General features: G+C 69.9%; 69 protein-coding genes (1 of these 69 only partly in view). 60 read left to right on the top strand and 9 right to left on the bottom strand.

Annotated features, from left to right (window positions below; translation table 11 throughout):
* On the bottom strand, positions 1 to 569 hold the start of the coding sequence (locus ACQKM2_RS11120; protein ID WP_427708476.1) for a YfhO family protein. It extends 1915 nt beyond the left edge of the window; 569 of the gene's 2484 nt are visible here — the first part of the coding sequence; the start codon lies at positions 567 to 569; the stop codon falls past the left edge of the window.
* Positions 570 to 969: 400 nt separating this feature from the next.
* Here ACQKM2_RS11120 and rpsL point away from each other — a divergent pair, with 400 nt between their 5' ends.
* The 41 genes from rpsL to glmM all read left to right on the top strand — a co-directional run bounded on the left by rpsL (position 970) and on the right by glmM (position 29908).
* Positions 970 to 1341, top strand: a complete 372-nt coding sequence (gene rpsL / locus ACQKM2_RS11115) for a 30S ribosomal protein S12 (protein ID WP_007265893.1) — start codon at positions 970 to 972, stop codon at positions 1339 to 1341.
* Positions 1342 to 1343: 2 nt separating this feature from the next.
* Positions 1344 to 1814 carry a 30S ribosomal protein S7 gene (rpsG, locus tag ACQKM2_RS11110; RefSeq protein WP_007265894.1) on the top strand — a complete coding sequence of 157 codons (471 nt, stop codon included), beginning with the start codon at positions 1344 to 1346 and terminating at the stop codon, positions 1812 to 1814.
* 39 nt (positions 1815 to 1853) lie between these two features.
* Positions 1854 to 3986, top strand: a complete 2133-nt coding sequence (fusA, locus tag ACQKM2_RS11105; RefSeq protein WP_427708475.1) for an elongation factor G — start codon at positions 1854 to 1856, stop codon at positions 3984 to 3986.
* Positions 3987 to 4135: 149 nt separating this feature from the next.
* Complete coding sequence (gene tuf / locus ACQKM2_RS11100; RefSeq protein ID WP_427708474.1) at positions 4136 to 5329, top strand: elongation factor Tu; 1194 nt, start codon at positions 4136 to 4138, stop codon at positions 5327 to 5329.
* 177 nt (positions 5330 to 5506) lie between these two features.
* The gene (locus ACQKM2_RS11095; protein ID WP_427708473.1) at positions 5507 to 6682 is read left to right on the top strand and encodes a hypothetical protein; all 1176 of its coding nucleotides are present in this window, start codon (positions 5507 to 5509) and stop codon (positions 6680 to 6682) included.
* A gap of 454 nt (positions 6683 to 7136) precedes the next feature.
* Positions 7137 to 7445 carry a 30S ribosomal protein S10 gene (gene rpsJ, locus ACQKM2_RS11090; protein WP_003948644.1) on the top strand — a complete coding sequence of 103 codons (309 nt, stop codon included), beginning with the start codon at positions 7137 to 7139 and terminating at the stop codon, positions 7443 to 7445.
* 14 nt (positions 7446 to 7459) lie between these two features.
* Positions 7460 to 8104: a 50S ribosomal protein L3 gene (gene rplC / locus ACQKM2_RS11085; RefSeq protein ID WP_007265899.1), complete on the top strand. Its 645-nt coding sequence runs from the start codon at positions 7460 to 7462 to the stop codon at positions 8102 to 8104.
* Between the two features lie 4 nt (positions 8105 to 8108).
* On the top strand, positions 8109 to 8759 hold the full coding sequence (gene rplD / locus ACQKM2_RS11080; RefSeq protein WP_401247073.1) for a 50S ribosomal protein L4: 651 nt from the start codon (positions 8109 to 8111) through the stop codon (positions 8757 to 8759).
* Positions 8759 to 9082 carry a 50S ribosomal protein L23 gene (gene rplW, locus ACQKM2_RS11075; protein WP_007265901.1) on the top strand — a complete coding sequence of 108 codons (324 nt, stop codon included), beginning with the start codon at positions 8759 to 8761 and terminating at the stop codon, positions 9080 to 9082. Before rplD ends, rplW begins: the two co-directional genes overlap by 1 nt.
* A gap of 39 nt (positions 9083 to 9121) precedes the next feature.
* Entirely contained in the window at positions 9122 to 9958 is an 837-nt protein-coding gene (gene rplB / locus ACQKM2_RS11070) for a 50S ribosomal protein L2 (protein ID WP_007265902.1), read from the top strand.
* A 12-nt stretch (positions 9959 to 9970) separates the two neighbouring features.
* Positions 9971 to 10252 (top strand): 30S ribosomal protein S19, encoded by a 282-nt coding sequence (rpsS, locus tag ACQKM2_RS11065; protein WP_007265903.1) that lies wholly within the window; start codon positions 9971 to 9973, stop codon positions 10250 to 10252.
* 43 nt (positions 10253 to 10295) lie between these two features.
* Positions 10296 to 10643: a 50S ribosomal protein L22 gene (gene rplV / locus ACQKM2_RS11060; protein WP_007265904.1), complete on the top strand. Its 348-nt coding sequence runs from the start codon at positions 10296 to 10298 to the stop codon at positions 10641 to 10643.
* On the top strand, positions 10643 to 11482 hold the full coding sequence (gene rpsC, locus ACQKM2_RS11055; RefSeq protein WP_007265905.1) for a 30S ribosomal protein S3: 840 nt from the start codon (positions 10643 to 10645) through the stop codon (positions 11480 to 11482). Before rplV ends, rpsC begins: the two co-directional genes overlap by 1 nt.
* A 5-nt stretch (positions 11483 to 11487) precedes the next feature.
* A complete protein-coding gene (gene rplP, locus ACQKM2_RS11050; protein ID WP_007265906.1) occupies positions 11488 to 11907 on the top strand; it encodes a 50S ribosomal protein L16 in 420 nt (139 codons plus the stop codon).
* Entirely contained in the window at positions 11907 to 12131 is a 225-nt protein-coding gene (rpmC, locus tag ACQKM2_RS11045) for a 50S ribosomal protein L29 (protein WP_007265907.1), read from the top strand. The genes rplP and rpmC overlap by 1 nt, the downstream gene beginning before the upstream one ends.
* A complete protein-coding gene (rpsQ, locus tag ACQKM2_RS11040; RefSeq protein WP_007265908.1) occupies positions 12131 to 12412 on the top strand; it encodes a 30S ribosomal protein S17 in 282 nt (93 codons plus the stop codon). Before rpmC ends, rpsQ begins: the two co-directional genes overlap by 1 nt.
* 98 nt (positions 12413 to 12510) lie before the next feature.
* A complete protein-coding gene (gene rplN, locus ACQKM2_RS11035) occupies positions 12511 to 12879 on the top strand; it encodes a 50S ribosomal protein L14 (protein ID WP_003956455.1) in 369 nt (122 codons plus the stop codon).
* Positions 12880 to 12881: 2 nt separating this feature from the next.
* A complete protein-coding gene (rplX, locus tag ACQKM2_RS11030) occupies positions 12882 to 13193 on the top strand; it encodes a 50S ribosomal protein L24 (protein WP_007265909.1) in 312 nt (103 codons plus the stop codon).
* Complete coding sequence (gene rplE, locus ACQKM2_RS11025; protein WP_030298216.1) at positions 13193 to 13744, top strand: 50S ribosomal protein L5; 552 nt, start codon at positions 13193 to 13195, stop codon at positions 13742 to 13744. The genes rplX and rplE overlap by 1 nt, the downstream gene beginning before the upstream one ends.
* 5 nt (positions 13745 to 13749) lie before the next feature.
* Complete coding sequence (locus ACQKM2_RS11020; RefSeq protein WP_003956452.1) at positions 13750 to 13935, top strand: type Z 30S ribosomal protein S14; 186 nt, start codon at positions 13750 to 13752, stop codon at positions 13933 to 13935.
* A 224-nt stretch (positions 13936 to 14159) separates the two neighbouring features.
* Entirely contained in the window at positions 14160 to 14558 is a 399-nt protein-coding gene (gene rpsH / locus ACQKM2_RS11015; RefSeq protein WP_007265911.1) for a 30S ribosomal protein S8, read from the top strand.
* Between the two features lie 20 nt (positions 14559 to 14578).
* Positions 14579 to 15118, top strand: a complete 540-nt coding sequence (rplF, locus tag ACQKM2_RS11010; protein ID WP_427708472.1) for a 50S ribosomal protein L6 — start codon at positions 14579 to 14581, stop codon at positions 15116 to 15118.
* Positions 15119 to 15120: 2 nt separating this feature from the next.
* Entirely contained in the window at positions 15121 to 15504 is a 384-nt protein-coding gene (rplR, locus tag ACQKM2_RS11005) for a 50S ribosomal protein L18 (protein WP_007265913.1), read from the top strand.
* A 45-nt stretch (positions 15505 to 15549) separates the two neighbouring features.
* A complete protein-coding gene (gene rpsE / locus ACQKM2_RS11000; protein WP_007265914.1) occupies positions 15550 to 16152 on the top strand; it encodes a 30S ribosomal protein S5 in 603 nt (200 codons plus the stop codon).
* On the top strand, positions 16152 to 16334 hold the full coding sequence (gene rpmD, locus ACQKM2_RS10995) for a 50S ribosomal protein L30 (RefSeq protein WP_005313525.1): 183 nt from the start codon (positions 16152 to 16154) through the stop codon (positions 16332 to 16334). Before rpsE ends, rpmD begins: the two co-directional genes overlap by 1 nt.
* Entirely contained in the window at positions 16334 to 16789 is a 456-nt protein-coding gene (gene rplO, locus ACQKM2_RS10990) for a 50S ribosomal protein L15 (RefSeq protein WP_427708471.1), read from the top strand. The genes rpmD and rplO overlap by 1 nt, the downstream gene beginning before the upstream one ends.
* 188 nt (positions 16790 to 16977) lie before the next feature.
* A complete protein-coding gene (gene secY / locus ACQKM2_RS10985) occupies positions 16978 to 18291 on the top strand; it encodes a preprotein translocase subunit SecY (RefSeq protein ID WP_427708470.1) in 1314 nt (437 codons plus the stop codon).
* Positions 18291 to 18938 carry an adenylate kinase gene (locus ACQKM2_RS10980; protein ID WP_427708469.1) on the top strand — a complete coding sequence of 216 codons (648 nt, stop codon included), beginning with the start codon at positions 18291 to 18293 and terminating at the stop codon, positions 18936 to 18938. Before secY ends, ACQKM2_RS10980 begins: the two co-directional genes overlap by 1 nt.
* A gap of 101 nt (positions 18939 to 19039) precedes the next feature.
* Positions 19040 to 19891 carry a type I methionyl aminopeptidase gene (gene map, locus ACQKM2_RS10975; RefSeq protein ID WP_125817852.1) on the top strand — a complete coding sequence of 284 codons (852 nt, stop codon included), beginning with the start codon at positions 19040 to 19042 and terminating at the stop codon, positions 19889 to 19891.
* A 150-nt stretch (positions 19892 to 20041) separates the two neighbouring features.
* Complete coding sequence (gene infA / locus ACQKM2_RS10970; RefSeq protein ID WP_003956442.1) at positions 20042 to 20263, top strand: translation initiation factor IF-1; 222 nt, start codon at positions 20042 to 20044, stop codon at positions 20261 to 20263.
* A 73-nt stretch (positions 20264 to 20336) separates the two neighbouring features.
* Positions 20337 to 20450, top strand: coding sequence for a 50S ribosomal protein L36 (rpmJ, locus tag ACQKM2_RS10965; protein ID WP_003956441.1), 114 nt, complete (start codon positions 20337 to 20339; stop codon positions 20448 to 20450).
* 196 nt (positions 20451 to 20646) lie between these two features.
* Positions 20647 to 21027, top strand: coding sequence for a 30S ribosomal protein S13 (gene rpsM, locus ACQKM2_RS10960; RefSeq protein ID WP_007265919.1), 381 nt, complete (start codon positions 20647 to 20649; stop codon positions 21025 to 21027).
* A gap of 54 nt (positions 21028 to 21081) precedes the next feature.
* Positions 21082 to 21486, top strand: coding sequence for a 30S ribosomal protein S11 (gene rpsK / locus ACQKM2_RS10955; protein ID WP_003956432.1), 405 nt, complete (start codon positions 21082 to 21084; stop codon positions 21484 to 21486).
* A 142-nt stretch (positions 21487 to 21628) separates the two neighbouring features.
* The gene (locus tag ACQKM2_RS10950) at positions 21629 to 22651 is read left to right on the top strand and encodes a DNA-directed RNA polymerase subunit alpha (RefSeq protein WP_007265920.1); all 1023 of its coding nucleotides are present in this window, start codon (positions 21629 to 21631) and stop codon (positions 22649 to 22651) included.
* A gap of 105 nt (positions 22652 to 22756) precedes the next feature.
* Positions 22757 to 23224 carry a 50S ribosomal protein L17 gene (rplQ, locus tag ACQKM2_RS10945; RefSeq protein WP_030298228.1) on the top strand — a complete coding sequence of 156 codons (468 nt, stop codon included), beginning with the start codon at positions 22757 to 22759 and terminating at the stop codon, positions 23222 to 23224.
* A gap of 103 nt (positions 23225 to 23327) precedes the next feature.
* Positions 23328 to 24191, top strand: a complete 864-nt coding sequence (gene truA / locus ACQKM2_RS10940; protein WP_427708468.1) for a tRNA pseudouridine(38-40) synthase TruA — start codon at positions 23328 to 23330, stop codon at positions 24189 to 24191.
* Positions 24192 to 24260: 69 nt separating this feature from the next.
* Positions 24261 to 25880 carry an ABC-F family ATP-binding cassette domain-containing protein gene (locus ACQKM2_RS10935; protein ID WP_427708467.1) on the top strand — a complete coding sequence of 540 codons (1620 nt, stop codon included), beginning with the start codon at positions 24261 to 24263 and terminating at the stop codon, positions 25878 to 25880.
* Between the two features lie 38 nt (positions 25881 to 25918).
* On the top strand, positions 25919 to 27175 hold the full coding sequence (locus ACQKM2_RS10930; protein ID WP_427708466.1) for a glycosyltransferase family 87 protein: 1257 nt from the start codon (positions 25919 to 25921) through the stop codon (positions 27173 to 27175).
* Between the two features lie 236 nt (positions 27176 to 27411).
* Positions 27412 to 27855, top strand: a complete 444-nt coding sequence (gene rplM, locus ACQKM2_RS10925; RefSeq protein ID WP_427708465.1) for a 50S ribosomal protein L13 — start codon at positions 27412 to 27414, stop codon at positions 27853 to 27855.
* A gap of 42 nt (positions 27856 to 27897) precedes the next feature.
* Positions 27898 to 28413: a 30S ribosomal protein S9 gene (gene rpsI, locus ACQKM2_RS10920; RefSeq protein WP_007265926.1), complete on the top strand. Its 516-nt coding sequence runs from the start codon at positions 27898 to 27900 to the stop codon at positions 28411 to 28413.
* 136 nt (positions 28414 to 28549) lie between these two features.
* The gene (gene glmM, locus ACQKM2_RS10915) at positions 28550 to 29908 is read left to right on the top strand and encodes a phosphoglucosamine mutase (protein WP_427708464.1); all 1359 of its coding nucleotides are present in this window, start codon (positions 28550 to 28552) and stop codon (positions 29906 to 29908) included.
* On the opposite strand, the gene ACQKM2_RS10910 is transcribed toward glmM, so the two are convergent.
* A complete protein-coding gene (locus ACQKM2_RS10910; RefSeq protein WP_427708463.1) occupies positions 29905 to 30879 on the bottom strand; it encodes a DUF389 domain-containing protein in 975 nt (324 codons plus the stop codon). The genes glmM and ACQKM2_RS10910 overlap by 4 nt on opposite strands.
* A 16-nt stretch (positions 30880 to 30895) precedes the next feature.
* Positions 30896 to 31915, bottom strand: a complete 1020-nt coding sequence (coaA, locus tag ACQKM2_RS10905; protein ID WP_427708462.1) for a type I pantothenate kinase — start codon at positions 31913 to 31915, stop codon at positions 30896 to 30898.
* Positions 31916 to 32194: 279 nt separating this feature from the next.
* Between coaA and ACQKM2_RS10900 the strand changes: the two genes are divergently transcribed.
* From ACQKM2_RS10900 to ACQKM2_RS10860, 9 genes are all read left to right on the top strand, one after another.
* Complete coding sequence (locus tag ACQKM2_RS10900; protein WP_427708461.1) at positions 32195 to 32974, top strand: hypothetical protein; 780 nt, start codon at positions 32195 to 32197, stop codon at positions 32972 to 32974.
* On the top strand, positions 32971 to 33738 hold the full coding sequence (locus ACQKM2_RS10895) for a hypothetical protein (RefSeq protein WP_427708460.1): 768 nt from the start codon (positions 32971 to 32973) through the stop codon (positions 33736 to 33738). The genes ACQKM2_RS10900 and ACQKM2_RS10895 overlap by 4 nt, the downstream gene beginning before the upstream one ends.
* A gap of 121 nt (positions 33739 to 33859) precedes the next feature.
* Complete coding sequence (gene glmS, locus ACQKM2_RS10890) at positions 33860 to 35722, top strand: glutamine--fructose-6-phosphate transaminase (isomerizing) (protein ID WP_427708459.1); 1863 nt, start codon at positions 33860 to 33862, stop codon at positions 35720 to 35722.
* A 14-nt stretch (positions 35723 to 35736) separates the two neighbouring features.
* Entirely contained in the window at positions 35737 to 36105 is a 369-nt protein-coding gene (locus tag ACQKM2_RS10885; protein WP_125604279.1) for a holo-ACP synthase, read from the top strand.
* Positions 36106 to 36108: 3 nt separating this feature from the next.
* A complete protein-coding gene (locus ACQKM2_RS10880) occupies positions 36109 to 37584 on the top strand; it encodes an NAD(P)H-hydrate epimerase (protein ID WP_427708458.1) in 1476 nt (491 codons plus the stop codon).
* 261 nt (positions 37585 to 37845) lie between these two features.
* A complete protein-coding gene (gene alr, locus ACQKM2_RS10875; protein WP_427708457.1) occupies positions 37846 to 38982 on the top strand; it encodes an alanine racemase in 1137 nt (378 codons plus the stop codon).
* 38 nt (positions 38983 to 39020) lie between these two features.
* Positions 39021 to 40196 carry an alpha/beta fold hydrolase gene (locus tag ACQKM2_RS10870; protein ID WP_427708456.1) on the top strand — a complete coding sequence of 392 codons (1176 nt, stop codon included), beginning with the start codon at positions 39021 to 39023 and terminating at the stop codon, positions 40194 to 40196.
* Positions 40153 to 40707, top strand: coding sequence for a tRNA (adenosine(37)-N6)-threonylcarbamoyltransferase complex ATPase subunit type 1 TsaE (tsaE, locus tag ACQKM2_RS10865; protein ID WP_427708455.1), 555 nt, complete (start codon positions 40153 to 40155; stop codon positions 40705 to 40707). The genes ACQKM2_RS10870 and tsaE overlap by 44 nt, the downstream gene beginning before the upstream one ends.
* A gap of 154 nt (positions 40708 to 40861) precedes the next feature.
* Positions 40862 to 41062 (top strand): hypothetical protein, encoded by a 201-nt coding sequence (locus tag ACQKM2_RS10860; RefSeq protein ID WP_427708454.1) that lies wholly within the window; start codon positions 40862 to 40864, stop codon positions 41060 to 41062.
* Between the two features lie 65 nt (positions 41063 to 41127).
* Here the strand turns inward: ACQKM2_RS10860 and ACQKM2_RS10855 are convergent, their stop codons facing one another.
* Complete coding sequence (locus ACQKM2_RS10855) at positions 41128 to 41685, bottom strand: hypothetical protein (RefSeq protein WP_427708453.1); 558 nt, start codon at positions 41683 to 41685, stop codon at positions 41128 to 41130.
* 135 nt (positions 41686 to 41820) lie between these two features.
* On the opposite strand from ACQKM2_RS10855, the gene tsaB reads away from it, so the two are divergent.
* The 5 genes from tsaB to ACQKM2_RS10830 all read left to right on the top strand — a co-directional run bounded on the left by tsaB (position 41821) and on the right by ACQKM2_RS10830 (position 45150).
* The gene (gene tsaB, locus ACQKM2_RS10850) at positions 41821 to 42483 is read left to right on the top strand and encodes a tRNA (adenosine(37)-N6)-threonylcarbamoyltransferase complex dimerization subunit type 1 TsaB (protein ID WP_427708452.1); all 663 of its coding nucleotides are present in this window, start codon (positions 41821 to 41823) and stop codon (positions 42481 to 42483) included.
* The gene (gene rimI, locus ACQKM2_RS10845) at positions 42480 to 43001 is read left to right on the top strand and encodes a ribosomal protein S18-alanine N-acetyltransferase (protein WP_427708451.1); all 522 of its coding nucleotides are present in this window, start codon (positions 42480 to 42482) and stop codon (positions 42999 to 43001) included. The genes tsaB and rimI overlap by 4 nt, the downstream gene beginning before the upstream one ends.
* Positions 42994 to 44157 (top strand): tRNA (adenosine(37)-N6)-threonylcarbamoyltransferase complex transferase subunit TsaD, encoded by a 1164-nt coding sequence (gene tsaD, locus ACQKM2_RS10840; RefSeq protein ID WP_427708450.1) that lies wholly within the window; start codon positions 42994 to 42996, stop codon positions 44155 to 44157. Before rimI ends, tsaD begins: the two co-directional genes overlap by 8 nt.
* Entirely contained in the window at positions 44154 to 44429 is a 276-nt protein-coding gene (locus ACQKM2_RS10835) for a hypothetical protein (RefSeq protein ID WP_427708449.1), read from the top strand. Before tsaD ends, ACQKM2_RS10835 begins: the two co-directional genes overlap by 4 nt.
* 70 nt (positions 44430 to 44499) lie before the next feature.
* On the top strand, positions 44500 to 45150 hold the full coding sequence (locus ACQKM2_RS10830) for a hypothetical protein (protein ID WP_427708448.1): 651 nt from the start codon (positions 44500 to 44502) through the stop codon (positions 45148 to 45150).
* A 153-nt stretch (positions 45151 to 45303) separates the two neighbouring features.
* Here ACQKM2_RS10830 and ACQKM2_RS10825 read toward each other — a convergent pair whose 3' ends face one another.
* Positions 45304 to 46485 carry a class I SAM-dependent methyltransferase gene (locus tag ACQKM2_RS10825; RefSeq protein ID WP_427708447.1) on the bottom strand — a complete coding sequence of 394 codons (1182 nt, stop codon included), beginning with the start codon at positions 46483 to 46485 and terminating at the stop codon, positions 45304 to 45306.
* A 90-nt stretch (positions 46486 to 46575) separates the two neighbouring features.
* Here ACQKM2_RS10825 and ACQKM2_RS10820 point away from each other — a divergent pair, with 90 nt between their 5' ends.
* Positions 46576 to 47523 carry a polysaccharide deacetylase family protein gene (locus tag ACQKM2_RS10820; RefSeq protein WP_427708446.1) on the top strand — a complete coding sequence of 316 codons (948 nt, stop codon included), beginning with the start codon at positions 46576 to 46578 and terminating at the stop codon, positions 47521 to 47523.
* 14 nt (positions 47524 to 47537) lie between these two features.
* Entirely contained in the window at positions 47538 to 48407 is an 870-nt protein-coding gene (locus tag ACQKM2_RS10815; protein ID WP_427708656.1) for a polysaccharide deacetylase family protein, read from the top strand.
* Between the two features lie 275 nt (positions 48408 to 48682).
* On the opposite strand, the gene ACQKM2_RS10810 is transcribed toward ACQKM2_RS10815, so the two are convergent.
* Positions 48683 to 49156, bottom strand: coding sequence for a hypothetical protein (locus ACQKM2_RS10810; protein ID WP_427708445.1), 474 nt, complete (start codon positions 49154 to 49156; stop codon positions 48683 to 48685).
* Between the two features lie 12 nt (positions 49157 to 49168).
* Complete coding sequence (locus ACQKM2_RS10805) at positions 49169 to 50419, bottom strand: helix-turn-helix domain-containing protein (protein WP_427708444.1); 1251 nt, start codon at positions 50417 to 50419, stop codon at positions 49169 to 49171.
* A 219-nt stretch (positions 50420 to 50638) separates the two neighbouring features.
* Between ACQKM2_RS10805 and ACQKM2_RS10800 the strand changes: the two genes are divergently transcribed.
* Entirely contained in the window at positions 50639 to 50785 is a 147-nt protein-coding gene (locus tag ACQKM2_RS10800; RefSeq protein WP_427708443.1) for a hypothetical protein, read from the top strand.
* Positions 50778 to 51032 (top strand): hypothetical protein, encoded by a 255-nt coding sequence (locus ACQKM2_RS10795; RefSeq protein ID WP_427708442.1) that lies wholly within the window; start codon positions 50778 to 50780, stop codon positions 51030 to 51032. The genes ACQKM2_RS10800 and ACQKM2_RS10795 overlap by 8 nt, the downstream gene beginning before the upstream one ends.
* Positions 51033 to 51441: 409 nt before the next feature.
* Here ACQKM2_RS10795 and ACQKM2_RS10790 read toward each other — a convergent pair whose 3' ends face one another.
* Positions 51442 to 52338: an RNA polymerase sigma-70 factor gene (locus ACQKM2_RS10790; protein ID WP_427708441.1), complete on the bottom strand. Its 897-nt coding sequence runs from the start codon at positions 52336 to 52338 to the stop codon at positions 51442 to 51444.
* 192 nt (positions 52339 to 52530) lie between these two features.
* Here ACQKM2_RS10790 and ACQKM2_RS10785 point away from each other — a divergent pair, with 192 nt between their 5' ends.
* A complete protein-coding gene (locus ACQKM2_RS10785; protein WP_427708440.1) occupies positions 52531 to 53589 on the top strand; it encodes an NAD(P)/FAD-dependent oxidoreductase in 1059 nt (352 codons plus the stop codon).
* Positions 53590 to 53594: 5 nt separating this feature from the next.
* Here ACQKM2_RS10785 and ACQKM2_RS10780 read toward each other — a convergent pair whose 3' ends face one another.
* The gene (locus ACQKM2_RS10780; protein WP_427708439.1) at positions 53595 to 53957 is read right to left on the bottom strand and encodes a hypothetical protein; all 363 of its coding nucleotides are present in this window, start codon (positions 53955 to 53957) and stop codon (positions 53595 to 53597) included.
* Positions 53958 to 54018: the final 61 nt, after the last annotated feature.

Raw genomic sequence — 54018 nt, 5'->3', positions numbered from 1 at the left:
ACCAGGCCCCAGAGCCACATGGGGATGTACGAGGCGTCGCTGAGCGCCCAGCCGCACAGGCCGTACGTGGCCCCGAGCACCCCGCGCTGCCACCACGGGCCCGGGTGCAGCTTGCCCAGGTAGACCGTCATCACGGCGGCCGCGGTGCCCATGGTGACCGGGGTGATCACGAAGACGGCCAGGTCGACGTGCTCGCGGGGCACGAGGACGGCCAGCCAGGAGAAGGGGTTGCCCAGGTAGGTGTAGTAGTCGGACAGGAACTGTTGTCCGAATCCTCCCCGCCAGGTGAACAGCACGTCGCCGGCGGCCTGGCCGTGGACCAGGTCCCACAGGGCGCGGTGGAAGGGCACGTACTGGTTGGCCTGGTCGTTGATGGCCCGGCCCTTGTTCCCGAAGGGGAAGGTGCCCCGGGCCGCCCAGGCCGCGCAGAAGGCGCCCGAGGTGACGAGGAAGGCGAGCAGGGGCCCGTAGAGCCGGGAGAGGGCGGCGCGCCGCCGTGACGTGGGGGTTCGGCCGCCGTCGGGGGGCGGGTTCTCCGCCGTCGTCGGCTGCGGTGTGACCGTCCCCAATGTCCTGCTCCTGGCGCTCGTACGTTTTGGACTGACTCGCTGGGATTCGCTGGGCAGTGTAGTTCGCCCTCCCTACCACGCCGGTGCGCGGTACGCGCGCCCGCCCCGTCCCGGGCCGTCCCGCCCGTGCGGCGCCTGAGCTGTGCGGTCGTCGCCGCGGTGGCGGGGCGGCTTATGTTTTGACCGGAGTGGATGCGGTGGGTACGCTCAGACCTTGTGCCTGGGGTGTGCCTGGGCTCCCGTGCGTGTCCATCAACCGCACGTGAGAGTCAACGGCCACCGCGATCCATGCGTCTCCGCGCTTTGCGGGGAGGTCCGCCGGATCCGACACACCCGACCGCGTGGGTCGGCAAAGTTCCAGGTTAGCTTCACTACACGGCACACAGAAACCGGAGAAGTAGTGCCTACGATCCAGCAGCTGGTCCGTAAGGGCCGGCAGGACAAGGTCGAGAAGACAAAGACCCCCGCGCTCGAGGCCTCGCCCCAGCGTCGCGGCGTCTGCACGCGTGTGTTCACGACCACCCCGAAGAAGCCGAACTCGGCGCTCCGTAAGGTCGCGCGTGTGCGTCTGACCTCCGGCATCGAGGTCACCGCTTACATTCCGGGTGAGGGACACAACCTGCAGGAGCACTCGATCGTGCTCGTGCGTGGTGGCCGTGTGAAGGACCTGCCGGGTGTTCGTTACAAGATCATCCGCGGTGCGCTTGACACCCAGGCTGTCAAGAACCGCAAGCAGGCCCGCAGCCGCTACGGCGCCAAGAAGGAGAAGTAAGAATGCCTCGTAAGGGCCCCGCCCCGAAGCGCCCGGTCATCATCGACCCGGTCTACGCATCTCCTCTGGTGACCTCGCTCATCAACAAGATCCTGCTGAACGGCAAGCGCTCCACCGCCGAGCGCATCGTCTACGGCGCCATGGAAGGCCTCCGCGAGAAGACCGGCAACGACCCGGTCATCACGCTGAAGCGCGCGCTGGAGAACGTCAAGCCGTCCCTCGAGGTCAAGTCCCGCCGTGTCGGTGGCGCGACCTACCAGGTCCCCGTCGAGGTCAAGCCGGGTCGCCAGTCGACCCTGGCCCTCCGCTGGCTCGTGGGTTACTCCCGCGCCCGCCGCGAGAAGACCATGACCGAGCGCCTGATGAACGAGCTGCTCGACGCCTCGAACGGTCTTGGCGCTGCCGTCAAGAAGCGTGAGGACACGCACAAGATGGCCGAGTCCAACAAGGCCTTCGCGCACTACCGCTGGTAGTCCCAACCCACATCGAGACCGAGAGAAGACTGAGCCGATATGGCTACCACTTCGCTTGACCTGGCCAAGGTGCGCAACATCGGCATCATGGCCCACATCGACGCGGGCAAGACGACCACCACCGAGCGCATCCTGTTCTACACCGGTGTGTCGTACAAGATCGGTGAGGTCCACGACGGCGCCGCCACGATGGACTGGATGGAGCAGGAGCAGGAGCGTGGTATCACCATCACGTCTGCCGCCACCACCTGCCACTGGCCGCTCGAAGATGTTGACCACACCATCAACATCATCGACACCCCGGGTCACGTCGACTTCACCGTCGAGGTGGAGCGTTCGCTCCGCGTCCTCGACGGCGCCGTCACCGTGTTCGACGGTGTGGCCGGCGTAGAGCCGCAGTCCGAGACCGTTTGGCGTCAGGCGGACCGCTACGGCGTGCCGCGCATCTGCTTCGTCAACAAGCTCGACCGCACCGGCGCCGAGTTCATGCGCTGCGTCGACATGATCAAGGACCGCCTCGGTGCGGTTCCGATCGTCATGCAGCTCCCGATCGGTGCCGAGGCCGACTTCCAGGGTGTCGTCGACCTCGTCCAGATGAAGGCCCTCGTGTGGTCCGCCGAGGCCACCAAGGGCGAGATGTACGACGTCGTCGACATCCCGGCCTCGCACACCGAGCTGGCCGAGGAGTGGCGCGCCACCCTCGTCGAGCAGGTCGCCGAGAACGACGAAGAGATGATGGAGCTCTTCCTCGAGGGCGTCGAGCCCACCGAGGAGCAGCTGCACGCGGCCGTGCGCCGCATCATCCTCGGCTCCGGCAAGGGCAAGGGCGAGCCCACGATCACCGCGGTGTTCTGCGGTACGGCGTTCAAGAACAAGGGCGTCCAGCCCCTGCTCGACGCCGTCGTGCGCTACCTCCCGTCGCCGCTCGACATCGAGGCCATCGAGGGCCACGACGTCAAGGACGCCGAGCTCGTCGTCAAGCGCAAGCCGTCGGACGAGGAGCCCCTCGCCGCGCTCGCGTTCAAGATCATGAGCGACCCGCACCTCGGCAAGCTCACCTTCGTCCGGGTTTACTCGGGCCGCCTGGAGGCCGGCACCGCGGTGCTGAACTCCGTCAAGGGCAAGAAGGAGCGCATCGGCAAGATCTACCGCATGCACGCGAACAAGCGTGAGGAGATCGACGCGGTGGGCGCCGGCGACATCGTCGCCGTCATGGGCCTGAAGCAGACCACCACCGGTGAGACGCTTTGCGACGACAAGGCCCCCGTGATCCTGGAGTCCATGGACTTCCCGGCTCCGGTCATCCAGGTCGCCATCGAGCCCGCCTCGAAGGGTGACCAGGAGAAGCTGGGCGTCGCGATCCAGCGCCTCGCGGAAGAGGACCCGTCGTTCCACGTCCACTCGGACGAGGAGACCGGCCAGACCATCCTCGGCGGTATGGGCGAGCTGCACCTCGAGGTGCTGGTCGACCGTATGAAGCGCGAGTTCAAGGTCGTCGCCAACGTCGGCAAGCCGCAGGTCGCGTACCGCGAGACGATCCGCAAGGCCGTCGAGCGTCACGACTACACCCACAAGAAGCAGACCGGTGGTACCGGTCAGTTCGCCAAGGTGCAGATCGCGATCGAGCCGATCACGGACGCCGATGGTCCGGCGTACGAGTTCGTCAACAAGGTCACCGGTGGCCGCGTGCCGAAGGAGTACATCCCTTCGGTCGACGCCGGTGCGCAGGAAGCCATGCAGTTCGGCATCCTGGCCGGCTACGAGATGACTGGCGTCCGCGTCACGCTTCTCGACGGTGGCTACCACGAGGTCGACTCCTCCGAGCTCGCCTTCAAGATCGCCGGTTCGCAGGCCTTCAAGGAGGCCGCGCGCAAGGCTTCTCCCGTGCTCCTCGAGCCGATGATGGCCGTCGAGGTCACCACGCCGGAGGAGTCCATGGGTGACGTCATCGGCGACATCAACTCCCGCCGTGGCCAGATCCAGGCCATGGAGGACCGTCACGGAGCCAAGATCGTCAGGGGCCTCGTGCCGCTCTCGGAGATGTTCGGCTACGTCGGCGACCTCCGCAGCAAGACCTCGGGTCGCGCCAGCTACTCGATGCAGTTCGACTCCTACGCCGAGGTTCCCCGGAACGTCGCTGAGGAGATCATCGCGAAGGCCAAGGGCGAGTAACTCTTCCGAGTTCACGTTTTAGGCTTGTCACCGGAGCCTCTGGGGCAACAGGAGCAACCCTCCCGTTGCCCCGGGGGAGCCGGCTTTCCAGCAAAGATCACCTGGCGCCGACGATTCAAGGCGTACAGAACCACTCTCAGGAGGACCCCGTGGCGAAGGCGAAGTTCGAGCGGACTAAGCCGCACGTCAACATCGGCACCATCGGTCACATTGACCACGGTAAGACGACCCTCACGGCCGCCATTACCAAGGTGCTGCACGACAAGTACCCGGACCTGAACGCGGCGTCGGCGTTCGACCAGATCGACAAGGCTCCTGAGGAGCGCCAGCGCGGTATCACCATCTCCATCGCGCACGTCGAGTACCAGACCGAGGCGCGTCACTACGCCCACGTCGACTGCCCGGGTCACGCTGACTACATCAAGAACATGATCACCGGTGCCGCGCAGATGGACGGCGCGATCCTCGTGGTCGCCGCCACCGACGGCCCGATGCCGCAGACCAAGGAGCACGTGCTCCTGGCCCGCCAGGTCGGCGTTCCGTACATCGTCGTCGCCCTGAACAAGGCCGACATGGTGGACGACGAGGAGATCCTGGAGCTCGTCGAGCTCGAGGTCCGTGAGCTCCTCTCCGAGTACGACTTCCCGGGCGACGACCTGCCGGTCGTCCAGGTCTCCGCGCTGAAGGCGCTCGAGGGCGACAAGGAGTGGGGTGACAAGCTCCTCGGCCTGATGGACGCCGTGGACGAGGCCATCCCGACCCCGCCGCGTGACACCGAGAAGCCGTTCCTGATGCCCGTCGAGGACGTCTTCACGATCACCGGTCGTGGCACCGTCGTCACCGGCCGCATCGAGCGTGGTGTCCTGAAGGTCAACGAGACCGTTGACATCATCGGCATCAAGCAGGAGAAGACCACCACCACGGTCACCGGCATCGAGATGTTCCGCAAGCTGCTCGACGAGGGCCAGGCCGGTGAGAACGTCGGTCTGCTCCTGCGTGGCATCAAGCGCGAGGACGTCGAGCGCGGCCAGGTCATCATCAAGCCCGGTTCGGTCACGCCGCACACCGAGTTCGAGGCCGCCGCGTACATCCTGTCGAAGGACGAGGGTGGCCGTCACACCCCGTTCTTCAACAACTACCGCCCGCAGTTCTACTTCCGTACCACGGACGTGACCGGCGTCGTGACCCTCCCCGAGGGCACCGAGATGGTCATGCCGGGCGACAACACCGACATGACGGTCGCGCTGATCCAGCCGGTCGCCATGGAGGAGGGCCTGAAGTTCGCCATCCGTGAGGGTGGTCGCACCGTCGGCGCCGGCCAGGTCACCAAGATCACGAAGTAATTCGTGTTCTGACCTGGTAGCTCGCACCAGCGGGCACCATGTTTGAGGCGAGGGCCCCTTTCCCACCGCTCCGGCGGCGGGGGAGGGGCCCTTGTCGTACCCCCCGGTAATGATGGGACGACGGGGCCGTGAGAGGCTCCGGCGCGGATCGACGTACGGACGTTCGGGGTGGGGAGCATGGGGCGGCAGGACGCCGGGGGATCGGGGATCTCCGACGAGGAATGGCGGCGGTTCGGCGAGCAGGTCGCGCGGGAGAGCGCGGACGCGCCGAAGGAGCCGTCGGCGCGGGCGCGGATGGTCACCGAGCGGCTGCGGCGCGAGGAGCAGGAGCGGGCCGCGGCGGCCGGGCGGCGCGGAGCCTTCGGGCGCCGGGGGCGGCCCGCGCCGAGCGACCCGCCGGGCTGGCGCACGGGCCCGTCCCGGCAGGAGGCGGAGGACCGCAGGCGGCGCCGGCGGGGCCTCGGGGCCGCCGCCGCAATCGTGGGCGTCGCGGCCCTGGCGCTGGTCGTCGTACGGCCGGAGCTGCTCATCGACCGGCTGACCGGGAAGACGGAAGCCCGTGAGGCGGCCGCTGGGGCCTCGCCGCTGCCCGGCGAGTCCGTACGTCCGACCGCGGCCCCGGATGCCGTGTACCCGGACCGTCCGACCCTGAAGGAGCCCTTCCGGGGTTCGCCGGCCGCCCAGTGGGCCGATGGCGCCGCCGGCATCGAGGTCCCGGAGGCGGCGGCCGTCGGCGGCTGGTCCCGGGAGGCGGTGGCGGACGCCCTGTCGAAGGCCAAGCGGTTCCTGGTCGCGGCCAACCTGGACCCCGGGACCCAGCGGGGGGAGCGTCCGGAGGCCGCGATGGCGCTGCTCGATCCCCGGCAGCCCGAGGTTCCCGAGCGCGTCGAGCGCTCCCTGGCGCAGCCCGGCGGCGGCGAGAACAGCCCCGCGATCCTGTTCACCCGCTTCGACCTCGCCGAGGTCCAGCCGGTGGGCGACGTGGTCAAGGTGCGCGGGAGCATGCGCGCGGAGGCGGGGGACCCCGGCGAGCTGCTGGTGGTGACCGACTACACCTTCGTGCACCCGATGGCGAGGGCGGACCACAGCGTGCAGCGGACGATCGTGCGCCGGCAGATCACCTTCTCGGTGCTGGACCCGGCGCGCTGGCGGGCCACCGCGGGGCGGCTGCAGCTGCACACGTACAAGGCGGAGTGGTCGAACGTGCGGTGCGAGCCGACCGGCGGGTTCCTGCACCCGGACTTCCCGCACGACCGTGCGGGCGGAAGCCGGCCCTCCGGGCCGGCCACCGATCCCTACGACCGCAGCGGGGACATTCAGGGCGGAGGGTGCGGGACCGTGACAAGGTCCTGACCAGGGATCCCCGCCGCGTGGCGCGGTTTGACGTGTTCGCGCGGCGGGGTATTCTCTTCGGCCCGATTGGCCAGGTACGTGTCTCGTATGGCAGACTACTCAAGTTGCTCGGTTGAGTGCCGATGCTGTGCGCCTCCCGCCGGGAGGACCGGAAGCGAGTCCCACAGTACTCGTCGTCCTTAATCTGCCTTTCGGGGCAGCAATGAGGACGGACGTACGGGAATCTTCTGGGAAGTGTCAGCACGGTGCCCACCAGGCACTCGGTGGGTGTTTCTCCCCCGAGACGCGGTCAGGACCGCATCCCCTTGGACGAGGGAATTTCCGTATGGGAATTTTCTGTAGAGGGTATGCGACACGCCCGACCGCGTGGGTCGGAGAGAAGCCGCGGAACCCCGTTCCGCAGCCTCCCGGGAGCCAGAGCGTTTCCACACAGAGACAGGACTACGGAGTAGCCATGGCGGGACAGAAGATCCGCATCCGGCTCAAGGCCTACGACCACGAGGTCATCGACTCCTCGGCGAAGAAGATCGTCGAGACGGTGACCCGCACTGGTGCGTCGGTCGCGGGCCCGGTGCCGCTGCCCACTGAGAAGAACGTGTACTGCGTCATCAAGTCGCCGCACAAGTACAAGGACTCGCGCGAGCACTTCGAGATGCGCACGCACAAGCGCCTGATCGACATCCTCGACCCGACGCCCAAGACCGTTGACTCGCTGATGCGCCTGGACCTTCCGGCCGGCGTTGACATCGAGATCAAGCTCTGAGAGGCGTCGAGAAGATGGCAAAGCAGATCAAGGGCGTCCTGGGCGAGAAGCTCGGCATGACCCAGGTCTGGGACGAGAACAACCGTGTCGTCCCGGTGACCGTCGTCAAGGCCGGACCCTGCGTCGTGACCCAGGTCCGTACGAACGACATCGACGGCTACGAGTCGGTCCAGATCGCCTTCGGCGAGATCGACCCGCGCAAGGTGAACAAGCCCCTCAAGGGCCACTTCGCCAAGGCCGACGTGACCCCCCGCCGCCACCTGGTGGAGCTCCGCACCTCCGACGCCAGCGAGTACACGCTCGGCCAGGAGATCACTGCTGAGGTGTTCGAGTCCGGCGTCAAGGTTGACGTCACGGGCAACAGCAAGGGCAAGGGCTTCGCCGGTGTCATGAAGCGGCACAACTTCCGGGGCCTCGGCGCCGGTCACGGTGTGCAGCGCAAGCACCGCTCCCCCGGTTCGATCGGTGGCTGCGCCACCCCTGGGCGTGTCTTCAAGGGCATGCGCATGGCCGGTCGCATGGGTAACGAGCGCGTCACCACCCAGAACCTGACCATCCACGCGGTTGACGCGGAGAAGGGTCTGCTCCTCATCAAGGGTGCGGTCCCCGGTCCGAACGGCGGCCTCGTCCTGGTCCGTACCGCGGCCAAGGGGGCTTGAGGTAATGAGCACCATTGACATCCTTTCGCCGGCAGGCGACAAGGCCGGTACCGTCGAGCTCCCCGCGGAGATCTTCGACGCGAAGACCAGCGTTCCGCTGATCCACCAGGTCGTCGTCGCGCAGCTGGCTGCTGCCCGTCAGGGCACGCACAAGACCAAGACCCGTGGCGAAGTCCGTGGTGGTGGCAAGAAGCCTTACCGCCAGAAGGGCACCGGCCGCGCCCGTCAGGGTTCGACCCGCGCTCCGCAGTTCGCCGGCGGTGGCGTCGTCCACGGCCCGCAGCCGCGTGACTACTCGCAGCGGACCCCCAAGAAGATGAAGGCCGCCGCCCTCCGCGGTGCCCTCTCGGACCGTGCGCGTCACTCCCGCATCCACGTCGTCACCGGCGTGGTCGAGGGTTCCGCCTCCACCAAGGCCGCCAAGACGCTGTTCGGCAAGATCTCGGAGCGCAAGAACCTGCTCCTGGTCGCCGAGCGCTCTGACGAGCTGGCGTGGCTGTCCGCCCGCAACCTGCCCCAGGTTCACATCCTGGAGCCGGGCCAGCTGAACACGTACGACGTGATCGTCTCTGACGACGTGGTCTTCACCCAGGCCGCGCTCGAGTCCTTCGTGTCTGGCCCCAAGGCCGATGAGACCGAAGGGAACGAGGCCTGATGTCTGAGGCGACCGTTACCAGCAAGACCTTCACCGACCCGCGCGACCTGCTGATCAAGCCGGTCGTCTCGGAGAAGAGCTACGCGCTGCTGGACGAGAACAAGTACACGTTCATCGTCGCGCCCGGCGCCAACAAGACCCAGATCAAGCAGGCCGTCGAGGCGGTCTTCTCGGTCAAGGTCACCGGGGTCAACACGATCAACCGTCAGGGTAAGCGCAAGCGCACCAAGACCGGTTTCGGCAAGCGCGCCAACACCAAGCGCGCCATCGTGACCCTTGCCGAGGGCAACCGTATCGACATCTTCGGCGGCCAGGCCTCCTAACGGAGGTCTAGTCGTCCGGAATCGGACGAGGACTGAGAAATGGGTATCCGCAAGTACAAGCCGACGACCCCGGGCCGTCGTGGCTCCAGCGTCGCCGACTTTGTCGAGATCACGCGGTCCACGCCGGAGAAGTCGCTGGTCCGCCCCCTGCACAGCAAGGGCGGCCGTAACAACACCGGTCGTGTGACCGTTCGCCACCAGGGTGGCGGACACAAGCGCGCCTACCGCGTGATCGACTTCCGTCGTCACGACAAGGACGGCGTGCCGGCCAAGGTCGCGCACATCGAGTACGACCCCAACCGCACCGCGCGCATCGCGCTGCTGCACTACGCCGACGGCGAGAAGCGCTACATCATCGCGCCGCGCGGTCTGCAGCAGGGTGACCGGATCGAGAACGGCCCCACGGCCGACATCAAGCCGGGCAACAACCTCGCGCTCCGCAACATCCCGGTCGGTACCACGATCCACGCGATCGAGCTCCGTCCCGGTGGCGGCGCCAAGTTCGCCCGCTCCGCCGGTGCCTCCGTGCAGCTGCTCGCGAAGGAGGGCGTGATGGCCCACCTCCGCATGCCGTCCGGTGAGATCCGTCTCGTCGACGCGCGCTGCCGCGCCACCGTCGGTGAGGTCGGCAACGCCGAGCAGTCGAACATCAACTGGGGCAAGGCCGGCCGCATGCGCTGGAAGGGCGTTCGCCCGACCGTCCGCGGTGTCGCGATGAACCCGGTTGACCACCCGCACGGTGGTGGTGAGGGCAAGACCAGCGGTGGTCGCCACCCGGTCTCCCCGTGGGGTCAGAAGGAGGGTCGTACTCGCTCGCCGAAGAAGGCTTCGAGCAAGTACATCGTCCGCCGCCGCAAGACGAACAAGAAGCGCTAGGAGCGGGTTTAGATGCCGCGCAGTCTCAAGAAGGGGCCCTTCGTCGACGACCACCTCGTAAAGAAGGTGGACGCCCAGAACGAAGCCGGCACCAAGAACGTCATCAAGACCTGGTCCCGTCGCTCGATGATCATCCCCAGCATGCTGGGTCACACGATCGCGGTGCACAACGGCAAGACCCACGTCCCGGTGTTCGTCACCGAGTCGATGGTCGGCCACAAGCTCGGCGAGTTCTCGCCGACTCGCACCTTCCGCGGCCACGTCAAGGACGACCGGAAGTCGAAGCGCCGCTAGTAGCGGGGTGGTTACGACTATGACTAACACCGAAGGGACAACCATGGAAGCCAGGGCCCAGGCGCGGTACATCCGCGTCACGCCCATGAAGGCCCGCCGCGTGGTGGACCTCATCCGTGGCATGGATGCCACGGAGGCTCAGGCGGTCCTGCGTTTCGCCCCGCAGGCCGCGAGCGTGCCGGTCGGCAAGGTGCTGGACAGCGCCATTGCCAACGCCGCGCACAACTACAACCACCCGGACGCCTCCACGCTGGTCATCAGCGAGGCGTACGTGGACGAGGGCCCGACCCTGAAGCGGTTCCGTCCGCGTGCCCAGGGCCGTGCCTACCGGATCCGCAAGCGGACCAGCCACATCACCGTGGTCGTCAGCAGCAAGGAAGGTTCCCGGTAATGGGCCAGAAGGTAAACCCGCACGGGTTCCGACTCGGCATCACCACGGACTTCAAGTCCCGCTGGTACGCCGACAAGCTGTACAAGGACTACGTCAAGGAAGACGTCGCCATCCGTCGGATGATGACGTCCGGCATGGAGCGCGCCGGCATCTCGAAGGTTGAGATCGAGCGCACCCGTGACCGCGTGCGTGTGGACATCCACACCGCCCGTCCCGGCATCGTCATCGGCCGCCGTGGCGCCGAGGCCGACCGCATCCGCGGTGACCTCGAGAAGCTCACGGGCAAGCAGGTCCAGCTGAACATCCTCGAGGTCAAGAACCCCGAGCTCGACGCTCAGCTCGTTGCCCAGGCCGTTGCCGAGCAGCTCTCCTCCCGCGTCTCCTTCCGTCGTGCCATGCGCAAGAGCATGCAGGGCACCATGAAGGCCGGCGCCAAGGGCATCAAGATCCAGTGCGGCGGCCGTCTCGGCGGCGCCGAGATGTCCCGCTCCGAGTTCTACCGCGAGGGTCGTGTGCCGCTGCACACGCTGCGCGCGAACGTGGACTACGGCTTCTTCGAGGCCAAGACCACCTTCGGCCGTATCGGCGTGAAGGTCTGGATCTACAAGGGCGACGTCAAGAACATCGCCGAGGTTCGCGCCGAGAACGCTGCGGCCCGTGCGGGTAACCGCCCGGCCCGTGGTGCCGGCGCTGGCGACCGTCCCGCCGGCCGTGGTGGCCGTGGTGGCGAGCGCGGCGGCCGTGGTGGCCGCAAGCCGCAGCAGGCTGCTGGTGCCGAGGCCCCCAAGGCCGACGCTCCCGCCGCCGCTCCGGCTGAGAGCACCGGAACGGAGGCCTGACCGACATGCTGATCCCTCGTAGGGTCAAGCACCGCAAGCAGCACCACCCGAAGCGCAGCGGTATGGCCAAGGGCGGTACTGAGGTCTCGTTCGGCGAGTACGGCATCCAGGCGCTCACCCCCGCCTACGTGACGAACCGCCAGATCGAGGCGGCTCGTATCGCGATGACCCGCCACATCAAGCGTGGCGGCAAGGTCTGGATCAACATCTACCCGGACCGTCCGCTGACGAAGAAGCCTGCCGAGACCCGCATGGGTTCCGGTAAGGGTTCCCCGGAGTGGTGGATCGCGAACGTGCACCCGGGCCGGGTCATGTTCGAGCTGTCCTACCCGAACGAAAAGATTGCGCGTGAGGCTCTCACTCGTGCGGCCCACAAGCTGCCGATGAAGTGCCGCATCGTCAAGCGCGAGGCAGGTGAGTCGTGATGGCGACGGGAACCAAGGCGTCCGAGCTCCGCGAGCTCGGCAACGAGGAGCTCGTTGCCAAGCTGCGCGAGGCCAAGGAGGAGCTGTTCAAGCTCCGTTTCCAGGCGGCCACCGGCCAGCTGGAGAACAACGGCCGGCTCAAGTCCGTCCGTAAGGACATCGCTCGCATCTACACCCTGATGCACGAGCGTGAGCTCGGTATCGAGACGGTGGAGAACGCCTGATGAGCGAGAACAACGTGACTGAGAAGACCGAGCGCGGTTTCCGCAAGACCCGCGAGGGTCTGGTCGTCAGCGACAAGATGGACAAGACCGTCGTCGTCGCCGTCGAGGACCGCGTGAAGCACGCGCTGTACGGCAAGGTCATCCGCCGTACGAACAAGCTCAAGGCGCACGACGAGCAGAACGCTGCCGGCGTCGGCGACCGCGTCCTCATCATGGAGACGCGTCCGCTGTCGGCGACGAAGCGCTGGCGCATCGTCGAGATCCTCGAGAAGGCCAAGTAATCACTTGAAGGGGTAACCCTTCAGGTTCGTTCCGCCAGGCTCGGCCGGGGCTTCTGTGAAGCCCCGGCCGGGAACCGGCAGACAAACAGGAGATAGACGTGATCCAGCAGGAGTCGCGACTGCGTGTCGCCGACAACACTGGTGCCAAGGAGATCCTTTGCATCCGTGTTCTCGGTGGCTCCGGTCGCCGCTACGCGGGCATCGGTGACGTCATCGTCGCCACCGTCAAGGATGCGATCCCCGGTGGCAACGTGAAGAAGGGTGACGTCGTCAAGGCGGTCATCGTTCGCACCGTCAAGGAGCGCCGCCGCCAGGACGGCTCGTACATCCGCTTCGACGAGAACGCCGCCGTCATTCTGAAGAACGACGGCGACCCTCGCGGCACCCGTATCTTCGGCCCCGTGGGCCGTGAGCTGCGCGAGAAGAAGTTCATGAAGATCATCTCGCTCGCGCCGGAGGTGCTGTAAGCATGAAGATCAAGAAGGGCGACCTGGTCCAGGTCATCACCGGTAAGGACAAGGGCAAGCAGGGCAAGGTCATCGCGGCCTTCCCGACCGAGTCCCGCGTTCTGGTCGAGGGTGTCAACCGGGTCAAGAAGCACACCAAGGCTGGGCAGAACCAGGCCGGCGGCATCGTGATCACCGAGGCCCCCGTCCACGTGTCCAACGTCCAGCTGGTCGTGGAGAAGGACGGCAAGAAGGTCGTCACCCGCGTCGGTTTCCGCTTCGACGACGAGGGCAACAAGATCCGCGTTGCCAAGCGCACGGGTGAGGACATCTGATGGCTACCACTCCGCGTCTGAAGACGAAGTACCGCGAGGACATCGCGGGCAAGCTGCGTGAGGAGTTCTCCTACGAGAACGTCATGCAGATCCCCGGCCTCGTCAAGATCGTCGTGAACATGGGTGTCGGCGACGCCGCCCGTGACTCGAAGCTGATCGACGGCGCCATCCGCGACCTCACGACGATCACCGGTCAGAAGCCGGCCGTCACGAAGGCCCGCAAGTCCATCGCGCAGTTCAAGCTGCGCGAGGGTCAGCCGATCGGCTGCCACGTCACCCTCCGTGGTGACCGCATGTGGGAGTTCCTGGACCGTACGCTGTCGCTCGCGCTGCCGCGTATCCGTGACTTCCGTGGTCTGTCGCCGAAGCAGTTCGACGGCCGTGGCAACTACACCTTCGGTCTCACGGAGCAGGTCATGTTCCACGAGATCGACCAGGACAAGATCGACCGTACCCGGGGTATGGACATCACCGTGGTCACCACGGCGACCAACGACGACGAGGGCCGCGCGCTCCTTCGTCACCTCGGCTTCCCCTTCAAGGAGGCGTAAGCGAGATGGCGAAGAAGGCTCTCATCGCGAAGGCTGCCCGCAAGCCCAAGTTCGGTGTGCGTGCGTACACCCGCTGCCAGCGCTGCGGTCGCCCCCACTCCGTGTACCGCAAGTTCGGCCTGTGCCGCGTCTGCCTTCGTGAGATGGCTCACCGTGGCGAGCTGCCGGGCGTGACCAAGAGCTCCTGGTAATTCCCTCCCGTCCGTAAGGACTTGGGGAAGTTCCAGAGACTCTCGGTAAGCATCTGGTCGGCGGATGCCCGGCCGCGCATGCCTTAGGCTTGTGTGGTTGGGCGTCCGCCGCCCATAACGACTTACTACGCCGTAGGTCCCCGCACCGCACCCGTCCCGCCTCTGAGCGGGGAGAGGGATGGCGCATACAGGAAACCCCGGCGAGAGAGGCCGAAGGCCACTTCATGACCATGACTGACCCGATCGCAGACATGCTGACCCGTCTGCGTAACGCTAACTCGGCGTACCACGACACCGTCGTGATGCCGCACAGCAAGATCAAGTCGCACATCGCGGAGATCCTCAAGCAGGAGGGTTTCATCACCGGCTGGAAGGTCGAGGACGCCGAGGTCGGCAAGAACCTCGTCCTCGAGCTGAAGTTCGGGCCGAACCGTGAGCGCTCCATCGCGGGCATCAAGCGGATCTCGAAGCCCGGTCTGCGCGTGTACGCGAAGTCCACCAACCTGCCCAAGGTCCTCGGCGGCCTCGGCGTGGCGATCATCTCCACGTCGCACGGTCTCCTGACCGGCCAGCAGGCAGGCAAGAAGGGCGTAGGTGGGGAAGTCCTCGCCTACGTCTGGTAGTCGGGAACGGAGGAAAAGCAATGTCGCGAATCGGCAAGCTCCCCATCCAGGTTCCCGCCGGTGTGGACGTCACCATCGATGGCCGCACGGTTGCGGTGAAGGGCCCCAAGGGTCTCCTTTCGCACACCGTCGCCGCGCCGATCGAGATCGTCAAGGGTGAGGACGGCGTTCTGAACGTCACCCGTCCGAACGACGAGCGTCAGAACAAGGCCCTGCACGGCCTGTCCCGCACGCTGGTGGCGAACATGATCACCGGCGTGACCCAGGGATACGCCAAGGCCCTCGAGATCAGCGGTGTCGGTTACCGCGTGGCCGCGAAGGGCTCCGACCTGGAGTTCCAGCTCGGCTACAGCCACCCGATCCTGGTCACGGCGCCCGACGGCATCTCGTTCAAGGTCGAGTCCCCGACCAAGTTCTCGGTCGAGGGCATCGACAAGCAGAAGGTCGGCGAGGTCGCCGCCAACATCCGCAAGCTGCGGAAGCCCGACCCGTACAAGGCCAAGGGTGTCAAGTACGCCGGCGAGGTCATCCGCCGCAAGGTCGGAAAGGCTGGTAAGTAGCCATGGCATACGGTGTGAAGATCGCCAAGGGCGACGCGTACAAGCGCGCTGCCAAGGCTCGCCGCCACATCCGCATCCGCAAGAACGTCTCGGGTACGGCGGAGCGTCCGCGCCTCGTCGTGACGCGTTCGAACCGCAACATCGTTGCTCAGGTCATCGACGACCTCAAGGGTCACACCCTTGCGTCGGCGTCGACCCTGGACGCTTCGATCCGCGGTGGCGAGGGCGACAAGAGCTCGCAGGCCCAGGCTGTCGGCGCGCTCGTCGCCGAGCGTGCCAAGGCTGCGGGTGTCGAGACCGTCGTCTTCGACCGCGGTGGCAACCGATACGCCGGGCGCATTGCCGCTCTGGCTGACGCCGCCCGCGAAGCCGGGCTGAAGTTCTAAGCCCCGGTTCCGGGACTCACGGACGTAACAGAGAGAGGTAATCCAATGGCTGGACCCCAGCGCCGCGGCAGCGGTGCCGGTGGCGGCGAGCGGCGGGACCGGAAGGGTCGCGACGGTGGCGCTGCCGCCGAGAAGACCGCTTACGTTGAGCGCGTTGTCGCGATCAACCGTGTCGCCAAGGTTGTCAAGGGTGGTCGTCGCTTCAGCTTCACCGCGCTCGTCGTGGTGGGTGACGGTGACGGCACCGTAGGTGTCGGTTACGGCAAGGCCAAGGAAGTTCCCGCGGCCATCGCCAAGGGCGTCGAGGAAGCCAAGAAGAACTTCTTCAAGGTTCCCCGCATCCAGGGCACCATCCCGCACCCGATCCAGGGCGAGAAGGCGGCCGGCGTTGTCCTGCTGAAGCCTGCTTCCCCCGGTACCGGTGTTATCGCCGGTGGCCCGGTGCGCGCCGTTCTGGAGTGCGCCGGCGTTCACGACATCCTGTCGAAGTCGCTCGGCTCCGACAACGCGATCAACATCGTGCACGCGACCGTGGAGGCCCTGAAGGGCCTGCAGCGTCCCGAGGAGATCGCGGCTCGCCGTGGTCTGCCGCTCGAGGACGTCGCCCCCGCGGCTCTGCTTCGTGCGCGCGCTGGGGCGGGTGTCTGATGGCCCGCCTCAAGATCACGCAGACGAAGTCGTACATCGGCAGCAAGCAGAACCACCGCGACACCCTTCGTTCGCTCGGGCTCAAGCGCCTGAACGACGTGGTCGTCAAGGAGGACCGCCCCGAGTTCCGCGGCATGGTGCACACCGTCCGCCACCTCGTGACGGTTGAGGAGGTTGACTAATGGCTGAGACCAACCCGCTGAAGGCCCACAACCTCCGTCCCGCCCCCGGTGCCAAGACCGCGAAGACCCGTGTGGGTCGCGGTGAGGCGTCGAAGGGTAAGACGGCTGGTCGTGGTACCAAGGGCACGAAGGCCCGCTACCAGGTTCCGCAGCGCTTCGAGGGTGGGCAGATGCCCCTCCACATGCGCCTGCCGAAGCTGAAGGGCTTCAAGAACCCGTTCCGCACCGAGTTCCAGGTTGTCAACCTGGACAAGCTCGGTGCCCTCTACCCCGAGGGTGGAGAGGTCACGGTGGCCGACCTGGTCGCCAAGGGCGCGGTTCGCAAGAACAGCCTCGTCAAGGTCCTGGGCCAGGGCGAGATCTCCGTGGCGCTGACGGTTTCGGTTGACGCCGTCTCCGCCTCCGCCAAGGAGAAGATTGCCGCCGCCGGCGGCTCCGTCACCGAGCTCGTCTAAGACGAAACTCTTGTGACAAATAGCTAGAAACCCGACCGGGGATGCCTCACAAAAGGGGCATCCCCGGTTGGTCGTTCCACGGGGGGTGCACTCGCCGGTAAGGTGGCGTGCACCTTTGCTTGTACGTATTCGTCGATCCTTCAGACCGTCACCTCTGACGCAGTAGCGCGGGGGTCGCAGGAGGCACCGTGCTCACCGCGTTCGCCCGGGCGTTCAAGACGCCCGACCTGCGCAAGAAGCTGCTCTTCACACTCGGCATCATCGTGCTGTATCGGCTCGGGTCCCACATCCCGGTACCCGGCGTGAGCTACAAGAACGTCCAGATCTGTGTGGACCAGATGGGGAGCAGCAACAGCCTCTTCGGTCTGGTCAACATGTTCAGTGGCGGTGCGCTGCTGCAGATCACGATCTTCGCGCTCGGCATCATGCCGTACATCACGGCGAGCATCATCCTGCAGCTGCTGACCGTGGTCATCCCGAAGCTGGAGAACCTCAAAAAAGAGGGCCAGTCCGGCACGGCGAAGATCACGCAGTACACGCGCTATCTGACGGTCGCGCTCGCGATCCTCCAGGGCACCGGCCTGGTCGCCACCGCGCGCACCGGCGCCCTCTTCGGCAGCTGCCCGGTCGCTCGCGAGATCGTCCCGAACCACTCGATCTTCACCACGATCACCATGGTGATCACCATGACCGCCGGTACCTGTGTCGTCATGTGGCTCGGTGAGCTCATCACCGACCGCGGCATCGGCAACGGCATGTCCATCCTGATGTTCATCTCGATCGCGGCCGGCTTCGTCGGCGCCCTCTGGACCATCAAGCTCCAGGGCAAGATCGCTGATGGCTGGGTGGAGTTCGCGGTCGTCATCCTGGTGGGCCTCGCGATGGTGGCCCTGGTGGTCTTCGTCGAACAGGCGCAGCGCCGGATCCCGGTCCAGTACGCGAAGCGCATGATCGGCCGCCGGGCTTACGGCGGTACGTCCACCTACATCCCGCTCAAGGTGAACCAGGCCGGTGTCATCCCGGTCATCTTCGCCTCGTCGCTGCTGTACATCCCGGCGCTTATCGTGCAGTTCAGCGGTTCGACGGCGGGCTGGGCGACCTGGATCCAGAAGCACTTCGTCAAGGGCGACCACCCGTACTACATCGCCGCCTACTTCCTCCTGATCGTTTTCTTCGCGTTCTTCTACGTGGCGATCTCGTTCAACCCCGAGGAAGTTGCGGACAACATGAAGAAGTATGGTGGGTTCATCCCGGGCATCCGCGCCGGCCGGCCTACCGCCGAGTACCTGAGCTACGTACTCAACCGGATCACTTGGCCGGGGTCGCTGTACCTGGGTCTGATCGCTCTTGTGCCGACAATGGCGTTGGCCGGCTTCGGAGCGAACCAGAACTTCCCGTTCGGCGGGACGAGCATCCTCATCATCGTGGGTGTGGGTCTGGAAACCGTGAAGCAGATCGAGAGCCAGCTCCAGCAGCGCAACTACGAAGGGTTCCTCCGCTGATGCGAATCGTCCTCGTCGGGCCTCCCGGTGCGGGCAAGGGAACGCAGGCCGCGTTCCTTGCCAAGAACCTGTCGATCCCGCACATCTCCACGGGTGACCTCTTCCGCGCCAACATCAGCCAGAACACCGAGCTGGGCCGCCGCGCGAAGGCGTTCATGGACGCCGGTGAGCTCGTCCCCGACGAGATCACCATCGGCATGGCCAAGGACCGGATGGAGCAGCCGGACGCCAAGGGCGGGTTCCTGCTCGACGGCTTCCCGCGCAACGTGGCCCAGGCCGAGGCGCTCGACGCCATGCTCAAGGAAGCGGGCATGAAGCTCGACGCCATCCTCGACCTGGAGGTCGAGGAGGACGAGGTCGTCAAGCGGATCGCCGGCCGGCGCATCTGCCGCAAGGACTCCGCGCACGTCTTCCACGTGATCTACGCGGCGCCGAAGGTCGACGGCGTCTGCGACAAGTGCGAGGGCGAGCTCTACCAGCGCGACGACGACTCCGAGGCCACGGTCCGCAACCGGCTGGAGGTCTACCACACGCAGACCGAGCCGATCATCGACTACTACAAGGCCCAGGGCCTGCTGGTGACCATCTCCGCCCTCGGCGAGGTGCACGAGATCACCAAGCGGGCGATGGACGCCCTCAAGAAGTAGTCACTCCAGTTCGTGACCGACAGTACGGCCGCGGTGTCCCTCGGGCATCGCGGCCTTACTGTTGATGAAGACCCGTTTTCGAAGGTGGAAGGTCCCCGTTCATGGTTCAGCTGAAGACCCCCGAGCAGATCGCGAAGATGCGGGAGGCAGGGCTGGTCGTCGCCGCGATCCACGCGGCGACCCGTGAGGCGGCAGTGCCGGGCTCCACGACGCGCGACCTGGACATGGTGGCCCGGAAGGTGATCGCCGACGCCGGCGCGAAGTCGAACTTCCTCGGGTACGGCGGTTTCCCCGCGACCATCTGCACCTCGGTGAACGAGGTCGTCGTCCACGGCATCCCGGACGACAAGACGGTCCTGAAGGACGGCGACGTCATCTCCATCGACGCCGGCGCGATCGTGGACGGCTGGCACGGCGACGCGGCGTACACCGCCTTCGTGGGCACCGGTCACGCTCCGGAGCTGATCGAGCTCTCCCGCGTCACCGAGGAGTCGATGTGGGCCGGCATCGCGGCCATGAAGCTCGGCAACCGCCTGGTGGACATCTCGAAGGCGATCGAGGGCTACATCAAGCGCCAGCCGCGGCCGTCGACCGGTGAGCACAGCCTCGGCAAGTTCGGGATCATCGAGGACTACGGCGGCCACGGCATCGGTTCCGAGATGCACATGGACCCGCACCTGCTGAACTACGTCTCGCGCAAGCGGGGCAAGGGCATCAAGCTGGTCCCGGGCCTGTGCCTGGCGATCGAGCCGATGGTCTCCCTGGGCACCGCCCAGACAGAGGTCCTGGCGGACGACTGGACGGTCATCACCACGGACGGCACCTGGTCCTCGCACTGGGAGCACTCGGTCGCCCTGACCGAGGCCGGCCCGATCGTCCTGACCAGCCCGGACTGCGGCAAGGCGAAGCTGGCGGAGTACGGCATCACGACAGCCCCGGACCCGCTCGGGTAGCCGTCGCTTAATGATCTAGACTCGTGGGCAAACTTTCCGGATTCGTCTTTCTGGGTGCCCTGACGTAGACTGACTCGTCGGCTCACGTGCATTTCCATGCCCTGCATGGGGCACAGCGCCGATCAAGGTAGCCGATTCGAAAGGCGAAGCGTGGCCAAGAAGCAAGGTGCCATCGAGATCGAGGGCACCGTGATCGAGTCCCTCCCGAACGCCATGTTCAAGGTGGAACTCCAGAACGGTCACAAGGTCCTCGCGCACATCAGCGGCAAGATGCGTATGCACTACATCCGCATCCTTCCCGATGACCGGGTCGTTGTGGAGCTGTCTCCGTACGACCTGACGCGTGGCCGGATCGTCTACCGATACAAGTAGATCTTGTCCTCACTCCTGCCTGGGCATCCGTCCCGGTGCGGGTGGTGGCACTGACCCGGAGAACCTCACCAACATGAAGGTCAAGCCGAGCGTCAAGAAGATCTGCGACAAGTGCAAGGTGATCCGCCGTCACGGTCGGGTCATGGTCATCTGCGACAACCTGCGCCACAAGCAGCGCCAGGGCTGACGCACGCCGACCGACCTGCACTACGCAGTTCTTCGCGCGACGTAAGAAAACGTACATAAGCAGAACCCGCCCAGCCCTCAGGGGCCGGCGGCACCTCCGGCGGGGGCCGGGGACCCGGACGTACCACCGCCCATTCGGGTGGTCGGCGGTCGGGAGCGGTTCTGTTGCAGACCCCCGAACACACAGGAGCCATTGAATGGCACGCGTTTCCGGTGTTGACATCCCGCGCGAAAAGCGTGTGGAGATCGCACTCACCTACGTCTTCGGTATCGGGCGCACCCGGTCCAAGGAGATCCTCGCCTCCACCGGCGTGAACCCGAACACCCGCGTTCGTGACCTGGCCGAAGAGGACCTCGTCAAGATCCGCGAGTACGTGGACGCCAACCTCCGTACCGAGGGTGACCTCCGCCGCGAGATCCAGGGCGACATCCGCCGCAAGATCGAGATCCAGTGCTACCAGGGCATCCGCCACCGTCGTGGCCTGCCGGTGCACGGTCAGCGCACCAGCACGAACGCGCGTACCCGCAAGGGCCCGCGTCGCGCGATCGCCGGTAAGAAGAAGCCGGGCAAGAAGTAGTCCTGTTCAGCGGTCTTGCGCTGTAGGACCGACCACCTCCCGTAGGAGTAAGAGATGCCCCCCAAGGGTCGTCAGGGCGCTGCCAAGAAGGTGCGCCGCAAGGAAAAGAAGAACGTCGCTCACGGGCACGCCCACATCAAGAGCACGTTCAACAACACCATCGTTTCGATCACCGACCCCTCGGGCAACGTGATCTCCTGGGCCTCCGCCGGCCACGTCGGCTTCAAGGGCTCGCGCAAGTCCACCCCCTTCGCCGCGCAGATGGCCGCCGAGTCGGCCGCCCGCCGCGCGCAGGAGCACGGCATGCGCAAGGTCGACGTCTTCGTCAAGGGTCCCGGCTCCGGCCGTGAGACCGCGATCCGCTCCCTCCAGGCCACCGGCCTCGAGGTCGGCTCGATCCAGGACGTCACCCCCACCCCGCACAACGGCTGCCGCCCGCCGAAGCGCCGCCGCGTCTGACGCAGCGGACGCACCTGTGCGTTCTTGAGTGTCCGGGCGGTACGTACCCCTTCGGGGGGCCGTACCGCCCGTACCCTTGCTGTACCTGGCTTTACCCGTCGGGCGTCAAATAGTGGGCGTCCACGACTGAAGGAACACAGACATGCTTATCGCTCAGCGTCCTTCGCTGACCGAAGAGGTCGTCGACGAGTACCGCTCGCGGTTCGTGATCGAGCCGCTGGAGCCGGGCTTCGGCTACACCCTCGGCAACTCCCTGCGCCGTACCCTCCTGTCCTCCATCCCGGGTGCCGCTGTCACCAGCATCCGCGTGGACGGCGTCCTGCACGAGTTCACCACCGTGCCGGGCGTCAAGGAAGACGTCACGGACATCATCCTCAACATCAAGCAGCTGGTCGTCTCCTCGGAGCACGACGAGCCGGTCGTGATGTACCTGCGCAAGCAGGGTCCCGGCCTGGTCACCGCTGCCGACATCGCGCCCCCGGCCGGTGTCGAGGTGCACAACCCGGACCTGGTCCTCGCCACGCTCAACGGCAAGGGCAAGCTGGAGATGGAGCTGACCGTCGAGCGCGGTCGCGGCTACGTCTCCGCCGTCCAGAACAAGCAGCTGGGCCAGGAGATCGGCCGCATCCCGGTCGACTCCATCTACAGCCCGGTCCTCAAGGTCACCTACAAGGTCGAGGCGACCCGAGTCGAGCAGCGCACCGACTTCGACAAGCTGATCGTCGACGTCGAGACCAAGCAGGCCATGCGCCCGCGCGACGCCATGGCGTCCGCCGGCAAGACCCTGGTCGAGCTGTTCGGTCTGGCCCGCGAGCTCAACATCGACGCCGAGGGCATCGACATGGGCCCGTCCCCGACGGACGCCGCCCTGGCCGCCGACCTGGCGCTGCCGATCGAGGAGCTGGAGCTCACCGTTCGGTCGTACAACTGCCTCAAGCGCGAGGGCATCCACTCCGTGGGTGAGCTCGTCGCCCGCTCCGAGGCCGACCTGCTCGACATCCGCAACTTCGGTGCGAAGTCGATCGACGAGGTCAAGGCGAAGCTGGCCGGCATGGGCCTGGCCCTCAAGGACAGCCCGCCCGGATTCGACCCGACCGCCGCCGCCGACGCCTTCGGCGCCGACGACGACGCGGACGCCGGTTTCGTCGAGACCGAGCAGTACTAGAAAGCTTGCGGGGGGCTAGCGCCCCCCGCACCCACCCCCTCGCGACCGCTTGGGGGAACTGACACCGGTACCTGACACGGCCGGTGCAGATTTGAAGGAGTAACAATGCCGCGTCCCGCAAAGGGTGCCCGCCTGGGCGGCTCCGCCGCGCACGAGAAGCACCTCCTCGCGAACCTCGCGAAGGCCCTCTTCGAGCACGGCCGCATCACCACCACCGAGGCCAAGGCCCGCCGCCTGCGTCCCTACGCCGAGCGTCTGGTCACCAAGGCCAAGAAGGGCGACATCCACAACCGTCGCCTGGTGCTGCAGACGATCACGGACAAGAGCATCGTGCACACGCTGTTCACCGAGATCGCCCCGCGCTACGAGAACCGCCCCGGTGGTTACACGCGCATCACCAAGATCGGCAACCGTCGTGGCGACAACGCCCCGATGGCCGTGATCGAGCTGGTCGAGGCCCTGACCGTGGCCCAGCAGGCCACCGGTGAGGCCGAGGCCGCCACCAAGCGCGCCGCGAAGGACGCCGAGGCCGTGGCCGAGGCTCCCGCCGCCGAGGAGACCAAGGAGGCCTGATCCCGTCCCGGGATCGAGCTTGCTTGATCGGCTCTGAACGGGCCCGCCCCTTCCCGGGGGCGGGCCCGTTCTGCATTGCTGTGCTTCTGAGAGGATCTGTCACGTGAGTGACGAGGTGGAGCCCGGGCACGTCCGGGTACGGCTGGACCTGAGCTACGACGGCAAGGACTTCTCCGGCTGGGCGAAGCAGCGCACGCTGCGGACCGTCCAGGGCGAGCTGGAGAGCGCCCTGCAGACCGTGATGCGGCTCAAGGAACCGGTCGAGCTGACCGTGGCCGGCCGGACCGACGCCGGGGTGCACGCGCGCGGGCAGGTCGCGCAGTTCGACCTGGCCGAGGAGGTGTGGGCCGAGCACCACGACAAGCTGCTGCGCCGCCTCGCGGGGCGCCTCCCGCACGACATCCGGGTGTGGAAGGCCGCCGAGGCCCCCGAGGGCTTCAACGCCCGCTTCTCCGCGATCTGGCGCCGCTACGCCTACCGCGTCGGCGACCACCAGGCGGGCGTGGACCCGCTGCGCCGCGGGCACGTGCTGTGGCACCAGTGGCCGCTGGACGTGGACGCCATGAACCGGGCCGCCGCCGCCCTCGTCGGCGAGCACGACTTCGCCGCGTACTGCAAGAGGCGCGAGGGCGCCACCACCATCCGCACGCTCCAGCAGCTCAGCTGGGAGCGCGGTGAGGACGGGGTCATCACGGCGACGGTCCGCGCGGACGCGTTCTGCCACAACATGGTCCGCTCGCTGGTCGGGGCCCTGCTCCACGTCGGCGACGGGCACCGGCCCGTCGAGTGGCCCGGGCAGGTGCTGGCCGCCGCCGTACGGGACTCCTCGGTGCACGTGGTCAAGCCGCACGGGCTGACCCTGGAGGAGGTCGGCTACCCGGCGGACGAGCTGCTGGCCGCACGCAGCAAGGAGGCCCGGAACATGCGGACGCTGCCGGGTGCGGGCGGCGGCTGCGCGGGCTGCTGAGCCCGCCGCGGGGCCGGGACGCGGCAAACCGGTTGGGCGGATCAGCGCCCGACCGGGACAATGCCCGGCATGGGACATCTCGAAGCCGGCCACCTGGAGTACTACCTTCCCGACGGGCGGGTCCTGCTCCCCGACGTCTCCTTCCGCGTGGGGGAGGGGTCGGTGGTGGCCCTGGTGGGCGCGAACGGCGCCGGCAAGACCACTCTGCTGAAGCTGATCTCGGGCGAGCTCCAGCCGCACGGCGGCGGCGTCGCCATCAGCGGCGGCCTCGGGGTGATGTCGCAGTTCGTGGGCTCGGTCCGGGACGAGACGACCGTACGGGACCTGCTGGTCTCGGTGGCGCAGCCGCGGATCCGGGAAGCGGCGAAGGCCGTGGACCACGCCGAGCACCTGATCCTCACGGTCGACGACGAGGCCGCGCAGATGGCGTACGCGCAGGCGCTCAGCGACTGGGCCGACGTGCAGGGCTACGAGGCGGAGACCCTGTGGGACGTGTGCACCACGGCCGCGCTGGACATCCCCTTCGACCGGGCCCAGTACCGCGAGGTGCGCACGCTGTCGGGCGGTGAGCAGAAGCGGCTGGTGCTGGAGGCGCTGCTGCGCGGGCCGGACGAGGTGCTGCTGCTCGACGAGCCGGACAACTACCTCGACGTCCCGGGCAAGCGGTGGCTGGAGGAGCAGCTGAAGGCCACCCGCAAGACGGTGCTCTTCGTGTCGCACGACCGGGAGCTGCTGTCCCGGGCCGCCGAGAAGATCATCAGCCTGGAGCCGAGCCCGACGGGTACGGACGTCTGGGTGCACGGCGCGGGCTTCGACACCTACCACGAGGCCCGCAAGGAGCGCTTCGCCCGCTTCGAGGAGCTCAAGCGCCGCTGGGACGAGGAGCACGCCCGCCTGAAGGCGCTGGTCCTGCGGCTGCGGAACCAGGCCGCGAGCAGCCCGGACATGGCCTCGCGGTACCGGGCGATGCAGACCCGCTTCCAGAAGTTCGAGGAGGCCGGCCCGCCGCCGGAGCCGCCGCGCGAGCAGGAGATCAAGATGCGGCTCAAGGGCGGCCGCACGGGCGTGCGCGCGCTGACCGTGGAGAACCTGGAGCTGACCGGCCTGATGAAGCCGTTCTCGCTGGAGGTCTTCTACGGCGAGCGGGTCGCGGTGCTCGGCTCGAACGGCTCCGGCAAGTCGCACTTCCTGCGGCTGCTCGCGGGCGAGGACGTCAAGCACACCGGTGACTGGAAGCTGGGCGCGCGGGTGCTGCCCGGCCATTTCGCGCAGACGCACGCGCACCCGGAGCTGTTCGGGCGCACGCTCGTCGACATCCTGTGGACGGAGGCGGCGAAGCCGCTGGGCCCGGCGATGGCGGTGCTGCGCCGGTACGAGCTGGATCGCCAGGGCGAGCAGAAGTTCGAGAAGCTCTCGGGCGGCCAGCAGGCGCGCTTCCAGATCCTGCTGCTGGAGCTGGCGGGGACGACGGCGCTGCTGCTGGACGAGCCGACGGACAACCTGGACCTGGAGTCGGCGGAGGCCCTGCAGGACGGCCTGGAGTCGTACGAGGGGACCGTGCTGTGCGTGACGCACGACCGCTGGTTCGCCCGGACCTTCGACCGCTACCTGGTCTTCGGTTCGGACGGCGTCGTGAGGGAAACTCAGGAGCCCGTCTGGGACGAACGCAGGGTCGACCGCAAGCGCTGAGGGGGACTGCCGTGGGGCTGCGGCCGAGCATCTGGCTCATGCGGTGGCGGCAGCCGTCCACGGGGGTGCGGTTGACCGCCTGGCTGCTGGGGCCGGCCCCGCGGCCCTGGCGGGTGGTGTCGGCCGGGGTCCTGGTGTTCCTGGCCGTCTCCACGAGCCTGCGGGCGAACTGGGGCTCCGACAACGCCTTCGTGGTCAAGGCCGCGCGGACGCTGCTGGACGGCGGCTCCCCGTACGAGGACAAGCGGTTCCTGTACCTGCCCAGCGCGGTGCTGATGGCGGTGCCCGAGGCGCTGCTGCCGCGGGAGGCGCTGCGGTGGCTGCTTCCGGCGGGGATGACGGGGCTGCTGGGCGCCGGCTGGCTGGCGGCGCTGAGGCTGTTCTCGGTGCCGCTGCGCTCGCGGCTGGCGGTGGGCGGGTTCGCGGTGCTGGCGCTGGCCTACAAGCCGTACGCGAACCTGGTGCTGATCGGGAACTGGACGGCGGTCTCGGCGGCCGCGCTGCCCTTGGCGCTGCTGCTCGCGCACCGGGGGCGGTGGGGGTCGGCCGGGCTGGTGGTGGGGCTGGCGATCGCGTGCAAGCCGATGCTGGTGCCGGTCGGGCTGCTGTTCGTGCTGGCCCGGCGGTGGCGGGGGCTGGCGGTGGCGGTGCTGGTGCCGCTGGGGACGTCGCTGGCGGGGGCGCTGGTGATGCCGAGCCCGTCGCTGTTCTTCACCAAGACGCTGCCGTTCCTCTTCCAGGGGCAGGACGCGTACGCGCTGCCCTGGGACGCCTCGCCGATCGCGGTGCTGCCGCGGCTGGGGCTGCCCCAGCCGGTGGCGGTGGCGGTGGCCTTCGCGGGGGCCGGGGCCGGGCTGTGGGCGGCGTGGACCCGCTGGCGCCGGCCGGATCCCGAGGGTGACGGGGGCGAGCTGAGGCTCGTGGAGACGGCCTGCGGCGTGATGCTCACCGCATTCCTGGTCTCGCGCCCCTCCTTCGACCACTACCTGCTGGTGGTGCTGCCGCTGCTGCTCGCGTCGGGGGTGCGGGCGGGCTCGATGCCCCGCTCGCCCTGGTTCTGGCTGGCCCTGACGCCGCAGGCGGCGCTGGTTCCGTGGCCGGACGAGCTGGCCGGCAAGCGGCGCGCCTTCAAGGACATGGCGACCCTGTGCGGGCTCGCGGGTCTGCTGGCACGTCGTGCAGTGGTCTCCGGTCGGGTTACCCTGGGACGAGTAACAACTGCGGGGTCCCCATCCAGGACCGAACCGGAGTGCGCCGCGACGCCAGCAGAATCGGCATCGCGGACCGCGTTTTGACCCGTACGGGTCTACTTGGGTATCCTGCTGGTTTGTTATGCGTATTGGCTTTCTCATTCTCACGTGAAAGGGCCTTACGCCGGTCCACCGGACCGATGACCAGCGGTTTTCACTCGGGTGCGTCCCCGATGTGAACGAGGGCTGTCGTGATCGTCCGTGGTGACCCTGTCAGGACCCTTCCCGCGGGGCTAGCGCCCTATGGGATGACCCACCACTGAAGAAGCGAAGGCATACGCGTGCGTACGTACAGCCCCAAGCCCGGCGACATCTCGCGCCAGTGGCTCGTCATTGACGCCCAGGACGTCGTCCTCGGCCGTCTGGCGACCCAGGCCGCTGCCCTCCTGAAGGGCAAGCACAAGCCGACCTACGCCCCCCACATGGACATGGGCGACTTCGTCATCGTCATCAACGCCGACAAGGTCCACCTGTCCGGCAACAAGGCGACCCAGAAGATGGCGTACCGCCACTCCGGCTTCCCGGGCGGTCTCCGCTCCGTGCGCTACGACGACCTCCTGGCGAACAACCCGGAGAAGGCCGTCGAGAAGGCCGTCAAGGGCATGCTCCCCAAGAACACCCTGGGCCGTCAGATGCTCTCGAAGCTGAAGGTCTACTCGGGCGACCAGCACCCCCACGCTGCCCAGCAGCCGGTGCCGTTCGAGATCACCCAGGTCGCGCAGTAGTTCCGGCCACCCCCTAAGACGTAGAGAATTCTGAGGAGCATCGTGGCCGAGACCACCGCCGAGACCCCCATCGACGAGTTCGAGGGCGTCGAGGAGTACACCACCGAGTCGGACGTCGTCGTCGAGGGCGACTACACCTCCGAGTCGCTTGCCGGTCGCTTCGGTGACCCCCAGCCGGCCGCCGGCCTGGGCCGTCGCAAGAACGCCATCGCCCGCGTCCGGATCGTTCCGGGCACCGGCAAGTGGAAGATCAACGGTCGCACCCTTGAGGACTACTTCCCCAACAAGGTGCACCAGCAGGAAGTCAACGAGCCCTTCAAGCTCCTGGAGCTTGACGGCCGTTACGACGTCATCGCCCGCATCTCGGGTGGCGGCGTCTCCGGTCAGGCCGGCGCCCTGCGCCTCGGCGTGGCCCGCGCGCTGAACGAGGCGGACGTGGACAACAACCGCCCGGCGCTGAAGAAGGCCGGCTTCCTCTCCCGCGACGACCGTGCGGTCGAGCGCAAGAAGGCCGGTCTCAAGAAGGCCCGTAAGGCTCCGCAGTACAGCAAGCGTTAATCTTCGCCTGCTGTTCAGCAACGAAACCGCCCCGGCAGCACTCTCTGTGCTGCCGGGGCGGTTCGTTTACCGCCAAAAGCGGCAAACAACTGTCACTAGCGGTCACCAAGCGAAGCTTGAACTCGGGAGGACAACAGTGGGACGACTCTTCGGGACGGACGGTGTACGAGGCGTCGCCAACGCGGATCTGACGGCTGAGCTCGCGCTCGGCCTCTCCGTGGCGGCCGCACATGTACTGGCCGAGGCGGGCACCTTCGAGGGCCACCGGCCCACGGCCGTCGTCGGCCGCGACCCGCGCGCGTCGGGCGAGTTCCTGGAGGCCGCGGTGGTCGCCGGCCTCGCCAGCGCCGGCGTGGACGTCCTGCGCGTCGGTGTGCTGCCCACCCCGGCGGTGGCGTATCTCACCGGTGCGCTGGGTGCCGACCTCGGCGTCATGCTCTCCGCGAGCCACAACGCCATGCCCGACAACGGAATCAAGTTCTTCGCGCGCGGCGGCCACAAGCTCGCCGACGAGCTGGAGGACAGCATCGAGTCCGTGTACGAGGAGCACCGCACGGGCGCGCCCTGGGAGCGTCCCACCGGCGCCGGCGTCGGCCGCGTCTCCGACTACGACGAGGGCTTCGACAAGTACGTCGCCCACCTCATCGGCGTCCTCCCCAACCGCCTCGACGGCCTGAAGGTCGTCCTGGACGAGGCCCACGGCGCGGCCGCGTACGTCTCGCCCGAGGCCTTCACCCGGGCCGGCGCGGAGGTCGTCACGATCGGCGCCGAGCCCGACGGCCTGAACATCAACGACGGCTGCGGCTCCACCCACCTGGAGCTGCTGAAGCAGGCCGTGGTCGAGCACGGCGCCGCCTTCGGCATCGCCCACGACGGCGACGCGGACCGCTGCCTGGCGGTGGACGGCACCGGCGCCGAGGTCGACGGCGACCAGATCCTCGCGGTCCTGGCGCTGGCCATGCGCGAGGCCGGACAGCTGCGCGGGAACACCGTGGTCGGCACCGTCATGTCCAACCTGGGCTTCAAGCTCGCCATGGAGGCCGAGGGCATCGCGGTCGTGCAGACCGGTGTCGGCGACCGGTACGTCCTGGAGGCCATGAAGGAGCACGGCTACGCCCTGGGCGGCGAGCAGTCCGGCCACGTGATCATCCTCGACCACGCGACGACCGGCGACGGCACCCTGACCGGCCTGATGCTGGCGGCGCGCGTCGCGGCCACCGGCCGCTCGCTGGCCGAGCTGGCCGGGGTCATGCAGCGGCTGCCGCAGATCCTGATCAACGTCCCGGACGTGGACAAGTCCCGCGTCGCCACCTCGGGCGAGCTCGCCGCGGCCGTCGCCGACGCCGAGCGCGAGCTGGGTTCCACCGGCCGGGTGCTGCTGCGCCCCTCCGGCACCGAGCCCCTCGTCCGGGTGATGGTGGAGGCCGCCGACATCGAGCAGGCCCGCACGATCGCCGGTCGGCTCGCGGACGCGGTGAAGTCGGCGCTCGGCTAGGCGCTGCCCGTCCCCTGCCCCCGTGGCGCACCCGGCTTCCGGAGCATCCGGCCCGCCTGGGTGCGCCACAGCAGTTTCCAGGCGATGAGGGTGAGCGTCCCGGACAGCATGATGCCGCCGAGGTTCAGCAGCAGCTGTTCGGCCGAGCCCCACATCTGGCCGAAGTCGCCGTAGCTGAGCGCGACGGCGGCGTTGGCGCCCGCCGGGACGGTGGTCACCGAGATCGCCACGCCGACCAGGGCGCCGGCCCTCGCCGAGGTCAGCGAGAGCATGCCCGCGACACCGGCGAGCAGTGCCACCACGAACGAGAAGGGGTCGGGCTGCCAGATGAAGCTGGTGTTCGGCCGCGGGCTGTCGAGCACCCCCGGGTGGAAGAGGCCCAGCCCGTCCATGGCCAGGCTGAACACCGTGGTCGCCACGATCGCCGCCGCGAACCCGACGAGCAGCGCGACCAGCGAGCGCCCCGCGAGCCTCGGCTTGCGCTCCACCAGCCCCGTGCAGACCCCGGCGAGCGGGCCGAACTCCGGGCCGACCGCCATGGCGCCCACGATCAGGATCGCGTTGTCCAGGACCACGCCGCAGGCCGCGATCATCGTCGCCACGATCATGAAGGCGCTGTAGGTGATCGTCAGGGTGGATTCCTCGTGGGTCGCCTCGGCGAGCTGTTCCCAGATCACCGCGTCGGCGCCCTCACCGGGGGCCTCCTCCTCGGCCGCGTCGGCGCGGGTGGAGATCGACAGGTCGATGTTCTCGACGGCGATCGAGCCGTCGCGGTCGATGCCGAGGCCGCGCATCTCCTGGAGCAGCTCGTCGGCCGACTCGCGGGCCACGTCGCACAGGACCAGGTCGCCCTCCGGGTCGCGGCCGGCACCCGCCAGGACGACCACGTGGGTGGTCCCGACCGTCCCGTCGATGAGCGCGAGCGCGTCCTTCGTGCGGTGGGACGGGACGATCATCCGCAGATGCAGCATGCCCGCACCATAGCCACTACAGCTTGCGCAGGCTCAGCTTCTGGACCTTGTGGTCGGGTCCCTTGCGCACGACGAGCGTGGCGCGGCCGCGGGTGGGGGCCACGTTCTCCAGCAGGTTGGGCTTGTTGATGGTCCGCCACATGGTCTGCGCGTACTCCATGGCCTCCTCCTCGGAGACCTGGGTGTACTTGCGGAAGTAGGAGAAAGGATTCTGGAACGCGGTCTCGCGCAGCTTCCGGAACCGGTTGAGGTACCAGCGCTCGATGTCCTCGGGGCGCGCGTCCACGTACACGCTGAAGTCGAAGTAGTCGGCGAGGCCGACGCGGGTGCGGCCGTCCTTGCCCGGCAGCGCGGGCTGCAGCACGTTGAGGCCCTCGACGATGAGGATGTCCGGGCGGCGTACGACGAGCTGCTCGCCCGGCACGATGTCGTAGATCAGGTGCGAGTAGACCGGGGCCTTGACCTCGTCCTTGCCCGCCTTGATGTCGGCGACGAAGCGGGTCAGCGCCCGGCGGTCGTAGGACTCCGGGAAGCCCTTGCGGGAGGTCAGGCCGCGCCGCTGGAGCTCCTTCATCGGGTACAGGAAGCCGTCCGTGGTGACCAGCTCGACGCGCGGGTGCTCGGGCCAGCGGGCCAGGAGCGCCTGGAGCAGACGGGCCACGGTGGACTTGCCGACGGCTACGGAGCCGGCGACCCCTATGACGAAGGGGGTGCCCTGCTGGGCGCCGTGGCCGTTGCCGGCGTCGCCGAGGAAGGTGTTCAGGGTGCCGCGGAGGTTGCTGGTGGCGCCGACGTACAGGTTCAGCAGGCGGGAGAGCGGCAGGTACACGTCCCGCACCTCGTCGAGGTCGATGACGTCGCCCAGGCCCCGCAGCCGCTCCACCTCCTCCGCGGTCAGCGGCAGCGGGGTCCGCTCGCGCAGGGCGCTCCACTCGGCCCGGGTGAGTTCGACGTACGGAGACGGGTCCTGGGCCCGGCGGGGACCCGGTCGCTCCGTTGCGCGGTCCGGTGTACAACGCGTCGGCGAGGTGATCACACCGCCATTGTCGGGGCTGCGGGGCCCCCGTGGGTGGTGGGGTCGGTCACGTGGCGGGTGGCTGCCGGGAAAACAGGGGGTGGCGGGGGTCGGTCGGGGGCGCGGCGGGGTTGTGCACGAGTGCGTATCGATCGGAAGCCCGGCCGGTCTCGTGCGCATCACGATTCGGCCGGTTCACCCGAAAACCCGTTCGCGTGATCGATTGAACGCCTTACATTGTTCGTCGCCGTGGCGCCGACCTGCGCCCTGACGGCCTTCGTTTCCTGGGGGAGATTCTTCGTGCGTACCGCGTTCGTCCGTCGTGCCGTCCTTACCGCCTCGGCCGTTTCCCTGAGCCTGCTGGCCACCGCCTGCGGTTCCGACTCCGGTGACTCGGGCAAGAAGGACGACGCCAAGGCGAGCCCCCGGCAGTCCGCCCCCGCGGCCGCCGCGGCCAAGGGCAAGTCGGCCGCCGAGCTGGCGCCGCTGCTGGTCGCCCAGGCCGACCTGCCCGAGCACAAGGTCGAGGCGGACGCGGCGGCGAAGGCCGCGACCGGGGCGAACGCCGACGCCGACAAGCCCGAGTGCAAGCCGCTGGTCCAGCTCCAGACCCTGGTCCCGGTCGGCAAGCCGGCCGGCACCGCGACGATCGCCGCGACGGAGAAGCCGAAGAAGCCGTCCGAGGGCGCGAGCCTCGACGACAAGCTCGACGCGCTCAAGGGCGGCCTGGCCGTCACCCGCACCTCGGTGGGCCTCGCCTCGTACGACGGCAAGGGCGCCGAGGAGGCCTTCGGCGCGCTGAAGGCCGCCGGCACGGCCTGCGCGGCCGGCTACACGGTCACCCAGGACGCCGAGAAGACCAAGATCGAGAAGGTCGCCCCCTCCGCCGCGGTCACCGCCGGTGACGAGGCCCTGGCCTACAACACCGTGATGGACCTGAAGGACGGCGACAAGGCCACGATGCAGTTCGTGGTCGTGCGCAAGGGCAACACCCTGGCCACCTTCTACGCGATGAACCTGACGGGTGCGGCCGCCCAGCCGAAGGCGGTCGTGGAGGCGCAGGTCAAGAAGCTCGGATGAGAGGCGTCCGCGCGCGGCGCGCGGCCGCACTGGGAGCCTCGGCGGTCTCCGGTCTGACGCTGGCCCTGCTGGCCACCGGCTGCGGGACCGCCCGGCCCGGCATGGTGGTGGAGATCGTCCCGGCGGAGCTGCCCGCCGACGCGGCCGACCACGCCTCGAAGGAGAAGGGGCAGGAGCCCCCGGCCCGGCTGATCGTGGCGCAGGGCGACCTCGTGGACCACAGGGTCAGCCCCGAGGGGGCGGACAGCCCCCTGGTGAGCGTGGACCGGCCGGAGTGCAGGGAGCTGGCCTTCGCGGCCACCGGTTTCCTGCCGACGGGCCGGACCGGCTGGGCCAAGGCGTCGGTGGTCGCCGTACCGGCGCCGCTGCCGCAGGACGCCACGGAACGGCAGAAGCGGGCGGCCGCCCAGGACGCAGTCAGCTCGACCGTGACGGTGGTGACCCTCGGTTCGTACGCGGGCAACGCGGCCGGCCGGCACTTCGCCGAGGTCCGGGCCGCGGGCGAGGCCTGCACGGACGGCTACTCCGCGACGGCCAACGGGGAGACCGTCAGGGTGACGCGGGTCGTCCCGCACGCCGCGCACGGCGGCGACGAGGCGGTCGGCTACACGGTGGAGGCCGAGCAGGACGGCGTGCACCACGCCACCGAACTCGTGGTGGTGCGCAAGGGCGGCACGCTCGCGAACTTCGTGGCGGGCCGGACCTCCGGCGCGGCGGAACTCGCGGCTCCGGTGGTCGAGGCGCAGCTGCTCAAGCTGGGCTGAAGGCCGTCGAACGACCGAATCGAAAACATCGTCAACCCCGCTCCGGTGGATTCGCCGGGGCGGGGTTTTCGTCTTGTTCGGGTACGGGGCAGACGGGCGGCCACGGCGTACGCTGCCGCCTATGTGCGGAATTGTGGGTTACGTAGGGGCGCAGTCTGCGCTCGATGTGGTCATCGCCGGACTGAAGCGGCTGGAGTACCGCGGCTACGACTCGGCCGGTGTCGCCGTCCTCGCCGACGGGGCGCTCGCCAACGTCAAGAAGGCCGGGAAACTCGTCAACCTGGAGAAGGAACTGGTCAGTCGGCCCCTGCCGGCCGGCTCCACGGGCCTCGGACACACCCGGTGGGCGACCCACGGCGGGCCCACCGACGTCAACGCCCACCCCCACCTGGACAACTCCGGCCGGGTGGCGGTCGTGCACAACGGCATCATCGAGAACTTCGCCGAGCTGCGCGCCGAACTCGCCGAACGCGGACACCGGCTGGAGTCCGAGACGGACACCGAGGTGGTGGCGCACCTGCTCGCCGAGCGCTTCGAGGCGGCCGGGGGCGCCGGGGGAGGGGGGCTCGCGGAGGCGATGCGGCAGGTGTGCCGGCGGCTGGAGGGCGCCTTCACCCTGGTCGCGGTGCACGCCGACGAGCCGGACGTGGTCGTCGGCGCGCGCCGGAACTCCCCCCTGGTGGTGGGCGTTGGAGAGGGTGAGAACTTCCTCGCCTCGGACGTGGCCGCGTTCATCGCCCACACCCGGTCCGCGATCGAGCTGGGGCAGGACCAGGTCGTCGAACTCCGCCGCGACGGGGTCACGGTGACCGGCTTCGACGGTGCGCCCGCGACCGTGCGGGCGTACCACGTGGACTGGGACGCCTCGGCGGCCGAGAAGGGGGGCTACGACTACTTCATGCTCAAGGAGATCGCCGAGCAGCCGAAGGCCGTCGCCGACACGCTGCTGGGCAGGATCGACGCGAGCGGCCTGCTGACCCTGGACGAGGTGCGCATCCCCGCCTCGGTGCTCCGGGAGGTCGACAAGGTCGTGATCGTGGCCTGCGGTACGGCCTACCACGCGGGCATGATCGCGAAGCTGGCCATCGAGCACTGGACCCGCATCCCGTGCGAGACGGAGCTGGCCAGCGAGTTCCGCTACCGCGACCCGATCCTCGACCAGCGCACGCTGGTGATCGCGATCTCGCAGTCCGGCGAGACCATGGACACCCTGATGGCGCTGCGGCACGCGCGCGAGCAGGGCGCCAGGGTGCTGGCCGTCTGCAACACGAACGGCTCGACCATCCCCCGCGAATCGGACGCCGTGCTCTACACGCACGCCGGTCCGGAGGTGGCCGTCGCCTCCACCAAGGCGTTCCTGACGCAGCTGGTCGCCTGCTACCTCGTCGCGCTGTACCTCGGGCAGGTGCGGGGCACGAAGTGGGGCGACGAGATCCGGGCGGTGGTCCGGGAGCTGTCGGACATCGCCGCGGCGGTGGACAGGGTGCTGGAGACGATGGAGCCGGTACGGGCCCTGGCGCGCTCCCTCGCCGACAAGGACACCGTGCTGTTCCTCGGCCGCCACGTCGGCTACCCGGTGGCGCTGGAGGGTGCGCTCAAGCTCAAGGAGCTGGCGTACATGCACGCCGAGGGCTTCGCGGCGGGCGAGCTCAAGCACGGGCCGATCGCGCTGATCGAGAAGGACCTGCCGGTGGTGGTCGTCGTACCGTCGCCGCGCGGGCGCTCGGTCCTGCACGACAAGATCGTCTCGAACATCCAGGAGATCCGGGCGCGCGGGGCGCGGACCATCGTGATCGCGGAGGAGGGCGACGAGGCCGTGGTCCCGTACGCCGACCACCTGATCCGGATCCCGGCCACCCCGACGCTGCTCCAGCCGCTGGTGGCGACGGTGCCGCTCCAGGTGTTCGCGTGCGAGCTGGCGACCGCGCGGGGGAACGAGGTGGACCAGCCGCGTAACCTCGCCAAGTCCGTGACCGTGGAGTAGTTGGGGTTGTCGTCGTGATTGTCGGTGTGGGGATTGACGTTGCCGAGATCGAGCGGTTCGGTGCGGCGCTGGAGCGGACGCCGCAGATGGCCCGGCGGCTCTTCCTCGAATCCGAGCTGACGCTGCCGAGCGGCGAGCGGCGCGGTACCGCCTCGCTCGCCGCCCGGTTCGCGGCCAAGGAAGCCCTGGCCAAGGCCCTGGGGGCGCCCGCCGGGCTGCTGTGGACCGACGCCGAGGTGTACGTCGAGGACACCGGGCAGCCCCGGCTGCGGGTGTCCGGCACGGTCGAGGCCCGGGCGCGGGCCCTCGGGGTGAAGTCCTGGCACATCTCCCTCAGCCACGACGCCGGCGTCGCGTCGGCGGTGGTGATCGCCGAAGGTTAGTGCATGCGTACTGCCTACAGCGTGGAGACCGTACGGGCCGCCGAGCGCGAGTTGATGGCCCGTCTGCCGGAAGGCGCCCTGATGGCGCGGGCGGCGGCCGGGCTGGCCGCCGTGTGCGCGCAGTTGCTGACGCGGCGCCGGGGGCGGGTCTACGGGTCCCGGGTCGTGCTGCTGGCCGGCCCCGGGGACAACGGTGGTGACGCCCTGTACGCCGGAGCCCGGCTGGCGCGGCGCGGAGCCGGGGTGACGGCGGTGCCGATGGACCCCGAGCGGATGCACCCCGGCGCCCTGGCCGCGCTGCGGGCCGCCGGGGGACGGGTCGCCGAGTCGGTGCCGGCGCGGGCGGACCTCGTACTGGACGGGCTCACCGGGATCGGCGGCCGGGGCGGGCTGCGGCCGGCGGCGGCCGCGCTGGTCGAGCGGATCCCGGCCGGGGCGCTCGTGGTCGCCGTGGACCTGCCGAGCGGGGTCGACGCGGACACCGGGGAGGTCGCCGGCCCGGCGGTGTCGGCCGACGTGACGGTCACGTTCGGCGCGTACAAGTCCGGGCTGCTGATCGACCCCGGGGCCTCGCGGGCGGGCGCGGTGCGGCTCGTCCCGATCGGGCTGGAACTGCCGGACCGGGCGGAGCTGGAGGCCCTCCAGCACGCCGACGTGGCACGGCTGCTCCCGCTGCCGGGGGCGTCGAGCGACAAGTACCGGCGGGGCGTCGTCGGCGTCGTCGCCGGGTCGGAGCAGTACCCGGGCGCGGCCGTGCTCGCCGTGGCGGGGGCGCTGCGGGGCGGCGCGGGCGCGGTGCGGTACGTGGGCCCGGCGGCGGAGGCGGTGCTGGCGCGGTACCCGGAGGTGCTGGTCGGGCCGGGGCGGGTGCAGGCCTGGGTGGTCGGCCCGGGGCTGGGCTCCGGGCGGGCCGCCGAGGTCGAACGGGCCCTGGCGGACCGGGACGTACCGGTGCTGGTCGACGCGGACGGGCTGCGCGGGCTGGACCCGGAGGCGGTGCGCGCACGCCGGGCGGCGACCCTGCTGACCCCGCACGCGGGGGAGGCGGCGGCGCTGCTGGGGGTGGCGCGGGAGGAGGTCGAGGCGGGGCGGCTGGCCGCCGTGCGGGGGCTCGCGGGGCGGTACGGGGCGGCGGTGCTGCTGAAGGGGTCGACGACGCTGGTCGCCTCCGGCGGGGGAGGCGGCGGCGGTGCCGGTGGCGTCGTGCGGGTCAACCCGACGGGGACGCCGTGGCTGGCGACCGCCGGGAGCGGGGACGTGCTGTCCGGGCTGGCGGGGGCGCTGCTCGCCGGCGGGCTGTCGGGGGTCGACGCGGGGGCGGTGGCCGCCTATCTGCACGGGCTGGCGGGGCGGTTCGCCGCCGGGGCGCTGGCCGCTGGTGCGCCGGGCGCTGGTGGGTTGGCCGCCGGGGGTGCGCCGGTGGTGGCGCAGGAGGTCGCCGCCGCGCTGCCGGAGGCTTGGCGGTCGGTGCGGGCCTGACCCGGCCGGGGGCGGCCCTGCGGGGCTGTCCCCTACCCTCCCTTCCACCGTTCCCCGGGGGCTCCGCCCCCGGACCCCCGCGCCTCAAACACCGGCGGGGCTGGGGTGGGCAAACGCCGGCGGGGCTGGGGTGGGTAAACGGCGGTGGGGCTTGGGGCTGGGGTGGGGTGGGGCAAACGGTGGTGGGGGTGTGTAAAGGGGGTATGGCGGGCGAAGCATGCCCGATCACCGGTCCGTACAGGTTCTGAGAGACTGTGGGCGATGAACGAGACACCGATGCGCGTGTACGCCGAGATCGATCTTGACGCGGTACGGGAGAACGTGCGCGCCCTGCGCGCGCGGGCGCCCCGGGCCGAGCTGATGGCCGTCGTCAAGTCGAATGCCTACGGGCACGGTGCCGTCCAGTGCGCCCGCGCAGCCCAGGAGGCCGGTGCCACCTGGCTCGGCACCGCCACCCCCGAGGAGGCGCTCGCCCTGCGCGACGCCGGGATCCGGGGGCGGATCATGTGCTGGCTCTGGACCCCCGGCGGGCCCTGGCGGGAGGCCGTCGAGGCCGACCTCGACGTGTCCGTCAGCGGGATGTGGGCCCTGGACGAGGTCCGGGCCGCCGCCCGCGCGGCTGGCCGTCCCGCCCGCATCCAGCTCAAGGCCGACACCGGCCTCGGCCGCAACGGCTGCCAGCCCGCCGACTGGGCCGAGCTGGTCGGCGCGGCCGTCGCCGCGCAGGCCGAGGGCACCGTCCAGGTCACCGGCGTCTGGTCCCACTTCGCCTGCGCCGACGAGCCCGGCCACCCCTCCATCCGGCTCCAGCTCGACGCCTTCCGCGACATGCTGGCCTACGCGGAGAAGGAGGGCGTCGACCCCGAGGTCCGGCACATCGCCAACTCGCCCGCGACGCTGACCCTCCCCGAGACCCACTTCGACCTCGTGCGCACCGGCATCGCCGTCTACGGCGTCTCCCCCTCGCCCGAACTCGGCACCCCCGCCCAGCTCGGGCTGCGCCCCGCCATGACCCTCAGGGCCTCCCTCGCGCTGGTCAAGACGGTCCCCGCCGGGCACGGCGTCAGCTACGGCCACCACTACGTCACCGAGTCCGAGACGCACCTCGCCCTCGTCCCCGCCGGTTACGCCGACGGCGTCCCGCGCAACGCCTCCGGCCGCGGCCCGGTGCTCGTGGCCGGCAAGGTCCGCCGCGCCGCCGGGCGGATCGCCATGGACCAGTTCGTCGTGGACCTCGGCGAGGACCTCGCCGAAGCAGGCGACGAGGCAGTCATCTTCGGCGACGCCGAGCGCGGCGAACCGACCGCCGAGGACTGGGCCCAGGCCGCCGGCACCATCGCGTATGAGATCGTCACCCGTATCGGAGGCAGGGTGCCGCGGGTCTACCTCGGCGGCTGAGCGGGCCGGGCGGGCCTGACGGGGAGGACGGCGACGTCGTGAGCGAGAACTGGCGCAAGGCCGGCTGGGCCGGCGCCGCCATCGGTGTGCTGGCGGCGGGCGCCGCGGCCGGTGTCGCGGTCGAACGGATCACCGTGGGGCGCGGCATCCGGATGAAGGCGCGCCTCGCCCTCGACGCCGCCGGGGACTTCGGCTCGCTGCGCGGGACCGAGGGCGGCTGCCGGGCCGAGGACGGCACCGAGCTCTACTACGAGGTCGACGAACCGCCCGCGGACGGCAAGAAGCGCCGCCTGCGGCGCAAGAACCCGGCGGAGGGCGCCACCGTGGTCTTCTGCCACGGCTACTGCCTCTCCCAGGACTCCTGGCACTTCCAGCGCGCCGCCCTGCGGGGTGTCGTCCGCTCCGTGTACTGGGACCAGCGCAGCCACGGCCGCAGCGCCCGGGGCCTGGCCCAGGCCGACGGCGTACCGGTGACCATCGACCAGCTCGGCCGCGACCTGAAGGCCGTCATCGACGCGGCCGCGCCCGAGGGCCCGCTCGTCCTCGTCGGCCACTCCATGGGCGGCATGACCGTCATGGCCCTCGCCGAGCAGTTCCCGGAGCTGGTCCGGGACCGGGTGCTGGGCGTGGCCCTCGTCGGCACCTCCAGCGGCGGGCTCGACGAGGTGACGTACGGGCTGCCGTCCGTCGGGCTGGGCGCGGTGCGCCGCATCCTGCCCGGGGTGCTGAAGGCGCTCGGCTCCCAGGTCGAGCTGGTGGAGAAGGGCCGCCGGGCCACCGCCGACCTCTTCGCCGGCATGATCAAGATGTACTCGTTCGGCTCCCGCGACGTCGATCCCGGCGTCGCGCGCTTCGCCGAGCGGCTGATCGAGGCGACCCCGATCGACGTGGTCGCGGAGTTCTACCCGGCCTTCCAGACCCACGACAAGAGCGCCGCCCTCCAGCGGTTCGCGGACATCCCCGTCACCGTCGTCGCCGGGGACCGGGACATGATCACCCCGGCCGTGCACAGCGTGACCATCAAAGAGGAGCTGCCGGCCGCCGAGCTGGTGGTGCTGGAGGACACCGGGCACCTGATGATGCTGGAGCGCCCCGACATCGTGACCGGGCTGCTGACCGGCCTGCTGGCACGCACCGGAGCCGTCCCCGCAGCGGCTAACGTTGGGGGACATGGAAGAAGTACCGCGGGAAGCACCGCGCAGCCCGGCGGCTGAGGCCCTGGCCGAGGCCGCCGCAGAAACCCTGATCACCGTCGACTCGCCCGCCTCCATGCAGGAGCTGGGCCGCAGGATCGCCGGCCTGCTGCGTCCCGGCGACCTGGTCCTGCTGACCGGCGAGCTCGGCGCGGGCAAGACCACGCTGACCCGCGGGCTGGGCGAGGGCCTGGGCGTGCGCGGGGCCGTGACCTCGCCGACCTTCGTGATCGCCCGGGTGCACCCGTCGCTGGGCGACGGTCCGCCGCTGGTGCACGTGGACGCGTACCGCCTCGGCGGCGGGCTCGACGAGATGGAGGACCTGGACCTCGACGTCTCGCTGCCCGATTCCGTGGTCGTCGTGGAGTGGGGCGACGGCAAGGTCGAGGAGCTCTCCGACGACCGGCTGCACGTGGTGATCGGCCGTGCCGTCGGGCACGAGGAGGTCCTGGACGACGTGCGCGAGGTCGCGCTGCGCGGCGTCGGCGAGCGCTGGGCCGGCGCGGAGCTGGCAGGGCTGGCGGGGCGGTAGCCGCCGGGACGCCGTGGTTCCGGCCACCGCTGCGACAACGTACCGACAACTCGTCGGGAAAATATTGCGTTGGCGCAGGCTCGCGTGATGACATGGTACCGAGCGCTGGTTAGGTGTACCTAAGTACGGCGTCCCGGGGTCTCAGGAGGCAGCCATGTCGGCAGCAGGAGCAGAGCGAGCGCCCGTCGTGTCCATGCGGGCCCTGCTCGCGGCGGGCGCGGCCGCCACGGCGGTGTCCACGCCGCCCGCGCGCGCCGAGGCCGAACCCGAAACCGAACCCGAAATCGGATCCGGGCCGGGGGCCGGGCCCGGGACCGACGCCGAACGGGCCGCCCCGGAGCCCGAGGCGGCCTGATACCCACGTTCGGGTGAACCGCGCCGCGCGTCCCCGCACGGGGGACGCCGTGGAGAGGGGCGCCGTCAGGCGACGACGACGACCTTCGTGTCGCGCGTCGCGAACGCCCACATCGCGTCGCCGTCCGCGCGCGCCATGCGGATCCCGCCGGTCTTCTTCGCCGCGTCCGGCTCCGGCATCGTGCCGTCCACGCGGGCGCTGAAGCCGATCGCGATCCCGTCGGTGGTGGTGAACCGTACGACGTGCTCGATCGGCACCCCGTCCGTGCCGGTGACCGTCGCCGAACGCGAGACGACCAGGTAGCTGCCGGGCACCGGGTGCACCGTGCTCGGCATCACCGTGAACGTCTTCGGCTCCTTGCCGTCCTCCTGGACCAGCCACACCCGCTTCTGCGACACCGAGTACACGACCCGCGTGCCCGTACCCGACTCGGCCGGCGCCGCCGTCGGCTTCGCCGGCTCCTGCTTGGCCGGGGGCTGGTTCTGCGCCGCTGCCGGGGCCTGCCCGGCGGGCTTCGCGGGATGCGCCGGCGCGGTCGCGGAAGCCTGGTAGCCCAGGAAGCCGATCGCGGCGAGCGCCGCCACGGTGAGCCCGGCCACGATTCCCGAGCTGCTGCGTGCCACCTTGCTCCACCTCTCCGCGCCTCGGGCCGTCGAACTCTCGGGCGACCCGCGTGTGTACCCGGTCGAAAGGTAGCAGCCGGGCCCCGCACCGACCGGCCGCAAGGCCCTGGGGCCGGGGAGTCGTAGGCTGTTCGCGTGCTCTTGCTCGCCGTAGATACCGCCACGCCCGCCGTCACCGTCGCCCTGCACGACGGGAAATCCGTCCTCGCCGAGTCGAACCAGGTCGACGCCCGCCGCCACGGGGAGCTCCTGCTGCCCTCCGTCGACCAGGTCCTCACCGAGGCCGGGATCAAGCTCGAAGCCGTCACCGGCATCGTCGTCGGCGTCGGCCCCGGCCCCTACACCGGGCTCCGCGTCGGCCTCGTCACCGCCTCCACCTTCGCCGCCGTCCTCGGCGTCCCCGTGCACGGCCTGTGCACCCTCGACGGCCTCGCCTACGCGGCCGGCGCCGCCGGGATCGAGGGCCCCTTCACCGTCGCCACCGACGCACGGCGCAAGGAGGTCTACTGGGCGCGCTACGAGGACCCGCGCACCCGCGTCGGCGAGCCCGCCGTCGACCGCCCCGCCGACATCGCCGAGCAGGTCGCGGGCCTCCCCGCCGTCGGGCAGGGCGCCACCCTCTACCCGGACGTCTTCCCGGACGCCCGCGGCCCCGTGCACCAGTCGGCCGCTTCCCTGGCCGCCCTGGCCGCCGAACGCCTCGCGGCGGGGGAGGCCTTCCTGCCCCCGACGCCGCTCTACCTGCGCCGCCCCGACGCGCAGGTGCCCAAGAACTACAAGGTGGTCACCCCGCAGTGACGGCCCCGACCGCAGTGCTCCGCGAGATGCGCTGGTGGGACATCGAACCGGTGCTGGAACTGGAACACGAGCTGTTCCCCGACGACGCCTGGTCGGCCGGGATGTTCTGGTCCGAACTCGCCCACGCGCGCGGCCCGCAGGCCACCCGCCGCTACGTCGTCGCCGAAGAGCCCGCCACCGGCCGCATCGTCGGCTACGCCGGACTGGCCGCCGCCGGCGACCTGGGCGACGTACAGACCATCGCGGCCGCCAAGGACCAGTGGGGCACGGGCCTCGGAGCCCGGCTCCTCACCGACCTGCTGGGCGCCGCCACCGCCTTCGAGTGCGCCGAGGTGCTGCTGGAGGTACGGGTGGACAACACCCGCGCCCAGCGGCTCTACGAGCGGTTCGGCTTCGAGCCGATCGGCTTCCGGCGCGGCTACTACCAGCCCGGGAACGTCGACGCGCTCGTGATGCGCCTGACCGACCCGGCACAGACCCGAAACGAAAACCCTGAGAGCAGTGAGAGCAATGGCTGACGAACCGCTCGTCCTCGGCATCGAGACCTCCTGCGACGAGACCGGCGTCGGCGTCGTCCGCGGCACCACCCTGCTGGCCGACGCGGTCGCGTCGAGCGTCGACGAGCACGCCCGCTTCGGCGGGGTCGTGCCCGAAGTGGCCTCCCGCGCCCACCTGGAGGCGATGGTCCCCACCATCGAGCGCGCCCTGAAGGAAGCCGGGGTCAGCGCCCGGGACCTCGACGGCATCGCCGTCACGGCCGGCCCTGGCCTCGCGGGGGCGCTGCTGGTGGGCGTCTCGGCGGCGAAGGCGTACGCGTACGCGCTGGGCAAGCCGCTGTACGGGGTCAACCACCTCGCCTCCCACATCTGCGTCGACCAGCTGGAGCACGGGCCGCTGCCCGAGCCCACCATGGCGCTGCTGGTCTCCGGCGGGCACTCCTCGCTGCTCCTCGCCCCGGACATCACCAGCGACGTCCGGCCGCTGGGCGCGACCATCGACGACGCGGCGGGCGAGGCCTTCGACAAGATCGCACGCGTGCTGCAGCTCGGCTTCCCCGGCGGTCCCGTCATCGACCGGCTGGCGAAGGAGGGCGACCCGAAGGCGATCAGCTTCCCGCGGGGCTTGACGGGCCCGCGCGACCCGGCGTACGACTTCTCCTTCTCCGGCCTGAAGACGGCGGTCGCCCGCTGGATCGAGGCCAAGCGCAACGCGGGCGAGGAGGTGCCGGTGCGCGACGTGGCCGCGTCCTTCCAGGAGGCCGTGGTGGACGTGCTGACGCGCAAGGCGATCCGCGCCTGCAAGGACGAGGGCGTCGACCACCTGATGATCGGCGGCGGCGTGGCGGCCAACTCCCGGCTGCGCTCGCTCGCGCAGGAGCGCTGCGACGACGCGGGGATCATCCTGCGGGTGCCGCGGCCGAAGCTGTGCACCGACAACGGCGCGATGGTGGCGGCGCTGGGCGCGGAGATGGTCAAGCGCAACCGGCCGGCCTCCGACTGGGACCTGTCGGCGGACTCCTCGCTGCCGGTGACGGACCCGCACGTCCCGGGCACGTCGCACGACGGCGACCACGACCACGATCACGGCCATGACCACGGTCACGGTCACGGCCACGGGCACTCCCACTCCCACGACCACGTGCACGAACTCAGCAAGGACAACCTCTACTCGTGAGCACCGTCGCGCTGATGTGGGAGGCCCGGGCCGTCGGGGGCCGGGGCAACGAACTCATGGAGTGGGCCCGGGCGCAGGTACTGGCCCGGGAGCCCGTGCGCCGCGAGGTGCTGCGCGCCCCGCAGGACCGGGTGCTCGTGATCACCTGGTGGGAGGCCCCCGAGGGACTGGCGGCGGACCTGCCCGAGCTGCCCGAGCCGGCCGCGGACCTGATCACCCGGGCGGTGCACCGCTGGCGCTTCGAGTCGGTGGAGGCCACGGGCGCCGGCTGAGGCCCTGGTCGGGGCGGTGGTCGAGGAGTGCTGCGGCGAAGCTCGAACGGCCGCGGTTAGGGTCATGCCCATGCCGAGACTCCCCGCGCGTGAGCTACCGCCCCCGCCGCCGCCCGCGCACCTGCGCGAGTGGCTGGACGAGGGCGTCGTACGGGCGGACCGCGCGCGTTTCCTCGCGGACCTGAGCCGGCGCAGCCTGGGCCTGGGGCGGCTGCTGTCGCTCTGGTGCGTCGCGGGGGCCTTCGCGCTGGGCTGGACCCTGGCCGGCCTGGCCGTGACGGCCTTCGCCGCGGGCGGCGGGCCGGGCGGGCTCGGCGGCGTCACGTGCTCCGCGGCGGGGGCGGCGGTGCTGCTGTACGCCGGGCTCTGCCTCGCGCGGGGCGCCCGGCAGGAGCGGCGGGTACGCCGGCTGCTGTGCGCCTGGGTCATGGCGGGCCACGACCCCGAGGCCGACGCCCGCCTGCGCGCCCCGGCCCGCAGCGCGGTGTGGCTGACGGCCTCCCTGGCCCTGGGCGGCTTCGGCCTCTGGCTGGCGTTCGCGTCGGCGTCCGGGGCCCGGCCGGGCACGGACACGTACGGGGAGGTCGCGTACTTCACCGGATTCGGCATGATCCTGTGGATCACCGCCCTCCTGGGCCTGGCCAAAGCCGCGGCCTACCACCGCTGGACCCGCACCCCACCCGTCCCGGCCCCCACGCCCCACCCGACCCTGGCAGCCTGACGCCGGCCAAATCCAGCCTCGCCGGCGTTTGAGGCGCGGGGGCCCGGGGGCGGAGCCCCCGGAAAGCCCGGGCGCAGCCCGGGGCCGCCTGCGCGGCGGCGCGGCACGGCCCCCCGTTACCCCGGCCAGGGGAAGGGCGGCACGGAACCCCCGCTACCCCCGGCCAGGCGCAGGGCACCCGATGAGCATCGCCGGCGCCCCCGCCACCCGCGTCAGGAACACCGTCGCCGAGTTCGGCCCCTGCGGCTTGACCTTCTTGCGCAGCTCCTCCGGCTCGATCGCGGACCCCCGCTTCTTCACCGTCAGGATCCCGACCCCCCGCTCCCGCAGCAGCGCCTTCAGCTTCTTCAGCCCGAACGGCAGCACGTCCGTGATCTCGTACGCCGTCGCGTACGGCGTCTCCCGCAGCTCGTCGGCCGTGATGTACGCGATGGTCGGGTCGATGAGCCGCCCGTCCAGCCGCGCGGCCACCTCCGCGACGAGGTGCGCCCGGATCACCGCCCCGTCGGGCTCGTACAGCCAGCGCCCGACCGGTCCCGCCTCCGGGTCCGGCAGCGGGTCGGCGGTCTCCAGCCCGACCGGTCCCGGCAGCAGGGTGGCCCGTACCGTGCCGGGGGCGGTGCCGAACCACAGCACGGCCTCCTTCACGTCCCCGTGGTCGGAGATCCACTCGGCCTCGGCCTCCGCCGGCACCGCCTCGTGCGGGATCCCGGGGGCGATCTTGATGGCGGCGAACTTCGCCGCCCGCGCCGCCTCCACCGCCCACGACAGCGGCGGCGAGTACGACTCGGGGTCGAAGATCCGCCCGCGCCCGCCGCGCCGCGCGGGGTCGAGGAAGACGGCGTCGTACGCGGACACGTCGACGGCCGTCACGTCCGCCTCCCGGACCTCGATCAGGTCCGCCAGCCCCAGGGCCTCGGCGTTGGCCCGCGCGACGGCCACCGTCAGCGGGTCGAGGTCCACCGCCAGCACCCGGATCCCGCGCCGCGCGAGCGCCAGCGCGTCCCCGCCGATCCCGCAGCACAGGTCCGCGACGCTCCGTACGCCGAGCGCGTGGAGCCGTTCCGCCCGGTACGCGGCCACCGGCGCGCGGGTGGCCATCTCCCCGCCGCCGGGCGTGAAGTACATCCGGAAGGCGTCCTCGGCCCCGAACTTCGCCACCGCCCGCTGCCTCAGCCGGGCCTGCCCCAGTGCGGCCGACACCAGCCCGGCGGGGTGCTCGCGGCGCAGCCGGGTGGCCACGGCCAGCTCCTGTGCGGGGTCGTAGTCGCGGAGGGAGTCCAGGAGGGCGCGGCCCTCGGGGGTGAGGAGCGCGGCGAAGTCTTCGGGGGTCACCGGTTCATTGTGGGCCAGCCGGTGGAAGGCGGGCGTCCGGCCGTGGTGTCGCCCGGGACGCGGAGCCGGGTGGTGAAAACATCCGCTGCTATGCAGCTTGTACGACAAAACGGAAATAGTTCGCAGTTTGGTCACCGACCCGCGCGGCACCCGCGCGGCCGGTACGGGGTGGCCCTGGCCGCACTGCTGGTCGCCGCCCTGGGTACGGGGTGCGGGGCCACGGAGCCCGAGAAGCCGGCCAAGGGCAAGCCCGGCCAGGGAGCGGAGGCCGGCGGCGCGGCCGGTGCGCTCGCCAACTCCGCCGAGAAGCTCAAGGCCGCCCAGCAGGCCCGGATCGCCGCCGCGAAGAAGTGGCGGCTGGCCAAGACGCCGCTCCTGGCCCCGGCCGCCCCGAAGACGAAGCCCGAGATCACCACGCGCGAGGGCTTCGAGGTCGAGGACCAGGACGAACTGCCCCCGGTCTTCACCACCGTCCCGACCGAGGACAAGGTCGTCTTCCTGACCGTGGACGACGGGGCCGAGAAGGACCCCGAGTTCATCAGGATGATGAGCGAGCTGAAGATCCCCTACACGGCGTTCCTCAGCGACTACCTCGTCCGCGACAACTACCCCTACTTCAAGGAGATGCAGGCCGCGGGCGTCACCCTGAACAACCACACCCTCAACCACCGCTACATGCCCGGCCTCTCGTACGAGCAGCAGCGCGAGGAGATCTGCGGCCAGCAGGACACCATCCAGAAGCAGTTCGGCAAGCGGCCCTCCCTCTTCCGCCCGCCGTACGGCAACTACAACCAGGACACGCTGAAGGCCGCCAAGTCCTGCGGCATCAAGGCGGTTCCGCTGTGGAACGCCGAAGCGTTCGTGAACCGGATGGACTACCGCGAATGGGACCGCGACCTCCACCCCGGCGACATCATCCTCACGCACTTCCGGGGCCGGGAGGACTGGAAGGGCACGATGCCTGACATGATCCGTCATGTCATGAAGACCGTCACGGACAAGGGATACGCCGTGGCCCGCCTGGAGGACTACTTGTGAGGTACGCGCGCCGGTTGGTAGCCGGGACGCTGACGGCCGGCGCGCTCGCGCTGTCCCTGACGGGATGCGGTAACAGCGTGGACCCCATCGAACGGCTGGGCCGCAAGACCGCGCCGGACAGCGCGTCCCCGTCGACCTCCCCGTCCGCGCCGGCCCCCGCGGCGAGCTCCGCGCAGGCCGGTGCGCCGGGGGACGAGGCGTACCGGAAGTGGGGCCTGAAGGCCCCCCTCCAGTACGCCCCCAAGCCGGCGCAGAAGCCCCAACTCCCCAAGACCGCCCCGGGCAAGGCGGCCGTGCTGGACCGAATACCCGTCGCACCGACGGAGAAGGTCGTCTTCCTGACCTTCGACGACGGTGCCGAGAAGGACCCCGAGTTCCTGAAGATGGCGGCCGACCTGAAGCTGCCGATCAGCATGTTCCTGACGGACAACGTGGCCTCCTCGGACTACGGCTACTTCGAGAAGCTCCGCGACAACGGCTCCGGCAGCACGGTCAACAACCACACCCTGACCCACCCGAACCTCCGCACCCTGCCCTTCGCGGCGCAGAAGAAGGAGATATGCGGGCAGCAGGACCACCTGGAGAAGCGCTTCGGCAAGCGGCCCCCGCTCTTCCGCCCGCCCTTCGGGAACTACAACGACGACACCCTCAAGGCCGCCGCCGAATGCGGCGCCCCGACGGTGGTCCTGTGGCGGGCGTCGATGCAGATAAACGACTTCCAGTACGCGGAGGGCTCCGCCCTCAAGCCGGGCGACATCATCCTGGCCCACTTCCGCGGCCCGTCGGAGCTCAAGGGCGCGACGGAAACCCAGATGACGACCCGCATGCTCCAGCGGATACAGGACCAGGGCTACAGGATCGGCCGCCTGGAGGACTACCTGTAGGGGCCCGCCATCTCCCCCTCGAGGGGGAGATGGCGGGGCGGGAGTTGCCCACCCGCCCCCGGGTGCGGGTGGGTGGGGTGGAGAGCGGGATCCCCTGGGCCCTCAGATGTCGGCATTCCGGGCCAGGGGCGCGACGACCCGCACGCGAGGTCGATCAGGGCCCCCTGGGAAGCCCCCAGACGCGACAGATCGCTACGCGCTCCTCTTTTCCGGCGTCTTCCGCCGGTCTTGGGCTGATATCCGCACGAGAGGCAATCGGGCGCCTGGCGGGCGCTTCAGCGTTCTGCGCCCTCCGGCCACAGCACGCGTACCGGTACCCCCACCTTCTCGGCGTACGCGACGACGTCGGCCGTCCCGCCGAAACCCCACGCCGGCTTTCCGTCCCACACAGCGAACAGCACGTCGGCCAGGCCCACGAGGATCTCGCTGCCCGCCATGTGGGCGGCAGAGTCGGACGCGGCCATGCCGGTGCGGTGCACGTCGGAGGCCCGGTGCAGGAGATCGTCGTACACGGGCCAGTGAGTGTCCGGCAGGCCTTCGCGGTACTCCTCGGCGGGAATGACGACCTCCAGCCGTCCCCCGTGATCAAGTACCACTTGGGCGAACCAGGCATCGGGGCCGTCCGCGATGCAGGAGACCCCTGTCAGCTCCGCCGCGTCCAGGTCTCCGACGGCCGCCGCCAGAAGGCCGTGCACGCGCTTCTCCACTTCGGGGCTCAACCCACGGTGACCTGTGATGCCCACACGCATTTCGTGCTCCTCTTACAGGTAGACGTCTTGAAGCCGTTCATCGAATTCACGCACCACTCTGGGGGGCGACGTCAAGGCCAACGAACGGCGTAGGGCACGGGCCCGTTCCACGATCCGGCCGGAGCGGTAGGCCACGCCGGTCTCGACAGCCTTTGATGCGAAGGCGAACGCCGCGTCGATGCGCCCGGCGGACAGATGTCCGGCAGCCACGTCCAGCACCACGAGGGCGCGCTGTTTGGTGTGTCCTGTGGCCAATGCCTCCGTGTCACCCGCCAGCACCCAGTCCGAGAGCCCGAGCCGCGCCCCGCACGTCACCCGGCACGCCGCGACCTTTGCCCCGTCGAACCGGAACACCCAGGGCCACGGAGGTGGTTCCTCGACGCACAGCGACTCCGCCACGGCGCGGCTGCGGTTGAGCGCCCGGTCGGTCTCCCGTTGGTCCCCGTCTGCCGCATGGGCGAGCGCTTCGACCGAGGACAGCCACGCGTCAGCGACTGCCGGTCTCTGCGTTCCCAGGAATCTTCGCGCCCTGTGCGCGAGGGCGACGGCCTGTGCCCCGTTGCCGGCGTGCGCCTCGAACTGGGCCAGACTGCCGGTCTGGTAAGCGGCCAATAGCGGGTCATCCGCCGAGCGTGCGGCGCGGATTGCCGCCCCGTACCAGGACCGTGCCGATCCATGGTCACCCATGTCCCATGCCAGCCACCCGGCCAGGCTGGCCGCTTCACTGCCCACGGCCGCAAGGCGGCTGCGCATCCGGTCTGTGTCGGCGCTGCGGGTCACGCTCTGGATCAGACGGATATGGGACTCCACCGCAGCCGAAAGGTCTCGGGAAGGGGTGGTGCTGTCCAGGCGCCGGTATCCAGCGGTGTTCATCCTCAAGGCCGCCACCTGGCCCCCATCACTGTCGCCCTGTGGCAGGGCGCCGAGGAGTGGTGAAGCCGCTACTGCGGCCACACCACCAAGGAACTCACGTCGTTCCACTCGTTCCGATCCGTCCCGTAAGGCGTGGTGCTCGGCGAGGCCGACAAGCCCTGTCGGGATCTCCAGGTACGCGGCCACGGCCGCCAACAGATCCGTCCCGTAGGACCCTGCCCCGTGATTCTCCAGACGTGACACCGCCGACTGCGAAAGCCCGCATGCCTGGCCCACCTGCTTCTGCGTGAGCCCGGCCGCCTTACGGCACAGCTCGATGACCTTGCCGTAGTTCCCCGCCCGGGAAGCTTCTCGGACCTTTGGCGCCTGCCAGCCCACCAGATCACCCACGTTACGAGTTTCGATCGCGAATACCGCATGCCCGTACCCGCCTTCCGCATATGTGCATGCGGAGAGCGGGTCCCCGATGGTCCCACTGTGCGGACGGTCGTTGACTGGTCGTCAGCAGGCCTGGGCGTCTCTTCGCCCTCCCACCTGGCTGCCAACCCCTCTCCGTCCCTCCACCTACCCGGACGGCGAATTTCATCCCTCTGCCCAGGAATGGCACGCATGAGCGAAATCACTCTCGTCGACAACGTAACCGCGTCCTTCGCGAGGGTCGCCACAACGGTCACACCCAGTACGGAACTGCTTGACCGTGCACTGGCCGGCTGGGAGCGCTTCCTCAGCACCTTCGAGAAGGTGTCCGATGAGTGAGCGGTACGAATACGTCCCTCATCGCTTTCTACGCCGTCGAGTGCGCGACGTTGCGTCCGGTGTGGAGGGCGAGCTGATGGCCGTGATCAACGAGAACGTCTCCGACACCGGAATTGACCGCTGGATGGAGCTCGCCTATATCCGAGGGGCCTCCGGCCGTGAGTTCACCACCGCCATCGCCAACGTCGTACCCGCCTACGACCAGCCCAAGACGGCCGACGGTCGCCGAGATCAGAGAAGCGCGTAGCGATCTGCTGCGCCTGGGGGCCTGCCAGGTCGCTCTGATCGGCCTCTCGTGTACGTAGCCGGCGCCCGGCCCCTCGTCTCCGACGGGGCCGTTTCTCGTCTGTCTCCCCCTGTGACCGTTCCTTTTGGGGGTTTCCCGGCAGTCTTTCGGCTTTCCGGTTCGGGTCGGTCGGTCAAGGGTGGCCGAAGGCCATCGCGAAGCGACGCGACCGGAGGGAGCGCCCTTGAGGGACCGGGCCGAAGCGGAAGGACGATGGGACTGACGGGAAACCCCCAAGCCTTCTCCGACTACCGCCCAGGGGGATCCCGCCCCCAGCCCACCGGCCCGCAGACGAGGGGGCGGGTGGGCAAACACCGACCCGCCCCCACCCCCTCGCGGGGGAGATAGCCGGCCCCCGCGTGCACAGCCGTCAGCGGCTCAGCGGGGTTTCGTGCTCCATGCGCGTCAGCTTCTGGGGGTTGCGGACGGTGTAGAGGCCGGTGACGAGGCCGTCGTCGATCCGCATCGCCACGACCATCTCGACCTCCCCGCCGATCCGCATCAGGAGCGCCGGGTGGCCGTTCACCCGGGTCGGCTCCGCGGTCACCAGCGGGCCGAAGGCGGCGACGCCGGCGGCCAGCGCGCGGGCCACCTTCTCCGCGCCGATGACCGGCCGGGGCATGGCCTGCTTGATGCCCCCGCCGTCGCTCAGGGCGACCACGTCCGGGGCGAGGAGGTCGAGCAGGCCCTGGAGGTCGCCCGTCTCCAGCGCCCGCCGGAAGGCGTCGAGGGCGGCCCGGGTCTCGGTCGCGGAGACGACCCCGCGCGGCCGGCGCGCGGCGACGTGCGAGCGCGCCCGGTGCGCGATCTGGCGGACCGCCGCCGGACTCTTCTCCACCGCCTCCGCGATCTCCTCGTACCCCAGGTCGAACACCTCGCGCAGGACGAACACCGCTCGCTCGGTCGGCGCCAGCGTCTCCAGCACCAGCATCATCGCCATCGAGACGCTGTCGGCCAGCTCGACGTCCTCGGCCACGTCCGGCGCGGTGAGCAGCGGCTCCGGGAGCCAGGGGCCCACGTACGTCTCCTTGCGGCGGCTCAGCGCACGCAGCCGCCCGAGGGCCTGCCGGGTCGCGATCCGGACGAGGTACGCGCGCGGCTCCCGCACCGTGCCGAGGTCGACCCCCGACCAGCGCAGCCACGTCTCCTGGAGGACGTCCTCCGCGTCCGCGGCCGAGCCGAGCATCTCGTAGGCGACGGTGAACAGCAGCTTGCGGTGCCTGACGAACGCCTCGGTGGCGGGGTCGGGACGCTCGTCCTCGCTCATGTGCGGGTCTCCTCTGCCTTCGTTCGTTTTCCTCGTGCGTGACCGTGCGCCCATACGACGCCGGACCCCGGCGCTTTGTGACAGGCCGGACCGCCCCACGGCCCGTGACGCGCGTCACAGCGGCCCGCCTGTCACAGGAGCCGGCCGGCCGGCATCTCATGTCCGACCAGTCGCGTTGACGAGGAGGACGACATGAAGGTCGTGGTGGTGGGCGCCGGCTACGCGGGGATGCTCGCGGCGAACCGGATCGCCAAGAAGGTGAAGGGCGCGGAGATCACGGTGGTGAACCCGCGCGCCGATTTCGTGGAACGCGTACGGCTCCACCAGCAGATCGCCGGGACCGCCGCCGTGACGACCCCCCTCGCGTCGATGCTGCGCCCCGGGATCGGCGTCCGCGTCGCCACCGTCGAGAAGGTGGGCGACGGGCACGTCGCCCTCGCGGGCGGGGAGACCCTCGACTTCGACCACGCGTTCCTGGCCGTCGGCAGCACGGTCCGGGCCATGGCGGGAACGGTCCCGGTCGGGACCTGGGAAGGCGCCGAACAGGCCCGCGCGGAACTCGACGCCCTGCCCGCGGGCAGCACCGTCACCGTGATCGGCGGCGGCGCGACCGGCATCGAGACGGCCGCCGAGGTCGCCGAGGCCCGGCCCGGCCTGCGCGTACGGATCATCGGCCCGTCGGTCGCCGACGGCTTCTCCGACCGGGCGCGGACCATGGCCCGCACCGGACTGGAGCGCCTGGGGGTCGAGGTGGTGGACGACACCGTCACCGACGTCGTCGACGGCACGGTGCACCTGCGCTCCGGGGCGGCGGCCGCCTCCGACCTGACCCTGTGGGCGATCGTGTCCGACGTACCCGACCTGGCCGCGCGCAGCGGCCTCACGGTCGACGCCCGCGGGCGGGCGCTCGTGGACGACTGCCTGCGCAGCGTCGACGACGGACGGATCTTCGTCGTGGGCGACTGCGCGGCGGTGCCCGGCGCCCGCTTCGCCTGCGCCCTCGCCGGCCCGCAGGCCGCCCACGCCGCCGACACCCTGGTCCGCCTGATCGGCGGCCGCGAGCCCGAACCGTACGCACCGCGGTACGTGGCCCGGGCCGTCACGCTCGGACGCAAGGGCGCGGTGGCCCAGTTCACCCGCCCCGACGACACCCTGCGCCGCACCTGCCTCACCGGACGCACCGCCGTGGTGCTCAAGGAACTGGCCTCCCGGGGAGGCAAGTACGGCGCCCGCACGGGCACCGGGGGGTGAACGCCTCAGCGCGTACGGGCCCGGCGCGCCGCGAGGTCGCGCCACTCGCAGTACACCTCCGCCGGTTCGGTCCAGTACCTCCACGGCAACGCGCCCACGTACCCGTCGACGAGGCGGAACTGGGCCAGCGCCAGGTCGTACCGCTTCTGCCGGGTCAGGAAGAAGGCCAGCAGGTGGCGCACCTCGGCGACGTTCGGGTGGTCCGGCCGGGCCGCGCCGACATCGGCCATGGCGGCGTCCACCAGGGAGACCACGTGGGGCGAGCGGTAGGCCGCGTCGGGGTCCTTCCGGTCACGGTGCGGGTGGGGGGGGCGGGATCCCCTGGGGCGGTAGCCAGGGAGGGTTTGGGGGTTTCCCGTCAGTCCCATCGTCCTTCCGTGTCGGGCCGTCCTGTCAAGGGCGCTCCCTTCGGTCGCGTCGCTTCGCGAT

The sequence above is a fragment of the Streptomyces sp. NPDC004126 genome, assembly GCF_050275515.1.
Taxonomy (GTDB): domain Bacteria; phylum Actinomycetota; class Actinomycetes; order Streptomycetales; family Streptomycetaceae; genus Streptomyces.
This window is presented reverse-complemented; position numbering and strand designations above follow the sequence as displayed.

Coding starts and splice junctions, on each gene's coding strand:
- rpsG (WP_007265894.1), top strand. CDS start 1,344: ATGCCTCGTAAGGGCCCCGCCCCGAAGCGCCCGGTCATCATCGACCCG.
- fusA (WP_427708475.1), top strand. CDS start 1,854: ATGGCTACCACTTCGCTTGACCTGGCCAAGGTGCGCAACATCGGCATC.
- ACQKM2_RS11095 (WP_427708473.1), top strand. CDS start 5,507: ATGGGGCGGCAGGACGCCGGGGGATCGGGGATCTCCGACGAGGAATGG.
- rpsJ (WP_003948644.1), top strand. CDS start 7,137: ATGGCGGGACAGAAGATCCGCATCCGGCTCAAGGCCTACGACCACGAG.
- rplC (WP_007265899.1), top strand. CDS start 7,460: ATGGCAAAGCAGATCAAGGGCGTCCTGGGCGAGAAGCTCGGCATGACC.
- rplD (WP_401247073.1), top strand. CDS start 8,109: ATGAGCACCATTGACATCCTTTCGCCGGCAGGCGACAAGGCCGGTACC.
- rplW (WP_007265901.1), top strand. CDS start 8,759: ATGTCTGAGGCGACCGTTACCAGCAAGACCTTCACCGACCCGCGCGAC.
- rplB (WP_007265902.1), top strand. CDS start 9,122: ATGGGTATCCGCAAGTACAAGCCGACGACCCCGGGCCGTCGTGGCTCC.
- rpsS (WP_007265903.1), top strand. CDS start 9,971: ATGCCGCGCAGTCTCAAGAAGGGGCCCTTCGTCGACGACCACCTCGTA.
- rplV (WP_007265904.1), top strand. CDS start 10,296: ATGGAAGCCAGGGCCCAGGCGCGGTACATCCGCGTCACGCCCATGAAG.
- rpsC (WP_007265905.1), top strand. CDS start 10,643: ATGGGCCAGAAGGTAAACCCGCACGGGTTCCGACTCGGCATCACCACG.
- rplP (WP_007265906.1), top strand. CDS start 11,488: ATGCTGATCCCTCGTAGGGTCAAGCACCGCAAGCAGCACCACCCGAAG.
- rpmC (WP_007265907.1), top strand. CDS start 11,907: ATGGCGACGGGAACCAAGGCGTCCGAGCTCCGCGAGCTCGGCAACGAG.
- rpsQ (WP_007265908.1), top strand. CDS start 12,131: ATGAGCGAGAACAACGTGACTGAGAAGACCGAGCGCGGTTTCCGCAAG.
- rplX (WP_007265909.1), top strand. CDS start 12,882: ATGAAGATCAAGAAGGGCGACCTGGTCCAGGTCATCACCGGTAAGGAC.
- rplE (WP_030298216.1), top strand. CDS start 13,193: ATGGCTACCACTCCGCGTCTGAAGACGAAGTACCGCGAGGACATCGCG.
- ACQKM2_RS11020 (WP_003956452.1), top strand. CDS start 13,750: ATGGCGAAGAAGGCTCTCATCGCGAAGGCTGCCCGCAAGCCCAAGTTC.
- rpsH (WP_007265911.1), top strand. CDS start 14,160: ATGACCATGACTGACCCGATCGCAGACATGCTGACCCGTCTGCGTAAC.
- rplF (WP_427708472.1), top strand. CDS start 14,579: ATGTCGCGAATCGGCAAGCTCCCCATCCAGGTTCCCGCCGGTGTGGAC.
- rplR (WP_007265913.1), top strand. CDS start 15,121: ATGGCATACGGTGTGAAGATCGCCAAGGGCGACGCGTACAAGCGCGCT.
- rpsE (WP_007265914.1), top strand. CDS start 15,550: ATGGCTGGACCCCAGCGCCGCGGCAGCGGTGCCGGTGGCGGCGAGCGG.
- rpmD (WP_005313525.1), top strand. CDS start 16,152: ATGGCCCGCCTCAAGATCACGCAGACGAAGTCGTACATCGGCAGCAAG.
- rplO (WP_427708471.1), top strand. CDS start 16,334: ATGGCTGAGACCAACCCGCTGAAGGCCCACAACCTCCGTCCCGCCCCC.
- ACQKM2_RS10980 (WP_427708469.1), top strand. CDS start 18,291: ATGCGAATCGTCCTCGTCGGGCCTCCCGGTGCGGGCAAGGGAACGCAG.
- map (WP_125817852.1), top strand. CDS start 19,040: ATGGTTCAGCTGAAGACCCCCGAGCAGATCGCGAAGATGCGGGAGGCA.
- rpmJ (WP_003956441.1), top strand. CDS start 20,337: ATGAAGGTCAAGCCGAGCGTCAAGAAGATCTGCGACAAGTGCAAGGTG.
- rpsM (WP_007265919.1), top strand. CDS start 20,647: ATGGCACGCGTTTCCGGTGTTGACATCCCGCGCGAAAAGCGTGTGGAG.
- rpsK (WP_003956432.1), top strand. CDS start 21,082: ATGCCCCCCAAGGGTCGTCAGGGCGCTGCCAAGAAGGTGCGCCGCAAG.
- ACQKM2_RS10950 (WP_007265920.1), top strand. CDS start 21,629: ATGCTTATCGCTCAGCGTCCTTCGCTGACCGAAGAGGTCGTCGACGAG.
- rplQ (WP_030298228.1), top strand. CDS start 22,757: ATGCCGCGTCCCGCAAAGGGTGCCCGCCTGGGCGGCTCCGCCGCGCAC.
- ACQKM2_RS10935 (WP_427708467.1), top strand. CDS start 24,261: ATGGGACATCTCGAAGCCGGCCACCTGGAGTACTACCTTCCCGACGGG.
- ACQKM2_RS10930 (WP_427708466.1), top strand. CDS start 25,919: ATGCGGTGGCGGCAGCCGTCCACGGGGGTGCGGTTGACCGCCTGGCTG.
- ACQKM2_RS10910 (WP_427708463.1), bottom strand. CDS start 30,879: ATGCTGCATCTGCGGATGATCGTCCCGTCCCACCGCACGAAGGACGCG.
- ACQKM2_RS10895 (WP_427708460.1), top strand. CDS start 32,971: ATGAGAGGCGTCCGCGCGCGGCGCGCGGCCGCACTGGGAGCCTCGGCG.
- glmS (WP_427708459.1), top strand. CDS start 33,860: ATGTGCGGAATTGTGGGTTACGTAGGGGCGCAGTCTGCGCTCGATGTG.
- ACQKM2_RS10880 (WP_427708458.1), top strand. CDS start 36,109: ATGCGTACTGCCTACAGCGTGGAGACCGTACGGGCCGCCGAGCGCGAG.
- alr (WP_427708457.1), top strand. CDS start 37,846: ATGAACGAGACACCGATGCGCGTGTACGCCGAGATCGATCTTGACGCG.
- tsaE (WP_427708455.1), top strand. CDS start 40,153: ATGGAAGAAGTACCGCGGGAAGCACCGCGCAGCCCGGCGGCTGAGGCC.
- ACQKM2_RS10860 (WP_427708454.1), top strand. CDS start 40,862: ATGTCGGCAGCAGGAGCAGAGCGAGCGCCCGTCGTGTCCATGCGGGCC.
- tsaD (WP_427708450.1), top strand. CDS start 42,994: ATGGCTGACGAACCGCTCGTCCTCGGCATCGAGACCTCCTGCGACGAG.
- ACQKM2_RS10830 (WP_427708448.1), top strand. CDS start 44,500: ATGCCGAGACTCCCCGCGCGTGAGCTACCGCCCCCGCCGCCGCCCGCG.
- ACQKM2_RS10820 (WP_427708446.1), top strand. CDS start 46,576: ATGCAGCTTGTACGACAAAACGGAAATAGTTCGCAGTTTGGTCACCGA.
- ACQKM2_RS10810 (WP_427708445.1), bottom strand. CDS start 49,156: ATGCGTGTGGGCATCACAGGTCACCGTGGGTTGAGCCCCGAAGTGGAG.
- ACQKM2_RS10800 (WP_427708443.1), top strand. CDS start 50,639: ATGAGCGAAATCACTCTCGTCGACAACGTAACCGCGTCCTTCGCGAGG.
- ACQKM2_RS10795 (WP_427708442.1), top strand. CDS start 50,778: ATGAGTGAGCGGTACGAATACGTCCCTCATCGCTTTCTACGCCGTCGA.
- ACQKM2_RS10790 (WP_427708441.1), bottom strand. CDS start 52,338: ATGAGCGAGGACGAGCGTCCCGACCCCGCCACCGAGGCGTTCGTCAGG.
- ACQKM2_RS10785 (WP_427708440.1), top strand. CDS start 52,531: ATGAAGGTCGTGGTGGTGGGCGCCGGCTACGCGGGGATGCTCGCGGCG.
- ACQKM2_RS10780 (WP_427708439.1), bottom strand. CDS start 53,957: ATGGGACTGACGGGAAACCCCCAAACCCTCCCTGGCTACCGCCCCAGG.